The sequence below is a fragment of the Plantibacter sp. MCCC 1A11337 genome, assembly GCF_013349365.1.
Classification (GTDB): Bacteria; Actinomycetota; Actinomycetes; order Actinomycetales; family Microbacteriaceae; genus Plantibacter; species Plantibacter flavus_A.
Map to the genome: position 1 here is coordinate 224,027 of NZ_JABJWX010000005.1, position 57,671 is coordinate 281,697.

Sequence of the window (57,671 nt, forward strand, 5' to 3'; positions counted from 1 at the left end):
AACCCGACCAGCTTGCGCACACCAGTCGGTCGGGGGTCGGCCTCCAGCTCACCGATGGCGAGGAGCAGCCGTCGCCGCAACTGGGGATCGAGCTTCCTGACCTCACGAGCGGCAGCGGAGGTGAACTCGACCATGTACCTCGTCAAGCGTCGAGCTCGGCGCGCAGCTCGTCGAGTGAAACGCGGGTTCCGTCGTCTTCAGCCTGAGCCGCTCGGAACTCCGCCTCGTCTCGTGCCGCCTCGAAGGACTCCAGCAATTCGAGGTCCTCAACACTGATGACCACAGCCGCGAGTTTCCCGTGCCTCGTCACACCGATCCGCTCGTGCGCATAGCCGACCCGGCCGAAGACGTCTGCGAGGCCTTCACGAAGATCTCGCGTCGAGAGGGAGTGGGTGATCGTGTTCATCGCCCCATGGTATCAAACTGTGTACACAATTACATCTGTTCACAGATGGTGCATTCGAGCATCAGCGTTCGGAAGTACGCTCAGCGGTCGAGCGTCACCACGTCGCTCAGGCCGGCGGTCGCGTCGGCGGCCAGGACCCCGTCACGCGCGAAGTCGGCCCACATCTGACGCAGGAATCGTCCGCGTCGGTCGACCTCCTCCCAGGTCGCCGAGCCGATGAGCGCCGTCCGACTCCACGACCGTTCGGTGCCGAGCAGGAGCGGCAGGTCGGTCACGTGCGACGCGCCGTACGGGCTGCCGGGCGGCGCCCAGCTGAGCTCGTACCGCGTGGCCCGACCACCCGACGCCCGATGCCGTTCGACGAACTTCCGGGCGTCGCGGGTGTAGGTCACGTGCGTGGTCGCGCCGACGAGCGCCCGCCGGATGGGGTCACCGACGAGCGGCGCCGAGGTCATGCGGGCGAAGGCCGGAATGAGCGGCACGTACAACCGGGTCTCCTCCGTCGTCGAGCCGATGAGCACGTCGATGCGCGACGCCGCCTCACGCCAGGCGGTGTCGCGGTCGGCCTCCGCCGGAAGCGGCGCGTGACCGTACTGGGTGCCGAACGCCATGCCTCCGCGCAGTCCGAACCGACGAGCGGCTCGCTCCACCCGCTCCTCGAGCGCCAGCAACTCGACCACCGGCGTGTCCCGTGTCGGGCTGCCCGCCGCTCGCATCATCGCGCTCGCCATCTTCGCCCGACCACTGCTGATGCCGAGGGGCGCGCTCTGGATGATGGCCCGCTGGAAGAGCCCCGCGGTGCCGTCGCTGATCATGAGGTGCGCGATCGCATCGCCGCCCGCCGACTGCCCGAACAGCGTGACCGACGCCGGATCGCCACCGAACGCGCCGATGTGCTCGTGGATCCACCGGAGCGCGAGGACGAGGTCCAGCAGGCCGAGGTTCGCCGGCAGCGTCTCACCGTCACCGAGGAAGCCGAGGATCCCGAGCCGGTACGTGACCGACACCACGATGACCCGCTGCTCGACGACCAGACTGATCGGATCGTAGACGTCGAGGTCGCCGGCACCCGTGACGTAGGCACCACCGTGGATCCACACCATCACCGGCAGCGACTCGTCCGGCCGGGCGTCCGCAGGGATCGTGATCGAGAGCGCCTGGCAGTCCTCGGAGTCGACCATGCCCTCACCGGCGCCTTCGAGGACGGCCTCGAGCACCCGCGAGGAGCGCTGCGGTGAAGCAGGCGCCCGCTCGAAGGCCCGGAACGGCACTGGATCGCCGTCGGAGCCGACGGGAAGACCGATCTGCTCCGGCACCTCGAAGCGACCAGCACGCGCGTACGGGATGCCGCGAGCTCGTACCACCGCGCCGTCGACCCGCCCCAGGATCGTGCCGAGGGAGGTCTCGAAGCCGCGTACGTCCGCCTGCGGCATCGGAGGCGCGGAGGCCTCATTGCCAGGCGCTTCGGATGTCGGGCTCGCGTGCGACTCGGTCATCTGTCCACGCTATCCCCGAGCGGCCTGCGCACGACTCCTGCTCGACGGGCTCACACCGAAGACACGGCAGCCCGAACCGGGCCGAGCTGCTCGCCGATGGCCGGTCGAGCAGGAGTCGCGGACGACGGTCCTGTCTACGGGATGCGGATGTAGACCGGATCCCCCCAGATCGTCAGACGATGCTGGACGTAGCGACCCCAGTCGGGAGAGTCGTACATGCCGCCCGCGCCGTCGTAGATCGCGATGTGACCTTCCGGCCAGTAGAGCAGGTCACCGGCGACGGCCTCGGACGCCGAGATCTGCACGCCCGATGCGGCCTGCGCACCGGCGCCGCGAGGCAGGGACACACCGAACGCCGCGAAGACGTACTGCACGTAGCCGTCGCAGGCGAAGCTGTCGGACGGGTCATTGCCGTTGCCGTAGGGGACGACGCCGACGAACTGTGCCGCGTAGGCGAGGATCGCCTCGCCGGATCGGGCGACGGCTGGGGCCGCGTAGGTGCGTCCCGCCGAAGCCGACGCGGACGATGAGGAGGCGGCGGATGCACTCGCGGCCGCCTCGGCTGCAGCAGCTGCGGCGGCGGCCGAGGCGGCGTCGACCTCCTCCTGGCTGGTCGCGCCGTAGCCGTCGCGCACGAAGGGCACATCGGTTGCGGTCGACGGCACGGAGTACGACACCGACTGCATCGTCGCCGCAGACGGGATCGCGCCACCGGTGGCCGCATCGACGTCGACGCCGGCAGCGGCCGCCGGCAGTGACACCGACACGAAGAGCCCGGTTGCGAGCGTCATGACGCCGAACGTGGCGAACGGCTTGGCGCGCTTCGCGAAGGAGCTCTTGGCGCGTGGGGCCGAGGGCCGCTTGGTGGGCACGAGGTCGACGTGACGTCGCTCCTCCTCGGCGGAGGCGGTCCAGCTGGCGTCCTCGAGGCGAGCCGCGCGACGGGCGGCCCGCGGGCTGAGGGCCACGTGGCGGCCGCCGGTCCGGGCGGGGGTCAGGGCCGGAGTGTTCGGGTCGCGGCGCTCGAGGGCGCGCGCAGGGGTGGTGCTGGTCATGTGCGGGGTACCGTCCTGGGTCTCGGTCGCGTCGGGGGCGCGCTCGGTTCATGCTCGGTGGGTGCAGCAGCGCCTCGGCAGAGCCGTCCCTCGATGACCGCGGTCGACCGGTTGCCCGATCCGAGGAAGGCGAAACGGCCACCCTACGTGGGCCTCCCTGAGAGGAACCTCCGCTCGGCGTGGCCTGTGGAGGACCGATGAAGCCGGACCCACTGTCCTGCTAGCATCGTGCTAGCACTCCATTTCCACGAGAGGTGACGACATGCCCACAGTGACCGTCCGCAATCTCGACGACGACACGAAGCGCGGTCTGCAACAGCTCGGCGCCTTGCACGGACGATCCATGGAAGCGGAGATCCGGGCGATCCTCGCCGCGGCTGTCAGGACGACGACGCCTGAAGACCTCCGCGCCTCCTCGGCCGCAGACATCGACCGACCCGGGCTGGCGGAGCGTATTCATCAGCGCTTCGTCGACCTCCACCTCGACGGTGAACTCGTCATCGAACTGCCCGAGCGCACCACGACCGTCCGACCGAATCCGTTCGAGGACGCTGCGAGCGCCGACGCGGATGACCAGACCCCGAGGTGATCATCCTCGACACGAACGTCGTCTCGGAACTGTTCAGACCACGGCCCGACCCGACGGTGGTCCGGTGGCTCGATCGGCAAGACGAGGCCGCCCTCCACCTCACGGCGATGACCGCTGCCGAGCTCCTCGAAGGAGCCCTGCGCCTCCCTGCAGGCGCTCGCCGATCGGCGCTCGTCGGGGCCGTGGCGACCGTGCTCGATGCCGACTTCGCAGGACGCGTCCTCCCCTTTTCTGCGGAAGCCGCGCTCGACTACGCGGAGCTCATGACGACGCGACGCCGCTCCGGCAACCCGATCGGACCTCAGGATGCGATCATCGCGGCCATCGCGCGATCCTCCGACGCCGCGCTCGCGACGCGGAACACGCGCGACTTCGCGGGTGTCGGTCTCCGCCTCATCGACCCGTGGGTCCCCGACCACCCGGCGTGACGCAGGGTGGCACCAGACTCAGGCCGGGTCGGCGCCGACCGTCGACTGCCGGACGACGAGCTCCGGTTGGAAGACGATCTGCTCGGGCACGCGTCGAGCGCCAGCGTCCGCCTCACGGAGCAGGAGCTCGACGGCGGTGTGACCGATGAGTGCACTCGGCTGACGGATCGACGACAGCGGGACGACCGCCGCCGACGCGAAGTCGATGTCGTCGTATCCGATCAGCGCGATGTCGTCCGGCACGCGCACCGAACCGAGCATGCTGAACGCCTGCAGGACCCCCATCGCGAGGAGGTCGTTGGCCGCGAACACCGCGTCGGGCCACTCGTCGCGAGGACGGTTCCGGATGGTCTCGCCCGCGGAACGGCCCTGCAGCACCGTCAACGCGGTGGTCTGCACGACCTCGAGGGTCACCTCGGCACCACCTGCCGCGGCTGCATCGACCGCCTGGCGCGCACCGGCGAGCCGATCGACGACCTGACGGAGCGAAGACGGACCACCCACGACCGCGATGCGACGCCGACCGAGTCCGATGAGGTGCTCGACCGCGAGCCGCCCGCCCGCGACGTCGTCGACGGCGACCGATGAGAAGCTCGTGTCATCGGTCTGCCGGTCGACGAGGACCGTCGGCGTCCCGCGGTCGCGCAGCCGGCTGAGCCGGGTGAGGTCGTCGCCGAGCGGGGTGATCAGGACGCCGGCGACCCGCTGCTCCTCGAAGAGGTCGAGGTAGGCGCGCTCGCGGTCGATGCTCTCGTCGCTGTTGCCGAGGAGGACCGACCATCCCTCGGCATCGGCCCGATCCTCGGCGCCACGGGCGACGTCGGTGAAGAACGGGTTGCCGACGTCGAGCACGACGAGGCCGACACTGCGGCTGCGACCAGCCCGGAGCTGGCGGGCCGCGTCGTTCCGGACGAAGCCGAGCTCGTCGATCGCCGCGTGGACGCGGTCGACCGTGACGGGCGAGACCTTCTCGGGGCGGTTCAGCACGTTGGAGACGGTCCCGACCGAGACGCCGGCTCTCGCCGCGACGTCCTTCACGCTCGCGCTCACGGCTCCCCTTCGCCTGTCGGGCCCGCCGGGTGACGCCGGACGGGCTGGCTCATTGTTGCACGCAGGGCCTCCTCGCGCCCGCGCAGTCGGCTGTCCCCGGTCGTCTCCGTCCCCGACTCAGGAGTTCCTCGGCGCGGCGCTCCCGCCCGACCCCGACACACCGGACGACTCCTGAGAACGGGCGACGATCAGGCGGGATCGCCCGGCCTGGCCGACGCGGCGGGCAGGGTGACGACGACCTCGAGACCGTGGCCGGGACGGTTGTGGAGCACGATCTCCCCACCCGCGTTGCGCGCGATGGCGGCGACGATCGCGAGCCCGAGACCGGAACCGTGCCCGGAGGACCGCGTCGCGTCCGAGCGGCTGAACCGCTCGAGCGCCCGCGGTTCGAAGGCCGGGTCGAGCCCTCCGGCGTTGTCCGACACCCGCAGCGTGAGCTGACCACCGTCGTCGTCGAGCATGACCGACACCCGGCGCGGAGCACCCCCGCGCTCGGTGAACGCCTGCAGCGCGTTCCCTGCGAGGTTGTCGACGACCCGGCCGACCTCGTCGGCGCGCACGGCGTACACCGCCGCGCCGTCCCCCGGCCCGCTCTCGGCGATCGCACTCACGTACTCGACCTCGATCCCGGCCAGCGCGTCGTCCGAGGCGACCCGGAACCTTGCGCGCTCGACCGCTTCGAGCACGTCGGCCTCCAGCCTGGCCGCGCTCGTCCGCTCCTCCGGCGTCGCCGCCTCGATGCGGGACAACTCGAGCAGCGAGGTGACGAGCGCCGACAGCCGCGTCGCACTGCGCTCGGCCCCCTCGATGTCGGCGAGCAGTTGCTCGCGCGACGAGTCCTCGAGGCGCGCGAGTTCGAGCTGGGTGCGGAGGATCGCGAGCGGCGTCCGGAGCTCGTGACTCGCGTCGGACACGAGCTGCCGTTCGCGGTCGGCCGAGGCCCGCAGCCGCTCGATGAGGTCGTTGAGGGTGATCGCGAGCTGCGCGATCTCGTCGTCGGCACGGCCGACCGGCAGCACCTCGTCCGTCGACCGCTCGCTGAGGCTCTGCGCACTCACCCGGAGCCGGGTGACGGGCCGGAGCGACACCGTCGTCAGGATCCACCCGCCGGCCGCCACACCGAGGACGAGGAGCGCGAAGGACCCGACGAGGAGGAGCCGCATCTGGACGAGGACGGTCGTCTCCTCGGCCTCGTCGCGCCCGGCGATGACGTACCAGGTGTCGCCACCGACGGTCACGGGCTGTGACAACAGGATGTAGGTGGCTGAACCGGCGTCGACCGTGGTGACCTCCCGCGTCGCGGCGAGCGCCGGAAGTTGAGCGGCGAGCGTCGTCGGCAGGCTGAAGACCGGGATGGAGCCGTCGGGGGCGATGACGGCGATGCGGGTCCCGAGGCCGGGCCCCTGGAGCGGGTCGTCGGGTCTCGCCTGCAGCGCGAACACGTATTGCGCGCCGTCGCTGCGAAGCGCCTGCACGGTGCCGTCGCGGACGATGCGCTCCAGCTGGGCGTTGATCGCGAGCCCGGCGAAGAGCGACACGACGACGGCGATGAGCAGACTGCCCCCGGCGATCCGCGTGCGGATGCCGTGGTGCCGCGTCGACCGGCGACGGTCCGACGACACGCCGTCAGCTCCCTGCGGCGACGAGCGAGAACCCCACGCCGCGGCTCGTCACGATGCGGACACCCGCCTCCGCCAGGTCGAGTTTGCGACGGAGACGACTGATGTACTGATCGACGACGTTCGGGTCGATGTTGTCGAAGGTCTCCCAGACCTCCCGCAGCATGGCCGCCCGGGAGACGACGACGCCCGGCTCGGTAGCGAGCACCCGGAGGACGTCGAACTCGGTCCCGCTCAGCGGCACGTCGTGGTCACCGACACGCGCGCGGTGCCGGTGCAGGTCGAGCGTCAGCCCACCGACGTCCAAGCGTGGTTGCACGGTGAGCGCGTCCCGCCGCCGGACCGCGCGGATCCGGGCGGCGAGCTCGGCGAAGGCGAACGGCTTGATCATGTAGTCGTCGGCCCCCGCATCGAGCCCTCGGACCCGGTCGTCCACGGCGTCGCGCGCCGTGAGCAGGATCACCGCGAGCGTCGGGTCGAGGCCTTTGAGCTCGCGGCAGACGGCGAATCCGGAGAGCCCCGGGAGCATGACGTCGACGACCGCGACCTGGAAGCCCGCGTCACCACCGGATGCCGGCGCGATCGCCTGCCGCGCGAGGTCCAGTGCGGTCGGGCCGTCGAACGCCGTCGTCACGTCGTGGCCGTCCGACCCGAGACCGCGGGAGAGGAGGCCAGCCATCTCGCGTTCGTCATCGACGACGAGGATCCGCACGGTCGTCCTCCTTCGCCATCGAGCATCCACAGCCTAGGCGAGCCGACCTGGGCGCCGTTTCTGAAGGTCCTGTCAGGAACGACCACTTCGCCTTGCCGCCCGCGATCCGGCGGCCATACAGTGCAGGTGCTCCCGACCCTGAATCGATTCACATCCCGCCGGGAGCGAGCCCCTCACCGTGGAGGAACGGACCCTCAATGACGATCGACCATCCAGCGCAGCCGGCGCGCACCGAGCCCGCCGGGCGCAGCGCCCAGCCGGCGCTCTCCCTCATCGGAGCCGCCAAGACCTTCGGCCCCGTCGTCGCCCTGGCCGACGGCACCATCCGGATCGAGGCCGGCGAGATCCACGCGCTCGTCGGTGAGAACGGCGCCGGGAAGTCCACGCTCGTGAAGATCCTCGCCGGGCTCTACACCCCCGATGCCGGCGACTTCACCCTCGCGGGGAAGCCCGTCGCCTTCCGCGGGGTCGCCGACAGCAAGGCCGCGGGCATCTCCGTGATCTACCAGGAGCCGACCCTGTTCCCCGACCTCACCGTCGCCGAGAACATCTTCATCGGCCGCCAGCCGAAGAACGGCCTCGGCCTCATCAGCACGGGCGCCATGCGGAAGGCCGCCCGCGCCCTGTTCGGCCGCCTCGGCGTCCAGATCGACCCCGACCGCGTCGCCGAAGGCCTGTCGATCGCCGACCAGCAGATCATCGAGATCGCGAAGGCCATCTCGCTCGACGCCAAGGTCCTCATCATGGACGAACCGACCGCCGCACTCTCCGGCGTCGAGGTCGACCGCCTCTTCCAGGTCGCCCGCTCCCTGCGCGACGCGGGCGCCGGCATCCTGTTCATCTCCCACCGCTTCGAGGAGGTCTTCGCGCTGTGCGACCGCATCACGGTCATGCGCGACGGCCGCTACATCGCCACGCACGTCACGAGCGAGACGACGGTCGACGCGATCGTCCGGCAGATGGTCGGTCGCGACATCGCCGCCCTCTTCCCCAAGCAGGACGCGGAGATCGGCGACGCGGTCCTCACCGTCGACGGGCTGTCGCGCGCCGGTGTCTTCTCCGACATCTCGTTCACGGTGCGCTCGGGTGAGATCGTCGCCCTCGCGGGACTCGTCGGCGCCGGGCGCACCGAGGTCGCCCGCGCCGTCTTCGGCATCGACCCCTACGACACCGGACGCGTCACGCTCGACGGCAAGCCGGTCAAGGCCGGCGACCCGCAGGCGGCGATCGACGCCGGCATGGGCTTCGTCCCGGAGGACCGCCGCAAGCAGGGTCTCGTGATGGACCTGTCGGTCGCCCGCAACGCGACCCTCACCCTCCGCCACCGGCTCGCGCGGTTCGGGATCATCTCCGGCCGCCGCGAACGCGAGGCGGCCGAGGAATGGTCGGCCCGCCTCCAGGTGAAGACCGGCTCCCAGGAGTACGCGGTCTCCACCCTCTCCGGCGGCAACCAGCAGAAGGTCGTCCTCGCGAAGTGGCTCGCCACCGAGCCGACCTTCCTCATCGTCGACGAGCCCACCCGCGGCATCGACGTCGGCACGAAGAGCGAGGTCCACCGCCTCATCTCCGAACTCGCCGGTCGCGGCATCGCGATCCTCATGATCTCCTCCGAACTGCCCGAGGTCCTCGGCATGGCCGACCGCGTCCTCGTCATGCACGAGGGCCGGATCACCGCCGAGCTCACCCGCGAAGAAGCGACCCCGGAGACCGTGATGCACGCGGCCACCGGTTCCCTGGAAGGCGCACGATGACCGACACCACCACCAAGCCGGGAGGCGGCGGCCCCGTCACCGTCGCGACCGAGCGCACGACGAACCCGATCGCGTCGATCGTGCGACTCCGGGAACTCCCGGTCACCGTCGCCCTCGTCGTCCTCGTGCTCGTGACCTACCTCGCGAACCCGCTGTTCCTGTCTGCCCAGGGGGTGAAGGACCTCCTCCTCAACGCGACGATCATGATCATCCTCGCCGTCGGTCAGGCGCTCGTCATCATCACCCGCAACGTCGACCTGTCCGTCGGCTCGATCCTGGGGCTCGTCGCCTTCGCGACCGGCACGATGTTCGCGACGATGCCGCAGCTGCCGATCATCGCGGTGTTCGCCATCGCGACGCTGCTCGGCGCGGTGCTCGGTGCGATCAACGGTGCGCTCGTCACGATCGCGAAGGTCCCCGCCCTCGTCATCACCCTGGGCACGCTCTACATCTACCGAGGCTTGAACAACGCGTGGGCCGGTGGCACGCAGTACTTCGCGGACGACCGACCCGACGCGTTCGGGAATCTGTCCGTCGACACCGTCCTCGGCTTCCCGGTCATCACCCTCATCGCGATCCTCGTCGTGGTCGTCGTCGCCGTCTACATGGCCGGCACACGGTCCGGCCGCGACCTCTACGCGATCGGGTCGGACCCCGACGCCGCGAAGCTGTTCGGCATCCCGGTCGGCCGCCGCGTGTTCCTCGCCTTCCTGGCGAACGGCCTGCTCGCCGGACTCGCCGGCGTGCTCTACGCCTCCCGCTTCAACTCGGTCGGCGCGACCACCGGGTCGGGCATGGAGCTCGACGTCGTCGCAGCGGCCGTCGTCGGTGGTGTCGCGATCTTCGGCGGCAGCGGCTCCGTCGCCGGGGCCGCGATCGGCGCGATCCTCCTCACCACCATCACGAGCGCCCTCACCGCCCTGCGCGTCGACAAGTTCTGGCAGCAGGCGATCGTGGGCATCCTCATCCTGGCCGCGATCGTCATCGACCGCGTCGCCAGCCTCCGTACGGCCAAGAAACTGCGAATGAGCGAGGCACGCGATGTCTGATCTGAAGACCCCGGCAGCCCCGAAGGCTCCGTTCACCAAGGGCTCCGGCCCGCTCGGCACCGACACCACCGGCGTGCTCGTGGCCGAACCGAAGGGTCGCACCGGCGCTTCGCGCATCCTGCTCGGCCGCGACGCCATCATGATCTACGCGCTGCTCGTCGTCGTCATCGGCGCCTGCCTGCTCATCCCGCGGTTCGCCTCCCCTGTCACCGTCGGCTTCCTCCTCCTCGACGTCATCCCGATCCTCCTCATCGCGATGCCGATGACGCTCGTGATCATCACCGGCGAGATCGACCTGTCCGTCGCGAGCACCGCGGGCCTCACGAGCGCCGTCATCGGTGTGCTGTGGGCCGGCGGCGGGATGGACATCGGGGTCGTCCTCCTCATCGGGCTGCTCGTCGGAGTCGTCGCCGGCGCGTTCAACGGCTTCCTCATCGCGGTGGTCGGACTCCCGTCGCTCGCGGTGACGATCGGCACGCTCGCGCTGTTCCGCGGTCTCGCGCTCGTCGTCATCGGCGACAACGCGGTCGCGAACTTCCCACCCGAGCTCACCGCGTTCTTCACGTCGAAGATCGGCTCGACCGGCATCCCCGTGGTCATGGTCGGGGTCCTCGTCGTCGTGCTCGCCTTCGGGGTCATCCTGCACCTGACCCCCTTCGGCCGCGGGCTCTACGCGCTCGGGTACAGCACGGAGGCGGCGAGCTTCGTCGGCATCAAGGTCGCCCGCTCGAAGTTCTGGCTCTACGTCGCGACCGGCGGCGTCTCCGCCCTCGCGGGGGTGTTCTGGACGCTCCGCTACTCGAGCGCCCGCAGCGACAACGCCTCCGGGCTCGAACTCGCCGTCATCGCGGCAGTGCTCCTCGGCGGCGTCTCGATCTTCGGCGGTAGGGGTTCCATCCCGGGCGTCGTCGCGGGTGTGCTGCTCATCGGCACCATCAACTATGCGCTCCGGCTCGGCCGCGTCTCCGACGTCGTCCTCATCATCGTGACCGGGACCCTGCTGATCGCCTCGGTGGTCGGCCCCAGTATCTTCGAATCCGTCAAGCAGTGGAACCACCACCGACGGATCCGACGCAGCCTGCCCCAGCACTGATCTCCCGATCGGCGCAGCCCTCGGGGCACCCCACGCCACAGCACCAGGCGTATCCAGAAAGGAACAGACAATGCAGTCGATTCGAAACCGCGCAGCAGGCCGTCCGGCCCGTCGCGCAGCGGCCCTCATCGCCGCAGCAGCCTCCCTCGCGCTGATCGCGACGGGGTGCGCCACCGGCGACTCCGCGGGATCAGGTGGTGGCGGCGGTGCCGCGGAGAGCATCACCTTCATCCCCAAGCAGCTCAACAACCCGTACACGGACGTCGTGCTCGGCGGCGGCAAGGACGGCGCGAAGGCGGCCGGCTTCAGCGCCACCGAGGTCGTCGGCCCGCTCGAGGCGAGCGCGTCCAGCCAGGTGTCGTTCATCAACGCCGAGACCCAGGCCGGCACGAACGTCATCGTCATCGCGGCGAACGACCCCGACGCCGTCTGCCCCGCCCTCAAGGAGGCCCGCGACGGCGGCGCGAAGATCGTCGCGTTCGACTCCGACACCAGCAAGGACTGCCGCGACGTCTTCATCTCACAGGTCGTCGCCAAGGACGTCGCCCTGATCCAGACGAAGCTCATCTCGGAGCAGATCGGTGGCTCGGGCGAGATCGCGATCCTCTCGGCCACGGCCAACGCGACGAACCAGAACGAGTGGATCAAGTACATGGAGGAGGAGCTCGCCTCCAACCCGGACTACAAGGACATCAAGCTCGTCGCCAAGGTCTACGGTGACGACGACGACACGAAGTCGTTCCAGGAGGCCCAGGGTCTGCTCCAGGCGCACCCGAACCTCAAGGGCATCATCTCGCCCACGACGGTCGGTATCGCCGCGACCGCCCGCTACCTCTCCACCTCGGAGTACAAGGGCAAGGTCGCGCTGACCGGCCTCGGCCTCCCGAACGAGATGCGTCCGTTCGTGAAGGACGGCACCGTCACCGCGTTCGCGCTGTGGGACCCGGCTCAGCTCGGCTACGTCGCCGCGTTCGCCGGCAAGGCACTCGCCGAGGGCACGATCACGGGCAAGGAGGGCGACACCTTCGAGGCCGGCGACCTCGGTGAGCGCGAGGTCGGCGCCGACGGCACCGTCATCGTCGGCCCGCCGACCACCTTCGACGCGTCGAACATCGACAAGTACGACTTCTGACCCGTTCGCAATTCAGGACGATCTCGGCGCGTCGCCCCCGGACCCTCGGATCCGGGGGCGACGCGCCGTTCGCGTCCTGAATTGTGAACCGCACGTGCATCCGATGGCGGCGATATCGTGAACGCTGTGTCTCCCACCGCCGAGCCCGACACGACCGAGCTGACGCGGCACCTCCCGTGGAAGGAGGTCGTCGCCGACCAGCCCTGGGTCTTCCGCGACGCCGCCGCCGGCGCGGGCGTGGTCGTCGCGAGCGGGCTGTACCTCTGGTGGGCGGCCACGAGCCTGCCGCTGCGTCTCCCGGACGGTTGGGAGGGCCTCGGCAGCGGGATCGAGATCGTCGCCGGCATCGTCGCCGTGGTCGCCGTGCTGGCGGTCGTCCTCGGCGGTTTCCTCCTGACGCAACCGCTCACCGAGCGTCGCCTCCTCCGCGTTCGTCGCTTCGCCGCGGACAACGGTCTGGAGTACCGGGCCAACGGTGCGCCGCCCCCACCGGTCGGCGTCGTCTTCGGCACGGGCCTGCACATCGCGGTCACGAACCAGCTGCGCAGCCCGGAGGGGCGACGGATCCGCGGACGGACCGGGCCGGCGACGGTCGGCGTGACGATCGGCGACGCGACCCTCTCGGAGCGTTCGGCCTCGGGCGGTGCCGGCAAGACCCGCGGTTCGGTCGGTTTCGTGCACGTCTCCCTGCCCACGCGGTCACCGCACCTGCTGCTCGACGGTGTCGCCAACAACGGCGGCGCGCGTCGCGGCATCGCACGCACCGTCGAACACGAACAGCTCGTCTCCCTCGAAGGCGACTTCGACCGGCACTTCGCCCTCTACGTCCCCCGCGACTTCCAGGTCGAGGCGCTGCAAGTGTTCACCCCGGACGTCATGGCGCTCCTCATCGACCACGGCCGGCGCTGGGACATCGAGATCGTCGACGACAACCTCTTCGTCACCACGAGCGGGAGCTTCCGGCTCTGGGACGCGTCGGAGATGCTGCGGCTGTTCCGGTTCATCGACCTGGTCGTCCCGAAGCTCGGTGGACGCATCGCCCGCATGAGTCCGGTCACCCCGCGTCCGTCGCGTTTCGACGCGGGGACCACCCGTGGGGCGCGACTGCGTCCGAGCCGGAACTGGGTGCTCGTCCCCGTCCTCGTGGTCGCCGGACTCGTCGTCGGTGCCGAGATCCTCGTCGCCGTCCTCGACTGACCGTCGTGCGGACCGCGTCGTGCGCAGCAGCGGTCAGCGGGGCTCGTCGCGACGGTCGTCGTCCCGCGCGAGCTCGGCTTCCAGCTTGCGGATGCGCTCGGCGTCCTCCGCGGCCTGGATCTCGCGTTCGAGGGCCGCGAGCTGCTCCTCGGTACTGCTGACCGCGCGGTCGGGCTGGGACGGCGAGGGTGACGAGGATGCCGCGGGACCCCAGGAGCCGCTCGAACGGGACGCACTGCGCGGCCGACGCTCGGGGAACCTGATGCGGCTGTTCGACCAGTCCTTGCCGAGCAGGAACCACAGTCCGACGCCGATGAGCGGGATGAAGACGATGAGCAGTACCCACACGATCTTGGGCAGGTTGCGTACGACGGGCTCGGGCTGACCCACCACGTCGATGAGCGCGATGATCGTGAGGACGATGAGCAGCAACGACAACACGAACATGTCGTCAATCCTAGGCAGACCATCGGTGGGTTCGGCCAGGATGGTCGGATGAAGACCATCCCCCTGCCCCAGACCGACCTGACCGCGTCCAGCATCGTCCTCGGCCTCATGCGCATCGAGCCCCTCGACGACGAGGCGATCCGCACCCTCTTCCACACCGCACGAGACGCCGGCGTCACCGTGTTCGACCACGCCGACATCTACGGCTCGGAGCGTCACGGCTGCGAGCGCCGCTTCGGAGACGCCGTCACCCTCACCGCCGCCGAGCGCGAGCAGGTGCTCATCCAGTCGAAGGTCGGCATCCGCCCGGGCTTCTTCGACTTCTCGGAGGAGCACATCCTCCGCACCGTCGACGAGTCGCTCGCCGCCCTCAAGACGGACTACCTCGACCTCCTGCTTCTGCACCGCCCCGACAGCCTCGTCGAGCCGGAGGAGGTGGCTTCGGCGTTCGACGCCCTGCAGGCCTCGGGCAAGGTCCGGAACTTCGGTGTCTCCAACCACACGCCGGCACAGGTCGAGCTGCTGAAGGGCTCCGTCGAGCAGCCGCTCATCGTCAACCAGGTGCAGCTGAGCATCACCCACGCCCCGATCATCGCGTCGGGCGTCGCCGCGAACATGGCCGGCCTCGACCAGTCGATCGACCGCGACAACGGGATGCTCGACTACAGCCGCCTGACCGGCATGACCCTGCAGGCGTGGTCGCCGTTCCAGGCCGGCTTCTTCACGGGCGTGTTCATCGGCGACCGCGAGCACTACGCGGAGCTGAACGACGTGCTCGACGAGCTCGCAGCCGCGCACGGCGTGACGCCGTCCGGCATCGCGACCGCGTGGATCACCCGGCACCCCGCGAACATCCAGGTCGTGCTCGGCACCACCAAGCCGTCGCGCGTCGAGGAAGCGGCCGCAGGTTCCGACGTGACCCTGTCGCGAGAGGAGTGGTACCGCCTCTTCACCGCCGCTGGCCACACCCTCCCGTAGCGGTCGCCTCCGGACCGTTCTCAGGACTTCCGCGGCGTGTCGGGTGGAGATCGTCCCACCGCACCGGAGGAGTCCTGAGAACGGGACGAGGGTCGCGCCGGGTACGCTCGGAGTGGAATCGGAGGGCAGCATGGCGAAGCACGACATCGGGTTCGCCGCCGTCGCCAGACTCGCCGGCGTCTCGAACGCGACCGTCTCCAACACACTCAACCGCCCCGAGATCGTCGCCCCCGCAACGCGCGAGCGCGTCCTCGCGGCGATCGAGGAGCTCGACTTCGTCCCCAACCGCGCCGCCGCCACCCTGCGACAGGGCACGAACCGGCTCATCGGCCTCGTCATCCCCGACATCGCGAACCCGTTCTACTCGGCGATCGCCCGCGGGGTCACCGAGGCCGCGGCCGAGCACGGCTACACGGTCGCGCTCTGTGTGAGCCATGACGACCCGGACCTCGAACTCCGGCACTTCGAGATGCTCGCCGAGCACCGGGCTGCCGGCGCACTCGTCGCCCCGTTGACGGCCGACGCCTCCCGGCTGGCCCAGCTGCGACGGGTCGGCAGCCGCCTCGTGCTCATGGACCGCACCGCCCCCGAGGGCACCGGCTGCTCGGTCGCGATCGACGACGTGCACGGCGGGGAACTCGCGGTCGCGCACCTGCTCGCCGATCCCGCCCGAGTGTCCGCCGGACGCGATGCTCCCGTCCTCGCCGACGGGTCGATCGTGCTCGTGAACGGCGACCTGGCGATCCCGCAGTGCGCCGATCGACGCGAGGGTGCCCGGAACGCGTTCGTCGCGGCCGGTCTCGACCCCGACGACCTCCGCGAGGTCACCGTCGACGAGATGACCGTCGACTCGGGGCGCATCGCGGGCCGTCGGATCGCGGCAGAGACACCGCGTCCGACCGGCGTGTTCTGCACGAACGACCAGCTCGCGCTCGGCGTCATCAGGGGGTTGAACGACGGTGGTCTCGCGGTGCCCGACGAGGTGTCGGTGGTCGGCTACGGCGATCTCGCGCTCGCGGCCGACGGGCGGGTGCCGCTCACCACGGTCGAGCAGCCGAAGGACGAGCTCGGGCGCATGGCCGTCGAGATCCTCCTGGCCGAGCTGGGCGCCGACCGCGCGGCACACGAGCACGTCGCGCGGACGCTCGAGCCGCATCTCGTCGTCCGCGAGTCCGCTCCCCTGCCTGCCTGAGCAGCGGCGAGGCTGGACGCGGCGGTGACGCCCGGGTACAGTCGTCACCAGTATTTAATCGATTAAATACTCCCGTACCCGCACCCATCCAAGGATCGACGATGACCCACACCGCAGCAGCCGTCCACCCGCTCCTCACCCCGAAGGCACGGCGGAAGCCCCGCATCGGCCTCGTCGCCGGCGGCCTCGGTACCTACTGGCCGCAGTTCCCGGAGCTGCTCCCCCAGCTCCAGGAATCGGCCCGGTACGTCTCGGAACGCTTCCAGCAGATGGACGCCGAGGTCGTCGACGTCGGCTTCATCTCGGACGCGCAGGAGGGCGACGCCGCGGCGGAACACCTCCGACAGGGGGACTGCGACCTCATCGTCCTGTTCCTCACCACCTACCTCACCTCCTCGATGGTCCTGCCGATCGCCCAGCGCGCGAACACCCCGGTCCTCGTCATCGACCTGCAGCCGACCGAGCGGATGGACCACGCGAGCTTCGACACCGGCGCCTGGCTCGCCTACTGCGGGCAGTGCCCCGTGCCCGAGGTCGGCAACGTCTTCCGTCGGGCGGGCATCCCGTTCCGCTCGGTGTCGGGGTGGCTGCGTCAGGAGTCGGCGTGGGACCGCATCTCGCAGTGGATCCAGGCGGCGCACGTCCGCGCAGCCCTCCGTCACGCCCGCCACGGCCTCATGGGCCACGTCTACCCCGGCATGCTCGACGTCTCCACCGACCTCACCCTCCTGCCGACCACCTTCGGCTCGCACGTCGAGGTCGTGGAGTTCGACGACCTCCGGGTCCTCATCGACGAGGTGACCGATGCCGAGGTCGCCGACCGCATGGCCCTCGCCAGGGAGGTCTTCACCCTCGACGATACGGTGGTCGAGGACGACTTCGCGTGGGGAGCGAAGGTGTCGGTCGGGCTCGACCGGCTCGTCGACGAGTTCGCGCTCGACAGCCTCGCCTACTACCACCGGGGTCGCGACGGCGAACAGCACGAGCGACTCGGCGCCGGCATGATCCTCGGCGCGTCCCTCCTCACCGCTCGCGGTGTCCCCACGACCGGCGAGTACGAGCTGCGGACGACGGTCGCCCAGCTCGCGACCCAGGTCGCCGGCGCCGGTGGGTCGTTCTGCGAGATCCAGGCGCTGGACTTCGAGGACGGAGTCGTCGAGATGGGACACGACGGACCGGCGCACCTCGCCGTCAGCTCCCGCGACCCGCTGTTGCGCGGCCTCGGGGTCTACCACGGCAAGCGCGGCTGGGGTGTGAGCGTCGAGTTCGACGTGCGGCACGGGCCGGTCACGCTGCTGGGGTTGGGGCAGGACCGCGACGGCTCGCTCGCCTTCGTCGCATCAGAGGGCGAGGTCGTCCCGGGCCCACTGCTCGCGATCGGCAACACGACGAGCCGCGTCGACTTCGGGCGCGACCCGGGGGTCTGGGTGGACGAGTGGAGCGCGACCGGTATCGGGCACCACTGGTCGCTGTCGCTCGGGCACCGGGCGGCGGACTACCGGGCTGCGGCGAGCCTCCTGGGGATCGACTTCCGCCAGGTGTGAGGCGCCGTCGGTCTCTGAGTCGAACGCGGACCTCGCGACAGGACGGATCAGAGCACGGCGCGAAGACGCTCCATCGCGGGCTCCACCACGGCGATCGGCGCCGGCCGCTGCAAGCCGTCCAGGGCGACGGCCAGCCGACGGGTGGCGCGATCGACATCGCCGCCACCCGCACCGAGCTCGCGGATCGGGGCGAGCAGCGCCGCACGTCGCAACCAGGGCTCGTCCTGCATCCAGCGGTCGAGGACGCTCTCGGCCTTGGTCCGGGGCGTCCCGTCGAGGCGCTCCAGGAGCGGTCCGATGACGTCGGCGGCCAGCGGGTCGGCGAGCTCGGGCACCCGACCGGCGCGGACGAAACCTTCGATCCTCGTCAGATCGGTGTGCTTGAGCACCGGGACGCTCGACTGCAGCAGGACGATCGCGGCGAGCCGGCGCTCGAAGACCGGCACGGCCCACAGCTCCGAGGCGAGGGCTGTCAGCTCGTCGTGCTCCAGCCCGCGGAACTTCCGGAGCGCGTCCCGCACGGTGCCGCGGACCGCACCGACCGAGGACCCGTAGGACTGAAGTCCGTCGCCCAGCCGCTCGGCCACGTCCGCTGCGCGATAGCCGTCGCCCTCGTATTGGAGCGCCGCGTCGATGAACTCCCCCGCAGCACTCATCCCACCATTCTCACCCCTGGCGCCGGGTACGGTGGAGCGATGACCGTCGTGATCGTGGGACTCGGACAGCTCGGCTCGGACGTCGCCGGGAGGCTCCTGGCCCGTGGGGAGGACGTCGTCGGCGTGAAGCGCACGGCGCCCGAGTCGAACCCGGCCCCCGAGCCGAACCCAGCGCCCGGTTCGGTCGAGGGGCGCTTCACGCTCCAGCTCGGCGACCTCACGACCTCCGCCCCCGATCTCCCTGTGGAGACGACGGCGATCGTCGTGGCCCTTGCGCCCCGGGCACGCTCGGTCGAGGCCTATGACGCCCTCTACCGCGACGGTGTCGGGCACCTCCTCGCTGCCGTAGCCGCGCTCCCCGGCACCCCACCCCGCATCCTGTTCGTCTCGTCGACCGCGGTGTGGGGCGAGGACGGTGGGGAGACGATCGACGACACCACGCCGGCCGTCCCGACCACCGGCACCGCACGCGCCCTGCTCGCGGCCGAGGAGTCAGTCCTCGCCGCCGTGCCCGAGGCGAGCACCATCCGTTTCGGCGGTCTCTACGGCCCGACGGCCACGATGTTCGTCGACCAGGTCCGCGACGGCCACGTCACCCGGCCCTCCGGCTGGACCAATCGCATCCACCGTGACGACGCAGCTGCCGTGATCGTGCACCTGCTCGACCTGCCGGCGGCATCGCTCCCGCCTGCCGTGGCTGGCATCGACGAGGAGCCGGTCCTGCTGTCGCAGGTCGCCGATTTCCTCGCCGATCGACTCGGCGTCGCTCCCCCGACGCTCGACGACGCCGGTCGCACCCCGGAAGAACCGCACCGCGGCAAGCGCATCACGGCGGCCGCCCTCCGCGACACCGGATTCACCTACCGCTATCCCACCTACCGCGAGGGCTACTCGGCGCAGCTCCCCTGACCGGACGACCGGAGCGGATCACGGCTGCTTCGTCACCTCGGCCATCGCCCGTCGCCCGGACGGCACGAGCACGGCGACGGCGAGCACCACGAAGGTGAGCACGCCGGCGACGACGAGGAGCAGTTCGACGGACACTGTGTCGGCGAGCGGCCCGAACACGATCATCCCGAGCGGCATCGACACCGCCATGACGATGCCGACGAACCCGAACACGCGACCCTGCCGCTCCGGCTGGACGCGCTCCTGCAGGAGGGTCATCGACGTCGTCGAGAAGAACGGCACCGCGAGCCCGAGCAGGAACATGAAGCCGAAGAAGACCCAGAGGTTCGTCGAGAGTCCGAGGCCGATGGACAGCGCCCCGAACACCACCGAGGAGCCGACGATGAGGAGCACGCGGTTCCTGGTGCCGCCCCAGATCGCGATGATCGCTCCCCCGCCGACCATGCCGACGCTGAAGGCGAGTTCGTTCACGGTCAGCATCCACACCTCGTCACCGAAGGAGCGGGCGATCATGAGCGGCGTGAGGTAGGACGGCGCGACGATCAGCAGGAACACGATCGCGAAGAGGATGAGCAACCAGCGCACGAAGCCGTGGTGCCAGACGTAGCGCACACCCTCGGTGAGGTCGGCGAAGTAGCCGGGGCGCTCGCCCGACCGAACGAGCGTCCGCACCGGCACGAGCAGCAGCAACCCGATCCCGATGGCGGCCGTGACGACGTCGACGAAGAAGATCGCGACGAGCGACGCGCTCGCGTACAGCGCACCGGCTGCAGCCGGCGCGACGAGCATCATGGCCGACTGGATGGAGCCGTTGATGCCGTTGACCCGCATGAGCTTGTCCGTCGGCGTGATCTGCGGGATGAGCGCCGACACCGCCGGCATCTGGATGCCCGCGCCGACCGAGCGGATCGCGAGCGTGAGGAAGATGAGCCAGAGCTCGGCGGCGCCGTTGATGAGGAAGATCGCGAGCGCGAGGGTCGTGATGGCGATCGACCCGTCGGCTGCGATGATGAGCAGCTTGCGGTTCATGCGGTCGGCCCACACCCCGCCGAAGATCGACACGATCGCCTGCGGCAGGAACCCCGCGACGGCGGCGAACGCGAGCACCACACCGGACTTCGTCTCGAGCGTGAGGTGCCACATGATCGCGTACTGCACGAGCATCGAGCCGAACAGCGAGACCGTCTGGCCGGACAGGAACACCGCGACGTCGCGACGCCAGTGCGGGCTCTCCGAGGCGACGGTCGTCTCCTCCGAACCGTCGGAACCGTCGATCGTGGGTGCATCGGGTGGCGCGTCGTCGGCAGCCATGCGTTCCACGCTAGGGACTTGGCTCCGAGGTGTCCAGGGGCATCGGACAGCCGTACCGCGCCCCGATCGCGGAACCCGAGAGCTGGAACGAGACCCCGCTCAGTTCTCGAACGCGCGAAGGACGCTGCGATCGAGGCGAGGGCGGTGACGTGTGACCCGGCGCCCCCTCACGTGGATTGCGGGCGGCCCGAGTGTCGCAGGCGCCTGTCCGGCTCCGACGCGAGGGTCAGGCGCGACCGCCCGGTTCGGGGATGTAGGGATCGAGCTGGTCAGCATATGGGCGGTAGACCGTCCCGAAGCTCGCGAAATACGGCTGCTCGACGGTGCCGCCGAGATAGCACTGGGCCGTGCCCGATTCCGCCAGGTCAGGAGTGGTCACCAAATTGGTGAAATCGACGAGGACGAAGTACAGCCCGTCATCACGAGCGATCACCTTGGAGTCTTCGATGGAACGGTACACGAACTGATCCGGAGTTCCACCCTCGGCCGTGGCGTAGGTGTCTGCGACCGTCCGCGTGCAGATGTCGTAGGCGGTCTGGGCCGTCAGCGCCGTCGACTGGTCGACCGGTGGTGGCGACACCGCGGGCTCGACGGGCTCGATACTCGCAACCTCGGACGGCGACGGCGACGTGGATACCGGCGGAGACGCAGAGGGCGAAAGCGAAGGCGAAGGCGGTGCCTGGGTGCAGCCGGCCAGCAGGAGGCCAGCCGCGATGAATGGCACTGGCAACAGCGTGAATCTCATATCTTCCCCCGAAGTCGTCCTCGCCACGCTAGCAGCGTCCATACCGCTCAGCGCGCCGGAGACAGATGGGAGGAGGCGATTGACCGACCATCGCCGTCACGATTACCCTGAATGGCATTGATGAATCGATTCAGATTCCCCGAAGCCGAAGGATCAACTCGATGACGAGTGCCCGACCCCTGCACCGCGTGTGCTTCCAGCTCCAAGTCAAACCCGAGCGCCTCGCGGAGTACCGCGAACGCCATGCCGCCGTCTGGCCGGACATGCTGCGGGCCCTCGCCGACACCGGCTGGCACAACTACTCGCTCTTCGTCCGCGACGACGGCCTCCTCATCGGGTACTTCGAGACGGCCTCCCTTGAAGCGGCCCAGGCCGGCATGGCCGAGACCGAGGTCAACGCGCGCTGGCAGGCCGAGATGGGTGAGTTCTTCGTCGACCTCGACCTGCCACCCGACCAGGGCTTCCTTCGACTCACCGAGGTGTTCCACCTCGAGGACCAGCTCGCCGCCCTGCACGAGTAGCACCATTGAAACGATTCACGTATGCTGCAGTCAGCGCCGTGAACGCGCCCAAGACCACCGGAACACGCACAGAGAAGTGACCATGACCAGTTTCGACACCATCACCCCCCTGCTCGAGAAGCAGGCCATCGAACTCCCCTCCTGGGCGTTCGGCAACTCCGGCACCCGCTTCAAGGTGTTCACGACGCCCGGCACCCCGCGGACGCCCGAGGAGAAGATCGCCGACGCCGCCAAGGTGCACGAGTTCACCGCCCTCGCGCCGAAGGTCGCACTCCACATCCCGTGGGACCTCGTGGACGACTTCAGCGCGCTCCGTCGCTACGCCGAGGACCACGGCGTCGCGCTCGGCACGATCAACTCGAACACCTTCCAGGACGAGGACTACAAGTTCGGCAGCCTGACCCACAGCAACCCGGTGATCCGTCAGAAGGCGATCGACCACCACTTCGCCTGCATCGACGTCATGCACGCGACCGGCTCGCAGGACCTCAAGATCTGGCTCGCCGACGGCAGCAACTACCCGGGCCAGCAGGACATCCGCGGCCGGCAGGACCGCCTGGCCGACTCGCTCCAGCAGATCTACGCCCGCCTCGGCGAGGAACAGCGACTCGTGCTCGAGTACAAGTTCTTCGAGCCGGCGTTCTATCACACCGACGTCCCCGACTGGGGAACGTCCTACGCCCAGGTGGCCCAGCTCGGCGACCAGGCCCTCGTCTGCCTCGACACCGGCCACCACGCGCCTGGCACGAACATCGAGTTCATCGTCGCCCAGCTCCTGCGTCTCGGGAAGCTCGGCTCGTTCGACTTCAACTCGCGCTTCTACGCCGACGACGACCTCATCGTCGGTGCAGCCGACCCGTTCCAGCTGTTCCGGATCCTCTACGAAGTCGTCCGCGGCGGCGGCCTCGACGACGACTCGCCGGTCGCGTTCATGCTCGACCAGTGCCACAACGTGGAGGACAAGATCCCCGGTCAGATCCGCTCGGTGCTGAACGTGCAGGAGATGACCGCGCGCGCACTGCTCGTCGACCGCGACGCACTGACCGCGGCACAGGAGGCCGGCGACGTGCTCGGCGCGAACGGCATCCTCATGGACGCGTTCTACACCGACGTCCGCGGGCCGCTCGCCGCCTGGCGCGAGAGCCGCGGCCTGCCCGCCGACCCGTTCGGCGCCTACCTGGCCTCGGGCTACCAGCAGCACATCGCCGAGGAGCGCGTCGGCGGGACGCAGGCGAGCTGGGGCGCCTAGGCACACCCGAGCACGATGAAGCCCCGCGACCGACCCGGTCGCGGGGCTTCATCCACATCCGGACGTTCACAACTCAGGACGCGCGCGGCGTGTCACCACGGGCGCGCCGGCCGAGTTCGCCGACGCGCCGGAACGGACCTGAATTGCGAGCCGACCGAGCCGACTACTTCGCGAGGAAGGCGAGCAGCTGCTCGTTGACCTCGCGGTAGTGGGTCCAGAGCATGCCGTGCGGGGCGCCCTCGATCTCGACGTACTCGGCAGAGGGCAGCGCCTTCGCGAACACGCGACCGGTGGAGTCGATCGGGAGGACGCGGTCGCCGGTGCCGTGGACGATGAGCGACGGAACGTCGATCTTCGCGACGTCGGCCCGGAAGTCGGTCAGCCAGGTCGGCTGCGCCGCGACCGACGCGTACGGCGACGCGTTGTAGGCGAGCTGCGTGTTGGCCCGCAGCGCCTCCTCGCTCAGGCGCGAGCCGAGGTTCTCGTCCGTGTTGAAGAAGTTCTCGAAGAAGCTCGTGAAGAACGCGTAGCGGTCGTCGGTGACGGCGGCGAGGAGCCCGTCGAACACGTCCTGCGGGACGCCCGTCGGGTTGTCATCGGTCTGCAGCAGGTACGGCTCGAGCGATCCGAGGAAGACGGCCTTCGCGACGCGCTCCGAGCCGTAGGTGCCGAGGTAGCGGCCGACCTCGCCGGTGCCCATCGAGAAGCCGACCAGGACCGCGTCGTGGAGGTCGAGCCCATCGACGACGGCCTTGAGATCGGCGGCGAAGGTGTCGTAGTCGTAGCCCTCGGTGGGCTTGGAGGACTTGCCGAAACCGCGGCGGTCGTAGGTGATGACGCGGTAGCCGGCGTCGAGGAGCGCCGCGGTCTGCTTCTCCCACGACGAGCCGTCGAGGGGGTAGCCGTGGATGAGGACGACGGGCTGGCCGCTGCCGTGATCCTCGACGTACAGCTCCACGGAGGTGCTGTTCTCGGTTCCGACGGTGATGAACGACATGGTTCGATTCCTTTCGTCTTCAGCGTCCGGGCTCGTCGCCCGGTTCCACGCCCCGAATTGAGAACGAGCGTTCTCTTCGGTGTCCATCAGCATAGGGAACGATCGTTCTCAATGCAAGTACACTGATGGAATGACCAGCGAACAGACGATGACCATCGCGTCGCCGAGCCCGGCGGGCGCACCCGCGGCACCGGCCTCCGTGCGCGACATCATCGTCGACGCCGCCGACCGCCTGTACTACGCGAAGGGCATCCAGTCCGTCGGCATGGACGAGCTGCGCTCGGCGGCAGGCGTATCGCTGAAGCGCCTGTACTCGGAGTTCCCGAGCAAGGAGGACATCGTCCTCGCGGTCATGGAGCACCGGCACGCGATCTGGACCACCGGCGTCAGCGCCCTCGTGGACGACGCCGAAACGCCCCGAGACCGCCTCCTCGCGATCTACGACTATCTGGCCGGCTGGTTCAGTGACGACTCGTTCCGCGGCTGCGGATTCATCAACACCTTCGGGGAGCTCGGGGGCGTCTCGCCGGCGGTCGCCACCATCACCCGCGAACACAAGGCGTCCTTCCAGGACTACGTCGCCGACCTCGTCGCCGACGCCGGCGCGCCGGCATCACTCGCACCCCAGCTCGCGATCCTCGCCGAGGGCGCCCAGACCACCGCCGCCATCACGGGTTCCCCCGAGGCTGCGCTGCACGCTCGTCGCGCCGCCGAGACGCTCATCGACGCCGCCTCCTGAGGCACCTCGGCGTCCGTGACGCACGCTGGTCCGCAACTCAGGACGCTTGCGGCGCGGCGCGGCGCCACGCCGCGTCACGCGACCAACGCGCCGAAGGCCTCCTGAGTTCTGAACCAGACCGAGACCTCCCCCGCTGTGACATCCTGTTCACACGGACACGAACGGACACGTCCGACACCGAAGGACAGGGGGCGGCATGGCCACGACCGGCACGCTCGGCGCCGAGGAACGGCGGACCCGGCTCACCGCGATCCTCGAACGCGACGGCAGCATCCGCCTCGACGACGCGGCTGCGGAGCTCGACGTGTCCTCGATGACCGTGCGACGCGACCTCGCCGACCTGGAGCAGCTCGGCCTGGTGCGGCGCGTCCGCGGCGGGGCGATACCGACCCTGCGCCCGAGGACCTTCACCGAGCGGTCCGCGACGGGCGTCCGCGAGAAGGGTGCCATCGTCGAGAAGCTCCGGTCACTCATCCCGACGGACGGCGCGATCGCGATCGACGCCTCCAGCACGGCCGGCGGCATCAGTCGACTGCTCGGCGAGTCGACGCTCACGGTGGCGACCAACTCCTACCCGAACTTCCTCCTCGCCGGCGCGAACCGCGAGATCACGGCCATCCTCGTCGGCGGCCAGGCCGAGCCGCGCACCGACAGCTTCATCGGCCCCATCGCCTGCCAGGCGGCGTCGTCGGTGCTCTACCGGCGCTTCTTCCTGTCGGCCGCCGCGATCGACTCGACCGTCGGCAGTTCGGAGGTCACCCTCGAGGAGGCGCAGGTCAAGCAGGCGTTCGCCCGTGCCTCGGACGAGACGATCCTCGTCGCCGCGTCCTCGAAGCTGGGACAGCGCGCGATGGCGGTCGGCTTCGCCCTGGCGGACGTCGACCTCCTCGTCACGGAACTCGACCCCACCGACCCTGCACTCGACGCCTACCGCGACGCCGTCGAACTCCTCTGAGGACCCGCCCCGCACGTCCCGTTCTCAGGAGTCACCCCGCGCGTCGCTCCGCGACGATCGCGACGCGCCACAGCCCTCCTGAGATCGGGACATCCGCCATTGCGAGATCTGTCACTTCGTGTGACACTTAACACGATCGAACACTGGGCACGGACGTGCCCCGACGAAGGAGTGCGAATGTCCGTGAACCCAACCGCTGCCGAGCTCATCGCCCGCAGCAACCGCCTCGGGAGCGACCCGAAGAACACCAACTACGCCGGCGGCAACACCTCGGCCAAGGGCACCGAGATCGACCCCGTCACGGGCGAGCCGGTCGAGCTCCTCTGGGTCAAGGGATCGGGCGGCGACCTCGGCACGCTCAAGCCCGAGGGTCTCGCGGTCCTCCGCCTCGACCGCATGCGCGCCCTGCAGGACGTCTACCCCGGCCTCGACCGCGAAGACGAGATGGTCGCCGCCTTCGACTACACCCTGCACGGCAAGGGTGGCGCGGCCCCGTCGATCGACACCGCCATGCACGGCCTCGTCGACGCGGCCCACGTCGACCACCTGCACCCCGACTCCGGCATCGCCATCGCGACCGCCGCCGATGGCCCCGAACTCACCGCGAAGATCTTCGGCGACAAGGTCGTGTGGGTCCCATGGCGTCGCCCCGGCTTCCAGCTCGGCCTCGACATCGCCGCCATCAAGGCCGACAACCCGCAGGCGGTCGGCACCATCCTCGGCGGGCACGGCATCACCGCCTGGGGCGACACCTCCGAGGAGGCCGAAGCCAACTCGCTGTGGATCATCGACACCGCGGCAGCGTACATCGAGGCGAACTCCCGCCCCGAGCCGTTCGGCCCGGCGCTCGACGGCTACGCGGCCCTCCCCGAGGCCGAGCGTCGTGCGAAGGCGGCGGCCCTCGCACCCACCATCCGCGGGCTCGCCTCCGCCGACCGCCCCGTCGTCGGCCACTTCACCGACAGCCCCGAGGTCCTCGACTTCCTGGCCTCGGCTGAGCACCCACGCCTCACCGCGCTGGGCACGAGCTGCCCCGACCACTTCCTCCGCACCAAGGTGAAGCCACTCACGGTCGACCTGCCCGCCACGGCGACCGTCGAGGAGGTCATCGAGCGTCTCGGCACGCTGCACGAGGCGTACCGCGAGGACTACCAGGCCTACTACGACCGCCACGCCACGGCCGACAGCCCGGCGATCCGCGGTGCCGACCCGCTCATCGTCCTCGTCCCGGGCGTCGGCATGTTCAGCTTCGGCAAGGACAAGCAGACCGCCCGCGTCGCCGGCGAGTTCTACGTCAACGCCATCAACGTCATGCGCGGCGCCGAGGGACTCTCGACCTACGCGCCGATCGACGAGGCCGAGAAGTTCGCGATCGAGTACTGGGCGCTCGAGGAGGCGAAGCTGCAGCGGATGCCGAAACCGAAGCCGCTCGCGACCCGCATCGCGCTCGTCACCGGTGCCGCATCCGGCATCGGCAAGGCCATCGCGACGCGTCTCGTCGCGGAGGGTGCGGTCGTCGCGATCGCCGACCTCTCACTGGAGAAGGCGCAGGCCGCGGCAGCTGAGCTCGGCACCACGGACGTCGCGATCGGCATCGCCGCCGACGTCTCGAACGAGGCCGCCGTCCAGGCCGCGATCGACGAGACGGTCCTGGCCTTCGGCGGGCTCGACCTCGTCGTCAACAACGCCGGTCTGTCGCTGTCGAAGTCGCTCCTCGAAACCACCGAGGCGGACTGGGACCTCCAGCACAACGTCATGGCGAAGGGCTCGTTCCTCGTCTCGAAGGCCGCCGCACGCGTGCTCATCGACCAGAAGCTCGGCGGCGACATTGTCTACATCTCGTCGAAGAACTCCGTGTTCGCCGGCCCGAACAACATCGCCTACTCCGCGACGAAGGCCGACCAGGCTCACCAGGTCCGCCTCCTCGCCGCAGAGCTCGGCGAGTACGGTGTGAAGGTGAACGGCATCAACCCCGACGGCGTCGTCCGCGGCTCCGGCATCTTCGCCTCGGGCTGGGGTGCGAACCGCGCGAAGACGTACGGCATCGACGAGCAGGACCTCGGCAAGTTCTACGCGCAGCGCACCATCCTCAAGCGCGAGGTCGTCCCCGAGAACGTCGCGAACGCGGTCTTCGCGATCTGCACGAGCGACTTCAGCCACACGACCGGACTGCACATCCCCGTCGACGCGGGCGTGGCCGCGGCCTTCCTGCGATGAGCGCGGCAGACCGGAGCGGCACCGTCGCGGCGGTCGACCTCGGGGCCACGAGCGGGCGGGTCATGCTCGGCCACGTCGGCCCCGGCGAGCTGCGCCTCGTACCGGTCGCGCGGTTCCCGAACACGCCCGTCCGCACGCCGGACGGCCTGCACTGGAACATCCTCGAGCTGTACCGCTCGATCATCGCGGGGCTGTCGGGCGCAGCGAAGCAGGAGCCGCACCTGGCGAGCATCGGCATCGACTCATGGGCGGTCGACTACGGCCTCCTCCGGCATGGGCGCCTCCTCGGCGCACCGTTCCACTACCGCGACGAACGGACGGCTGCAGGTGTCGAGGCGGTCCACGGAACGGTCCCGTTCGCCGACCTCTACCGCGTGAACGGCCTGCAGTTCCTGCCGTTCAACACCGTCTACCAACTCGCGACCGAGCGCGACGCCGGCATGCTCGACGTCGCCGACACCGCGCTTCTGGTGCCCGACCTCATCGCGCACTGGCTGACGGGTGCCCGTGTCGCCGAGGCCACCAACGCGTCCACCACCGGCCTCGTCCGCGCCGGCGAACCGACCGCCTGGGACACCGAGCTCCTCGGCCGGCTCCACATCCCGGCGACGATCCTCCCGCCCATCGTCCAGCCGGGCGATCGCATCGGGACGCTCCTCGAAGCGGTCGCCGCCGAGGTCGGCCTGGCCTCCTCCACCCCCGTCACCGCCATCGGCTCGCACGACACGGCGTCAGCGGTCGTCGCCGTCCCGATGACGACCCCGGATGCCGCCTACATCTCCTGCGGCACCTGGGGACTCGTCGGGGTCGAGCTCGAACGCCCGGTCCTCACCGAGGCGAGTCGAGCGGCGAACTTCACGAACGAGGGCGGCGTCGACGGACGCACCCGCTTCCTGCACAACGTGATGGGACTCTGGCTCCTGAGCGAGTCGGTGCGCACCTGGGAGCGCGGGGGCGAGACGATCGACCTCCCCGGGCTCATCGCCCAGGCCGCCGCGGTCGACGCACCCGTCTCGGTGTTCGATGCGAACGACCCCCGGTTCCTCGCCCCCGGTGACCTGCCGGCGCGCATCGCCGGGTTCCTCACCGAGCACGGGCGGGCGGTCCCGCAGTCCCGTGCCGAGTTCGTCCGGTGCATCATCGAGAGCCTGGCGCAGGCGTTCGCGGACGCCGTCCACACGGCCTCCGAGCTGTCCGGGGTCCAGGTGCGCGCGATCCACGTCGTCGGCGGCGGATCCCAGAACACGCTCCTCTGCCAGCTGACGGCCGACCGTGCGGGGATCCCCGTCATCGCCGGCCCCGTCGAGGCGACGGCACTGGGGAACGTCCTCGTCCAGGCGAGGGCGGTGGGGATCATCGACGGCGACCTCGAGTCCCTGCGCGCCCTCGTCGCCCGTTCCTTCGAGCCGACCCGCTACGAGCCGCGCAAGCCTGCCGGCTCCACGACCGTCAGCCGGTAGCGTCGCAGCATGACCGCTTCTCCACTCATCGTCAGCCTGCCCTCCGACCTGCGCGAGGAGGTGCTGTCGCAGGGACCCCTCCCCGAGGGCGTCGAGTTCGTCGAATGGGATCTGCGCACCGAACCGCCGGTCGAGCACATCGACCTCGTCGTGCCCGTGTACCTCGGCTCGAACAAACCGCTCGCGAACGTCGGCGCGGTGACGCCGAAGCTCGTCCAGGTGCAGTCGATCGGTTACGACGGCCTTGCGGACCTCCTCCCGGAGGGCATCACCCTCGCGAACGCTGCGACCGTCCACGAGGCCTCGACGGCGGAGCTCACGGTCGGGCTCATCCTCGCCTCGCAGCGCGGCATCCCCGACTTCGTGCGAGCCGAGCGGACGGGCGAATGGCTGCAGAGCCAGCGCCCGAGCCTCGCCGACCGCCGCGTGCTCCTCATCGGGTACGGCGGGGTCGGCGCGGCCATCGAGGAGCGCCTGCTTCCGTTCGAGGTGGAGGTCACCCGGGTGGCGTCGAGCGCGCGGGAGGACGAGCGGGGGCCGATCCACGGCATCGACGAACTGCCCGAACTCCTGCCGCACGCGGAGATCGTCATCGTCGTCGTCCCGCTGACCGACAGCACCCGCGGCTTGATCGGAGACGACTTCCTGGCGGCACTGCCCGACGACGCCCTGGTCGTGAACGTCGCCCGCGGCCCCGTCGCCGACACCGACGCCCTGGTGGAGCACGCGACGAGCGGTCGCATCCGACTGGCGCTCGACGTGACCGACCCCGAACCACTGGCCGCCGACCACCCGCTGTGGTCCCTGCCGAACGCGCTCGTCTCCCCACACATCGGGGGTGCGACGAGCGCCATGCTGCCGCGGATGGCGCGTCTCCTGCGTCGGCAGATCGAACATCTGTTGGCCGACGAGGAGCCGGAGAACATCGTCCTCCGCACCTGAGACGGGCGTCGATATCCGCCGAAACCCCCTCGCAGAGAAATCTGCGCGAAGGGCTCGCGTTGAATCGGTTCAAGAGGTAGGGTTTGTGGTCTGACCACACCGCAGTGTCGAAGGAGGATCGATGAACGCACCAGCGACGGCCGCGCCGGCCGCGGCCCCGGCGACGCAGCCCGCCACCCCAGCGGCGGAGCCCCGGGCCTGGGAGGTCGTGCTCGCCCGCATCGAGTCGGACCTCCTCAGCGGTGTCCTCACCCCCGGTGACCGCCTGCCCGGCGAACGACAGCTCGCGATCGACCTCGGCGTCGGTCGGTCCAGCGTCCGCGAGGCGATCCGGGTCCTCGAGGTCCTGGGACTCATCCGCACCCACACGGGATCCGGCCCCACCGCCGGCGCGATCATCGTCGCCACGCCGTCCGGCGGCATGGCCACCCTCATGCGGCTCCAGGTGGCCGCGCAAGGCTTCGCCGTCCAGGACGTGGTCGACACCCGGCTCGTGATCGAGACCGCGGTCGTCCACAGTCTCGCGTCGCGCGCCGGAACGACCGTCCCCGATCTCACACACCCCGAGGCTCTGCTCGACGCGATGGACCAGTCGACGCTCACGGAGGCCGAGTTCCTCGCCCTCGACGCGCAGTTCCATCTGTCGCTCGCCGAGGCGGAGGGCAACCAGGTCCTCGTCGCCACGATGTCCGGCCTCCGCGACTCGATCGAGCGCTACGTCCTGGCCGGTGTCCCGCAACTGGCGTCGTGGTCAGCCACCGCCGACCGCCTGCGCGCCGAGCACCGGGGCATCGTGGAGGCGATCCGCCACGCCGACGCCGAGCTGGCCCGCCAGTCCGTCCGCTCCCACATCACCAACTACTACCAGGCTCGCGAACTGTCAGAAGACGACAGTCCGCACCCCTCGACACCCACCTCAAGCGACAGTTCGCGGAAAGAAGAGACAGACCATGGTTCAACGCCGCATCCCCAAGCCCCATGACCTCCTGCCGCTCATGCAGTTCAAGAAGCCGGAGTTCAACGCTCGCCGGCGACGCCTGGCGGCCGCCACCACCATCAGCGACCTCCGGGCGATCGCGAAGAAGGTCACACCGACGGCGCCCTTCGATTACACCGACGGCGCCGCCGAGGGCGAGATCTCGCTGGCTCGGGCACGGCAGGCGTTCCAGGACATCGAGTTCCACCCGGCCGTCCTGAAGAACGTCGCGAACGTCGACACCGGCTGGGACGTCCTCGGCGAGCGTGTCGCGTTCCCCTTCGGCATCGCGCCGACCGGCTTCACCCGCATGATGCAGACCGAGGGCGAACGGGCGGGAGCCTCCGCCGCCGCGGCCGCGGGCATCCCCTTCACCCTGTCGACCATGGGCACGACCTCGATCGAGGACGTCAAGGCGGCGGCACCCGGTGGGCGCAACTGGTTCCAGCTGTACATGTGGAGCGAGCGCGAACGGTCGATGGCGCTCGTCGATCGCGCGGCCGCGGCGGGCTACGACACCCTCGTCGTGACGGTCGACACCCCGGTCGGCGGCGCCCGCCTGCGCGACGTCCGCAACGGCATGACGATCCCGCCGTCGCTCACCCCGAAGACCATCGTCGACGCGCTCCCCCGCCCGGCATGGTGGATCAACTTCCTCACCACGGAGCCACTGGCCTTCGCGAGCCTCGACCGCTGGTCGGGAACCGTCGCGGCGCTCATCGACACGATGTTCGACCCGACCGTCGGCCCGGACGAGGTCAAGTACATCCGCGAGCAGTGGAAGGGCAAGCTCATCGTCAAGGGCGTCCAGTCGGTCGCCGATGCGAAGCTCGCCGTCGACCTCGGTGCGGACGCCGTCCAGCTCTCCAACCACGGCGGCCGCCAGCTCGACCGCGCGCCGATCCCGTTCCACCTCCTGCCGAGCGTCGTGCGCGAGGTGGGCAAGGACGCAGAGGTGCACCTCGACACCGGCATCATGAACGGCGCCGACATCGTGGCCTCCGTCGCGCTCGGTGCGCGCTTCACCTTCATCGGCCGCGCCTACCTGTACGGGCTCATGGCCGGTGGACGCGAGGGCGTCGATCGTGCGATCCAGATCCTCTCGGGTGAGATCGTGCGCACGATGAAGCTGCTGGGTGTCGCGTCGCTCGACGAGCTGCAGCCTCACCACGTGACGCAGCTGTCGCGGTTCACGACCCTGCAGCCGCTGCCCGAGCAGTCGACACTGAGTGCCGGACGCTCCACAACAGCGAAGCCCGCGACGTCGCCCGCCCGCAAGGCTCCGGCGCGGAAGCCCGCAGCCGCGAAGGCGTAACCGCCTCCTCACTCGACCGGCCCCGGTCACCGCCCGCGTCGAAGGATCCTTGTCGACACGCTTGGTGATCGGGGCCTTGGACGTCCTCGCAGGCGCACAGTTCCGTCCCGCGCTCTCGCCAGACGGCACGCCGCACGACGCGAGCGCGGGGCCGCCTCACGCTTCCGCATGAGACGACCCCGCCGCCGGCCTGGGCCGATCAGTCCTGCCCGAACCCCGGGCAGGACCGTGTCGTCATTCCGTCAGATCCGAACCGACCTCCTCACGCTGACGGCGGCGCACGATGAGGCCGAAGCCCAGGGCGATCCCGAGCAGCGCGAGTGCCGCTGCGCCTCCGAGGAAGGCGCCCTCGGCTCCGGTCTTCGCGAGCGGACCGTCCGTCGATCCGGACGAGACGACGGGTGCCGGCGTGTTCGGTTCGGGCGTCTCCGGTACGACGATTCCGACGTACCAGGACTCGGTGGAGGAGGATACCAGCGAGCGAGGCTGCACGCCGTCGTCGAACGATCCAGACCCGTCTTCCGCGGTCGCCGTGACGACCCGGTGGTGTGCGCCGAGCTCGGCGCGCTCCTCGAGATCGACGCTGACCGACGCACCTGGTGCCAGCGCACCGTCGACGGACAAGGCCAACCGGGGCTCCATGCCGTCGTCGAGGACGACGTCCGTGAGTGTCCGCGGACCGGTGTTCGTCACGATGTACGTCCACGTGATGCCGTCAGCAGCCAGGATCTCCGGCCCGGGAGCCTCCTCGACGATTTCGCCGTTCAGCAGCACCTCGACGCTGATCTCACCGGCGGTCGGCAGCTGCACTTCGGCCAGGTCGTCGTCGGAGACCCGCGATCCATCGGCAGCATGTGCTCCCGACGCCGACACCTCGCGCGAGACGATGCCCGCGTCGATGTCCGACTGCGTGATCGTGGTCTCGAACGTGGTCACTTCGATCGAGCCGGGGGCCAGGGACTCCCAGGTCCCGATCGTCTGCTCGTCGTCGTGGACCTCGACGTTCCGCAGCGTCGGCAGCCCGGCGTTCTCGACGGCGACGGTCCAGTCCACCGTGGCACCGACCGCGACCTCGTCGCGGACGCTGCCCACGATCGACACCGTCACCGCAGCACCCGTGGCCAGATCGATCGTCACCGAGTCGCGATCCTCGACGGTCTCACCGGCGAGGTCGACGCCGGACGCGACCGCATCCGTGGTCAAGGACCCTCGATCGATGTCAGCCTGCGTCAGCGTGTACTCCACCGTCGCGACCGCGGACTCGCCGAGCTGCAAGGTCCCAGGCTCGCCCGGCCACACCACGTCCGGTTCACCCATGCCCGCGAAGCGGTCGCGGACCTGGACCTCCGTCAGCGCCGTGCCGGCGCTCGTGTTCATCGCGGTGAGCTCGAACTCGATCACCGAGCCGACGACCAGGTCGCCGTCAGGCAGGATCGCTCGCTCGTTCAAGGTGATCACGGAGTCGATCACACCCTGATACCAGCTGACGTCCTCAGCACGCACCGGACCCACCGGCCGATCGCCCGCCTCAACACCGGAGACCACGGCACGAACGAGCTGCTCAGCGAACACCGCATCGGATGACACCGTGATGTCCGTGCTCTCGCCAGGGGCCAGCGTCTCGATGACCGCCAGCTCCGACCCGAACGAATCCGAGACGGACAGGTCGGCAAGGGTGCGGATACCGGTGTTCGTGACCACGTACGTCCACTCGATCGACTCACCGACCGTCACCTCAGGACCAGGAGCCGAAACGACATCCTCTCCGTTCAACAGCACCTCGATCGACACCGCACCGGCCACGTCGAGCGGTACCTCCGCAGTGTCCTCATCGGTCACCGGAGCGCCATCGGCGGCATGCTGACCAGAAGCCGACACCACCTGGGAGACGACACCTGCGTCGATGTCGTTCTGGGTCATCGTGGTCTCGAACGTGCTCATCTCGATCGAGCCGGGGGCCAGGGACTCCCAGGTCCCGATCGTCTGCTCGTCGTTGTAGACCTCGACGTTCCGCAGCGTCGGCAGCCCGGCGTTCTCGACGGCGACGGTCCAGTCCACCGTGGCACCGACCGCGACCTCGTCGCGGACGCTGCCCACGATCGACACCGTCACCGCAGCACCCGTGGCCAGATCGATCGTCACCGAGTCGCGATCCTCGACGGTCTCACCGGCGAGGTCGACGCCGGACGCGACCGCATCCGTGGTCAAGGACCCTCGATCGATGTCGGCCTGCGTCAGCGTGTACTCCACCGTCGCGACTGCGGACTCGCCGAGCTGCAAGGTCGCGGGCTCGCCCGGCCACACCACGTCCGGTTCACCCATGCCCGCGAAGCGGTCGCGGACCTGGACCTCCGTCAATGCGGTGCCGGCGCTCGTGTTCGTCGCGGTGAGCTCGAACTCGATCACCGAGCCGACGACCAGGTCGCCGTCAGGCAGGATCGCTCGCTCGTCGACCGTGATCGAGGAGTCGATCACACCCTCGTACCAGCTGACGTCCTCAGCACGCACCGGACCCATCGGCCGATCGCCCGCCTCGACACCAACGACCTCCGCGGTGACCGTCTGCTCAGCGAACACCGCGTCGGAATCGACCGTGATCTCGCGGCTCTCGCCCGGGGCGAGCGTCTCGATGACTGCCAGCTCCGACCCGAACGAATCCGAAACGGACAGGTCGGCAAGCGTCCGGATACCGGTGTTCGTGACCACGTACGTCCACTCGATCGACTCACCGACCGTCACCTCAGGACCAGGAGCCGAAACGACATCCTCTCCGTTCAACAGCACCTCGATCGACACCACACCGGCCACGTCGAGCGGCACCTCCGCAGTGTCCTCATCGGTCACCGACGAACCGTCCGCAGCGTGGAACCCTTCCACCTCCACCGATCGGGATACCAGGCCGGCATCGATGTCGGACTGGGTCAGGGAAGTCTCGAACGTGGTGATCTCGATCGCCGCGGGCGCGAGGGTGTCCCAGCTGCCGATCGACTGTTCGCCATCGCGAACCTCGACATCACGCAGCGTCGGCAAGCCGGCGTTCTCGACGGTGACGGTCCAGTCCACCGCGGCACCGGCCGCGACCTCGTCGCGCACGCTGCCCACGATCGACACCTTCACCGCAGCCCCCGTGACGAGATCGACGGTGATGCTGTCGTCATCGCTGACAGCGCTTCCCAGCGCGTCGGTCCCGGCGACCGTCGCATCGTTGGTCAGGTGACCACGGTCGATGTCGGACTGCGTCACGGTGTAGCTCGCCGTCGCCTGCACGGTCGCCCCGGCAGCCAGCACACCGGATTCGGCGGGCCAGTCGAAGGTGAGGTCGCTCAGGCCCCGGAGGTCGTCGTCCAACTGGACGTCGCTGAGGGTCCCTTGCCCGCTGTTCGTGGCGACGAAGGTGTAGTCGATGACCGAGCCGACCTTGAGATCACCCTCGGGCAACGTCGCGCGCTTGTCGAGCACGATGCTCGAGTCGACGGTCTGGTACCCGAACACGAGGTCGTCGCGACCACCTCCCATCGGGACCGTGAACGGACCGGCGACATCGTCTCGGCGATCCTGCCAACCGGCGGTCTGCAGGTGTGACGCCGGGAGCGTCGTGCCGTCGACGACCACCTCGTACTCCTGGCTGGAGACGAGCCCGTCGATCGAGAACGTCCCGTCCGATGCGGTCGAGCTCTGCTCGATCGCATCGCCGCCGGCCGGACGGAGGTCGAGCCTCACGTCGGCCAGGCCGGGCTCGTCGGCCTGCTGCACGCCGTCGCCGTTCCGGTCGTCGAAGACGACACCGCCGACCGTGGAGCCGACGACCTCGGACGTCTGGTTCGGCGTCCGGAGACGGACCGAGTTCGATCCGAAGAAGGCGTCGGCGCTGTTCTGGTAGACGTCTCCCGCCTCCTGCCCCTCCACCGAGAGGTCGAGACGGAGGCCACCCGCGGCCGTGGAGTCGAACCCGACGTAGACGACACGCACAGCGGTGACGGAGGAGAGATCGGCGTCCTCGGCGAGATCGACCCACTCGACCTCGTCGCCGGGTGCATCGCCGATGAGGCGAGGATCGGCGGTCGTGATCTGCACGGTCGCCGGCTCGACGCCCAACAGGCGAAGGCTCTTGAGCGTGGCGGTCCCCGAGAAGCTGGAGCCGCGGGCGTCGCCGTTGTACGGCAGGACGTCGAGGAACACGACGTTGCCCTCGTAGTTGCTCCGGGTGAAGTTGTACCAATAGGTCGTGAAGTCGATCGACGTGTCGTCGGACTCGATCTGCGGCTTCCCCGCGGCGCCGCTCAGCGACAGGGTGTCCACTTGCACGACGTTGACACGCGAGGACGCCTGGAGCGCCGTGTCGCCGATGCCGGAGAGGGTGCTCAAGGTGGACAGGGTGCCGTTGGTCCCGCTGGTCCAACCGTTCGGCTTGACCGGCCGCTGGACCGACACCGTCGTACCGATGCGAACGGGCTTGAGCGACGTGGACGACGCACCGAGCACGACCGGGGCCGTGCTCTCGAGCGTGACGTAGGCGGGAGCGCGGTCGTCGCGGGTGCCGGGGAGGCCATCGGGGCCGAGGTCGGCCTCGCGCACGTCGACGACTCGCCACGCCGGGTCGAGACGCGACACGTCGAAGGCCGTCACCGCGGAGTCGAGTCGCACCTCGGTGCGGACCACGTCGAAGGTGATGGGCGCAGCGTCGAGGCGTGCGCCGGCCGGTCGAACCAGACCGGTCTGCGCGATCTGGTCGACGGAGTTGCCGCCGACGACCGACGCCGAACCCGCTGCCAGCGAGTGGTTCGTGGTGAACAGCTCGACGCAGGTGCTCGTCCGCTGTCCGCGGGCACCGGTCTCGTCCGCCGTCCAGGTGTGGTTGATCGTGATGCAGGATCCGACCGGCGCACGCGCCTCCAACGGGACACGGACGGACAGCTTGAAGTCGGCAACACGCCCGATCACGTCCTTCTGCCAACTCTCTCCGAGGTACTGCACGCGCACCCCGGTGATCGCCGTGGGGCCTCCGGCCTCCTGCGGCGTGTCGAACCAGGCGTTGCTCTCGGGGTCCTGCTGATCGGTTCCGTTCGTGTACTGGACGAGGAACCGGTCGGCCGGCTGCTGCTGGAGGGTGCTGTCGCGGACGACACCGAAGGCCACGGCCGGGGTGTCGAGGACGAACTGAGCCTCCTCGGGATTCCAGAACTGGTGGGTGACCAGGTTCGTCAGCCCCTGGCTGCGGGTCTGGCCGGACTCCGCTCGGGTCGGCGGGGTGACCGTCCCCTCGGAGAAGAGCTCGGCGTCCGGCGACACCAGACTGTTGCTCACGCTCGTCCAGCGGGACGCGTTGAGCGGCGGATAGCTCGGCGTTCCGGAGATGTAGCGTGCTGCGGAGATGCCCGCCGTCGGCGGAGCGAGGACCCAGCCGCCCTCTTCGTCGTCCTTCAGGTTCTGCGTCAAACGCGCTGAGGACTGACCACCGATCGCACCGACGATGGTCGAGCCACCGTTGGTGGTCCAATCGGGACCCGTCAGGGTGTAGGGGATCACGATGGCATCGGCCGCCTTCTCAGGGACGTCGTCCTTCGGGTACCAGAGGGTCGGCCGGATGGCCAGGCGGGTGGGAGCCACGTCGCTGATCGGGAGGGAGGTGATCCGTAGGGTGATCTCCTTGCCGTCGACGGAGACGATTTCCGCAAGGTCGCTCTCGAGTTCGACGCCACCGGCGGTGGGACCGTCGTACGTCAGGGTGACGTCGATCGGGAGGTCGATCTCCATGGGCCGCCGCTGTCCGGCTTCGAGCAACGAGGTCAGCTGTACGCCGATGGACAGCGGAATCGCGTCCTCCAGACCGTTCCCGAAGTCGTACTGGCCGAGCGCGTTGGACTGGCCACCGACCGGCGTGAGGTCCGACCGGTACTCACCCACGGTCGTGAGCGTCCCGCCGGACGCCTCTCGAGCGCCCGTGCCGTCCTCGTAGACGACCGTCGCGTCGTACACCGTGCCGGGGGCCGTCGTGAATCCGTTCATCGTCGCGGTGAGACCGTCGACCGTCACGAGCGACCCCGAGGGGATCGACATCGTCGCACGGAGCGTGCGCCCACCGTCCTCGAGCACGTAGCGGGAGGTGAACGTCGGAGAGTCGTTGTTCAACTTGATGAGGGACGATTCGTCCCAGACCCACCCCTCGGGCAGGGTCTGCGAGGCGACACCGTCGGTGAGTCCGTCGCTTCCGAGCGACCAGGCGAACATCGCCGAGGAGCCGGTCGCGATGAGTCCGTTGTCGGCAGCCGGGTCGAGCGTGCCGACGATGCCGTCGTCCGTGATCGAGAGCTTGAACTCGGTGAACGATCCGACGGCTTGGAGGTCGGTGGTCGCCGCAGCCGGCGCCGAGAGCACACCACCGAGCGCGGTCGTGATGGCCAGGGTGCCGGCCATGAGTTGCAGGCGCGAACGCCAGCGAGGGGGTTTCATGCTGTTTCCTTCGAGAGAACGATTGCGGCCGGGCGGCCGCACGGGGACGGGATGTCGGGGAGGGTGGTCACTGAGCCGGCGCCAGGGTGTTTCCGGGGAAGGCGTCCTCGGTGAGCTCGGCGCCGTCGAGCCAGGTGAGGTCGTTGCCGGATCCGACGACGTCGACACGTTCGACGAAGTCGATGCTGATCGTGTTGTCGTCGCCGTCGACCGTGAGCGAGGTCGCCGAGTCCGCATGCAGCGTGACGGCGTCGGCTCGCACCGTCACGGCACCGCAGTCGCCGATGAGGCGCACGTTCGCGCCGTCCGAGCCGATGGTGACATCACGGCCGGTGCACTGGGTGACGGCAGGTTCGGCCACGCTGGCGATCGGTGCGGACGTACAGGCGACGAGGGTGCCGGCGAGCGCAAGGGTCACGGCGGCGAGGACGGCTGGTTTCATGGGGGAGATCTCCGGTCGGTTTCCGAATGTCTGATTCTACACGTGAAATACTAGCCGACGAATGAGTGATATACAAGCGGTCCCAAGAGCGCAAGCCGACACAACGACGGAACGCGCGACCCCTCAGGGCCGCGCGTTCCGTCGGATGCGCTGCGTGCGCGTCGGTGCCTGGGGCTCCGCCCCTACCCCACCCTCCTCCGCGCGCACGCGATCGCGATCGCAATCGCGGAGGACCCGAGCCCGGCGAGGATCAGGATCGCCGCCAGTGCGAACGGCGCGGAGTCGGCCCCCGTCCGGACCAGCGACCCTTCCTCGGACGACCGATCGATCGGGGTCGGAGGCGGAACGACCACCCTCGCAGCGGTGATCGTCCAGGTGAACGTCGTGGAAGCGACCAGTTCGCCTGCGGTCGCCGAGACGGTCACGGCGAAGACACCGACGGTGGTCGGGATCCCCTGCAGCACGCCCGTCGACGGGTCCAGACCGATGCCGCCGGGCAATCCCACCGCCGAGTAGGTGACGGCCGAGCCGTCCGACGTCGTCGCGTTCGCGGCGACGGAGACCGCATCCCCCGACCGGTCGCTCCGATCGGCCAAGGGATCCAGTGCGATCGTCGGTGCCGGTGGATCCACCGTCAGGGTCGCTGCCGCAGTCGGCGTCGACCCGACCGAGTTCGTGAAGACCGCACGGTATCGCTGGCCCGACTGATCGACCGTCGCCGCCTCGATCGTCAGCGACGGTGCGGTCTCACCGGCGAGATCACTCCAGGTCGCGCCCCCGTCGGTACTGACCTGCCAGACCACGGTGGTCGCCTCGACGCTCGAGGCCTGGGCCTCGAAGGTCGCATCACCGCCGGCAGCCACGCGCTGATCGACCGGATCGGAGACGATGGACGGTGCCGTGGCGATGGGATCGATCACCGTCAGGTTGTTGCTCCGGATGCTCGTCACGAAGGTCCGATGGCGGGTCGGGTCGGTCGCGATCTGGAACGCGCCGATCGCGGGCACGTCCTGGACACGGGCGCCGGTGGCCGCATCGACCACCACGACCGCTCCGCCGTGCGACTGCGGGGACGTGAGGAAGGCCGACTCGAGCGCACGGTCGGCGGAGGTGAAGTAGGTGTTCGTGACGTCGATGGACCCGGACACCGCCCCGGTCGAGGTGTCGTGGACGGTCGCCGTCGGGCCGAGCTGCGCCGTGACGAAGGCGCTCGTCTCGTCCGAGGAGAGGAGGAGGCTCTGCGGCACGCGGTTCGTCGACCAGCTCGTCCGCAGCGTCCCGTCCGCGGTGTCGAACACGAGCACCTGGTCGTTGTTCGGCGCGACGGCGTACGCGGTGGTTCCTGCGGCGTCGACGGTGACCTCCTGCATCCCGGTCACAGCCGACCAGGTGGTGACCGGGACCGGAGCCGCCGGATCCGAAGCGTCGAGCACCGAGAGGTAGGCCGAGGCGGAGTTCACCACGTAGATCTGCTTCGTCGAGAGGTTCAGGCTGACGCCCGTCGGCGCGTTTCCGACGGGCACGCTGGCCACGACCGACGCGGACACGGGATCGATGACCGCGAGGGACCCCTGCAGCAGGTTGCCGGTGTATTGCGACACGTAGACGTAGCCACTCGCCGGGTCGACCGCGATCTGTGATGGCAGGTTCGGGACGGCGACCGTCGTCACCCGCTCCAGCGTGTCGGCGTCGTAGACCCAGACGACGTTCGACGTCCGGCCCGACACGTAGACGAGCCCACGGTTCGGATCGACGGCGACCCCGTACGGTCGAGCGTCGAGTGTCAGGACGCGGCTCGCCTGATACTCCGGCGCGGCCGCCGACGCCGCTTGCGGCAGGCCGACCGACATGGTCATCGCCGCAACCGCGATCACCGCGGCGACGACCTTCCGAATCACGGGCATACGCCACCCCATCGCTCGAGCCACTCCCCCCACCGAGATCGTCGAGGAGTCCGGACCGCACCGACCGATCGCCTGAGCGAGGATCAGTTCTGCGGCGACTTCGCGACAGTTGTTGGTGAGGATAGCGGTCACGGGACCGCACCGACAACCGGTCGCGGAAATCGGCCAGCGCCGGTCGCTCGGGCCGGACTCGCGCGCTCACACCATCACACCGCCCTCCCCGGGTTGTCCCCGATGCCCTCCGTCGCTCCGTCGGGGACGATGGATCCGTCCGGACGGTCGCAGCACCTGCGCCGTCGGGCCGGTGTTCGACGATCGGGAGGCGACGGTGGCACACCTCCTCGTGATCGGTGGGAGCGGCCGCACCGGGCGGCTCATCATCGGCGAGGCACTTCGCCGCGGCCACTCGGTCACCGCGCTCGTCCGCGACCCCGCCGCCGTCGTCCCCGGCGACCGCCTGACGGTCGTCCAGGGGTCTCCACTGCGGAGTGAGGACGTCGAGGAGGCCATGCGTGGCGCGCAGGCCGTCATCATCGCCCTCAGCAACATCGGCTCGTCCGACTGGCCGTGGGCGCGCCAGGTCAGCCCTCCCGACCTCATCTCGAACGCCGTGCGAGTCGTCACGGACGCGATGCGCTCGCGTGGGTTGCGGCGAGTCGTCCTCCTCTCCGCGCTCGGCGCCGGCGAGTCGGTCCGGAGCGTCCCAGCAGGCTTGCGGTGGGCGACGCACTTCCTCCGACTCGGCACCGTCTACGCCGATCACGAGCAGGCGGACGCGTTCCTCCGCCGCTCGGAACTCGACTGGACCATCGTGCACCCGACCGTGCTCTCCCCCAGTGACGCCCGACGCCCGGTCGTGTCCTCACCACCGGGGAGCTGGCCGAGCTCGCTCCGCATCCCTCGCTGCGACGTCGCCGCATACCTCGTGGATGCGGTCGACGACGAGGACCTCATCGGTTCTACCCCGGTCATCTCGTCAGGGCCGCGCCGCAGCTGACGACGCGCCCGCCGACGGGCGCCATCGCGACTCAGGAACCGGCGGCCGCCCGTGACGCTGCGGGACGACGCCCGATGATGCGGTCCGTCAGTTCGCAGACGCCCCACCAGGTGACGCGGAGCATGGCTTCGACGACGATGCCGCTCGTCATCTTGGACGCCCCGAGCGTCCGCTCGGTGAAGGTGATCGGCACTTCGACGATCCGCAGACCGGCGCGGTTCGCGTGCCAGAGCATGTCGACCTGGAAGCCGTAGCCGTGGCTGTGGACCTCGTCGAGCTGCAGCCGCCGCAATGCGTCAGCACTGAACACACGGTAGCCGCCGGTCACGTCCCGCGCGGGCAGCCGGAGCGCGAACCGGGCGTAGGCACTGCCGACCCGCGAGATGGCCTCGCGATGCTTGGGCCAGTTGACGACGGTGCCGCCCGGGACCCAGCGCGACCCGAGGACGACGTCCGCCTCCGCGGTGGCCGCGAGGAGCGCCGGCAACTGCTCGGGGGCATGGGATCCGTCGGCGTCCATCTCGACCACGTTGCCGAATCCGCGCCCGAGCGCCCAGGCGAAGCCGGCTTTGTAGGCGGCGCCGAGCCCTTCCTTGCCGGTGCGGTGCAGCACGTGCACCGCGTCGTCCTCGGCGGCGAGACGGTCGGCGATCGCTCCGGTGCCGTCGGGTGAGTTGTCGTCGACCACGAGCACCTCGACGGATGGTGCAGCGGCACGGACGCGCGCGATGATCCTCTCCAGGTTCTCGCGTTCGTTGTAGGTGGGGATGATGACCACCGTGGAATCCATGTGCCGTCCTCGTGTCTGCTCAGCCAGCGTAGCGCGCTGAACAGGACCGTATCGGCGGCCTCCGACCGGACGGCCGGACGCTCAGGAAACGGTCGGCGAACGTCCGGCCGGGGATCAGTTATTGCTGGCGAAATGCGCCGGGATGAAGATCGCGAGCGCGATCATGAGGATGCCACCCATGAACCAGACGGCCTGCAGGACGTCCGTGCGGAACGCCTCGCCGAACGCCCACATGCCGCCGGCGAACAGGGCGAAGGCGATCACGACCCAGAACCCTGTCGCATCACTCAGGGTGCCGGAGCGTCCTGCGTCGGCGCGTTCGTGGTCACGTCGTTCTCCGGCGTCCATGGGTGCCCTTCCTCGGGTTCAAGCGGTCAGTGCAGGTATACGCCGCGCCACCGGCACCCGCAACCCCTCGACATCGACCCCGGCCCCTGAGACCGCACAGCCCCGGTCCGGTCCCTCAGCTTGTCGAAGGGCTAGCCGCGCAGCTCCAGCGTGCAGCACTTCACGCCGCCGCCGCCGAGGAGCAGCTCGGACAGGTCGACGCCGATCGGTGTGTAGCCGCGCTCGCGCAGTTGACGCTCGAACCCGACGGCCCGGGCGGCGATGACGACCTCACGACCGTTCGAGATCGAGTTGAGGCCCAGGACGGCTGCATCCTCGGTGCTCACGTGGATCGCGTCGGGGTAGCGCTGCTCGAGGATGCGGTTGCTCGCCTCGTCGAACGCGGTCGGCAGGTAGGCGATGTTCGCGGGCGAGCCGTCGGCGGGAGCCACCGGGTCGAGCACGGCGATCGCGGTGTCGAGGTGGTAGAAGCTCGGGTTCACGAGGTTGAGGGTCACAACCTCGCGGTCGAAGATGCGCCGCACCTCGTCGTGGCTGCGGGGATCGGTGCGGAAGCCGGTCCCGGCGAGGATCGTGTCGCCGACGAGCATGATGTCGCCCTCGCCCTCGTTCACGAACTCGGGGCGCTCGACGCGGAAGCCGTTCGCCTCGAACCAGTCCATGTAGGCCGGCCCCTCGGGGATGCGCTCCTGGTAGGTGAACTTCGCCCCGTAGGCGGTGCCGTCGAGCGTGAAGCCGCCGTTCGCCGCGAACACCATGTCCGGCAGGCCGTCGAGCGGGTCGATGAGGTCGATCCGGTGGCCGAGATCGAGGTAGGCCTGGTGCAGCTGCTCCCACTGCGACACCGCGAGCGAGGTGTCGGTCGGGTCGTCCGGGTTCATCCAGGGGTTGATCCGGTAGCTGACCGTGAAGCGGTCCGGCCGGCACATGAGGTACCGGCGACGGTTCGCGGCGCGGGTACCGGTCGTGGCGTCCTGCGTGGTGGGGGTGGGGTGGTTGAGCGTCGACGACACGTCGGCCTCCAAACGAGCGAGGGTCGGCGGACGAGGTCCAGGGGCCCGGGGGCACGCCACGTTCATCATGGCACGCGATTCGCAGCGTTCTCACGGAGTTTGGCGCAGGAATGCTGCGAAGTGGCAGCTTTTCGCGCAATGATTGCGCTTACACTGAGTTTCATGGACAACCTCGACCGCGGCATCATCGACCTGCTCCGACAGAACTCACGCGCCGGCTACGGCGACATCGGCGCGGTCGTGGGCCTGTCGGCCTCAGCGGTGAAGCGACGCGTCGACCGCCTCGTCGCCGACGGGGTCATCCAGTCGTTCACGATCCAGGTCGACCCCACGGTCGACGGCATGCAGACAGAAGCCTACGTCGAACTCTTCTGCCGCGGCACCGTGTCCCCCAACGAGCTGCTGCGGATCCTGTCGGGCGTCCCGGAGGTCGTCGACGCCGGCACCGTCACCGGGAGCGCCGACGCCATCGTGCACATGCGGGCCCGGAACATCCCAGCCCTCGAGGACGCCTTGGAGAAGGTGCGGATCGCCCCCAACGTCGACCACACCCGCAGTGCGATCGTCCTCACCCGCCTCATCCACCGCCACATCGACTGACCCCTCCCCCGGCCCGCGAACGGTCACCAACGCACAGTGCGGCTCGTCCGAAGTCGCCATTCGTGACCGTTCGCGGGCAGGATGGGCGAATGGAGTGGACGATTCAGGCGGGGACCAGTGTGTTTGAGCAGCTGCGGACGCAGGTGATCGAGGCCGTCCGCGACGGGCGGTTGGCGACCGGCGCGAAGCTCCCGACGGTGCGCGGTCTGGCCGACGAGCTGGGGATCGCACCGAACACCGTCGCGAAGGCGTACCGGCTGCTCGAGACCGACGGGGTCATCGAGACCCGGGGACGCGCGGGGACCTTCGTGTCAGCGCACGGCGACGCGATCGACCGGCAAGCGCAGCTGGCGGCGGCTGCGTACGCGGACCGCATCCGGGACCTCGGCGTCTCGCCGGAGGACGCCGTGGCGCTCGTGGAGGCCGCGCTCCGCGCCTGACGGCGGCTCGCCCTTCGACAAGCTCAGGGACCGGGGAACGGACTCAGGGACCGGGGAACGGACTCAGGGTCAGGGTCAGGGTCAGGGTCAGGGTCAGGGTCAGGGTCAGGGTCAGATGACGCTCTGGGACCACGGATCGGGGTTGCCGAACCGATGCGCGGTGATCGAGATCGCCTGTTCACGCAGGAACGGCAGGAGCTCCACCCGTCCGGCCTGGGTGACCGGTCCACCCCAGATCGCGATCTCGGGATCGCCGCCGAGCACCTCAGCGAGTCGCTTCGCGAGCGGCTCAGGCTCGGAGGCCTCCGTTCCGGGTTCCGCCTCCGCAACCGTCTCGGGACGCGGACCGACGATCCGCACCCGGGTCGCGACCGGTGGCTCCTGGCCCAGCTCGCCCGTGTCGATCGACCCGCGTGCCGCCATCCGGGTCAGCCACTGCTCGTCGGTCTCGAGCGAAACCGGGATGCTGAGCTCCGACAGCCAGTCGCGCACCTCGCGCGGCAGCCGCCCACCGAGGCTGACGGTGAACCGCGACCGCGACCGCACCGCGGCGATGAGGACCCGCAGCGCGTCGCCCAGGTCGGCCCCCGACGCGACCCGCACCGCGACCGGAACCGGCCGGTAGCGCAGCAGGTTCCGTTCCACGCCGAGCTGCGAGACGTCCTTCACCTCGCCGAACTCGTTCCCCCACGCGATCGCATCACTGAGCGCCGACCGTCGCAGCACGTCGAAGGCTTCGTAGGTGAGCGACGGCTGGGCGGACTCGATGAGCTTCACGATGCGGGTGTCGAGCCCGCGGAGGTGCAGACTGCGGCTCGCCGATCCCGGATCAGGGCGCCACTCGCCGAGCCCGAACAGGTAGTTGGGGCCGCCGGCCTTCGTACCGGTCCCGACCGACGAACGCTTCCACCCGCCGAAGGGCTGGCGCTGCACGATCGCACCGGTGATGCCCCGGTTGACGTACAGGTTGCCCGCCTCGACGGTGTCGAGCCATTCCCCGAGATCGACCGGGTCGAGGGTGTGCAGGCCCGCGGTCAGTCCGTAGGGGGTCGCGTTCTGCAGGGCGATCGCCTCGGTGAGGTTCGCGGCCTGCATGACACCGAGGACCGGTCCGAAGTACTCGGTCAGGTGGAACGGCGAGCCCGGCTGGACACCGGTGCGGACCCCCGGCGACCAGAGGCGCTCGCTCGGCCGGCCGAAGTTGACCGAGGAGTCGTCGAGCAGCTTCGGCTCGACCAGCCACTTCTCGCCGAGGCGCAGCTCGGTCAGCCCGGCGAGGAGCTTCTCCCCCGCCGGCTCGACGATCGGCCCCATCTGCGTCCGCGCATCGGACGGCCAGCCGACCCGGAGCGAGCGGACGGCGTCCTCGAGCTGCCGCAGGAAGCGGTCGGATCGTGCCACTGAGCCGACGAGGATCACGAGCGACGCGGCCGAGCACTTCTGCCCGGCGTGCCCGAAGGCGCTCTTCACGATGTCGGCGACGGCGAGGTCGAGGTCGGCACTGGGCGTGACGATGATCGCGTTCTTCCCGCTCGTCTCCGCCAGCAGCGGCAGGTCGGCACGCCACCCACGGAACAGCTGCGCCGTCTCGAAGGAGCCGGTCAGGATCACCCGGTCGACGGCCGGGTGGGAGACGAGCCGACGACCGAGGTCACCCTCCGCCACGTCGGCGAGTACGAGGAGGTCGCGCGGCACCCCGGCGTCCCAGAGCGCCTCGACGACCACGGCCGCGCATCGCTTCGCCTGTGGAGCTGGCTTGATGATCACACCGCTGCCGGCGGCGAGGGCCGCGAGGACGCCTCCGGCCGGAATGGCGACGGGGAAGTTCCAGGGCGGCGTCACGACCGTGAGCGCGGAGGGGACGAAGCTCGCCCCGTGCACGCTCTCGAGCAGGGGCGCGTTGGCCGCGTAGTAGTGCGCGAAGTCGACGGCCTCGCTCACCTCGGGATCGGCCTCGGCGATCGTCTTGCCGGTCTCGCTCGCCATGACCTCGATGAGGTCCGCCCGACGGGAGGCGAGGACCCGAGCTGCAGCGTGCAGGACGGCGGCCCGTTCGGCGGCAGGGCGGGCTCCCCATCGCTCACCGGCGGTGCGGACCATCGTGATCGTGCGTTCGAGGACACGTGGGTCGTCGATGGCTGCGGCCGCGACCGCGGAGCCACCGAGGGTCGACTGCGGGACGCGCGCCAGGATCGACGCTCCCCACGCCCGGTTCGCCGCGAGCGACGGGTCGGTGTCTGCGGTGTTCTCGAAGCCCGGGGCGCCGTCGACGACACCACCACGCTCCGAACGGGAGAAGACCGCCGTCTCCACGTACGCGGAGGAGGGGTCGGCGTGGAAGCGGTCCTCGCCGCCGGTCGATCCGCGTTCCAGCCCGAGGACCTGCTGCGTGAGTCCGGCGTCGGGCGCCTGCGCAGGATCGCGGAAGCGGTCGTCCCCGTCGTTGTCGGACAGCGGTGCCTCCGGGGCCTCCGCGGCGCGGTCCTGCGTCCGGTTGGGGGTCGGCACCTGCCCGGCGGTCTCTCCGAGGGCGTCGACCGAGGCGAGGAACCGACGTCGCTCGCGTGCGAACAGGGTCGGCTTCTCGGCGAGCTCGAACACCGCCGACATGAAGTTCTCCTCGCTGGCGTTCTCCTCAAGACGGCGGACCAGGTAGGAGATCGCGACGTCGAACTCCTTCGGGTTCACGACGGGCGTGTACAGCAGCACCGCCCCGACGTCCCGCTTGATGGCATCGACCTGGCCGGTCGCCATCCCCAGCAGCATCTCGAAGTCCACCCGCTCACGTACACCGCGGTCGCCCGCGAGGAGCCACGCGTAGGCGATGTCGAAGAGGTTGTGTCCGGCGACCCCGACCCGCACGGCGTCCGTGTGCGCCGGCGTGAGCGCCCAGTCGAGCACGCGCTTGTAGTTGGTGTCGGTCTCGCGCTTCGATCCGGTCGTCGCGACCGGCCAGCCGTGGATCGCCGCGTCGACCCGCTCCATCGCGAGGTTCGCGCCCTTCACGAGCCGCACCTTGATGGGCGCGCCACCGGCGGCCACGCGCTGCTTCGACCAGGCGGTGAGCTGCATCATCGCCTCGAGGGCGTCGGGCAGGTAGGACTGGATGACGATGCCGGCCTGGTAGTGCAGCAGCTGCGGCTGGTCGAGGAGTCGGGTGAAGACCGCGATGGTGAGGTCGAGGTCGCGGTACTCCTCCATGTCGAGGTTGATGAAGGTGCCGGTCGCGAGCCCCTCCTCGTAGAGCGGCACGAGGCGACGGACGATGCGGTCGACGACCTGCTCGAACGACCACATGGACAGCTGACTGGCGATCGACGAGACCTTGATGGACACGTAGTCGACGTCGGGGCGTTGCAGGAGCTCGCGGGTGCCGGCGAGCCGTCTCGCCGCCTCGCCCTCGCCGAGGACGGCCTCCCCGAGGAGGTTCAAGTTGAGCCGTGAACCGTCGGCGCGCAGCTTCGCGATCGCGTTGCCGAGCTCACGGGGACGGCTGTCGACGATGAGGTGGCCGACCATTCCCCGGAGGACGCGTCGCGCGGCGGGGACGACGACCCAGGGCAGGACCGGACCGACCAGACCACCCGTGCGGACGGCGGCCTGCTCGTACCAGGGCAGGAACCGCGGCGTCCGACCCGCGAGGGCGGCGAGGGCGTTGCCGGCGACGAGCGGGTCCTCCGGGCGCATGACGCCGTCGACGAACCCGACGGTGAACTCGAGACCGTTGGGATCGCGCAGCACGCCGGCGAGCCGCTCGGCGGCGGGATCGGTCGGAGCTTCCGCCCCTTCGTCGACCCATTTCGACGCGAGGGCGATCGCACGATCCGCGAGTCCGACCGCTTCGGTGGGACCCTCGTTCGCAACGTTCGCCATGCTGCTCAGCCTATGCGCCGATCCGGTGATCCCAGCTGAGGCTCGCGAGTACACGCCTGGCGGCTGAGCACCCCGGCCGGTCACCGCCCTTCGACAGGCTCAGGGACCGGTGGGCGACGTCGCGGTGCGCCTCCCCCGGTCACTGAGCCCCCCCCACTCCCCCGGTCGTTGAGCACCCCCACCCCCGGTCACTGAGCACCCCCACCCCCCCCCGGTCACTGAGCCTGTCGAAGTGCGGCTGCGAATAGGGTGTGGTCATGCACTCCGTCGAGCAGTACGACGCCGTCATCGTCGGCGGCGGACCCAACGGCCTCACCGCCGCCGCCTACCTCGCACGCGCGGGCAAGCGCGTCCTGCTCCTCGAACGCCTCGACCATACGGGTGGAGCAGCCGTCTCGGAACGTCCGTTCCCCGGTGTGGACGCACGCCTGTCCCGGTACTCGTACCTCGTCAGCCTGCTTCCCCAGCAGATCATCGACGAGCTCGGGCTCGACGTCCGGCTCGTCCGGCGCCGCTTCTCCTCGTACACGCCGGACCCCGCGAACCCCGGCACGGGTCTCCTGATCGACAACCGTGACGACGACGCCACCGTCGCGTCGTTCGCATCCATCGGGCATCCGGAGGACGCCGCGGGCATCGCCGAACTGCACCGTCGGATCGGTCACCTGGCCTCGGTGCTCTGGCCGACGGTGCTCGAGCCGCTCCGCAGCCGTTCCGATGCGCGTGACGCGGCGATCGCCGCCGCCGCGGACCTCGGGGTGCCGGCCGCTGAGGTCGCGTCGATCTGGTCGGCGGTGTTCGACGAGCCGATAGGCCGTGCCATCGAGGACGCCGCGCGTTCCGACCTCGTCCGAGGTGTCGTCTTCACGGATGCGCTCATCGGCACCTTCGCCCGCGCCGACGACCCGACCTTGCAGCAGAACATCTGCTTCCTCTACCACCTGATCGGCGGCGGGACGGGCGACTGGGACGTCCCGGTCGGCGGCATGGGTGCGGTCACGGACGCACTGCGCCGAGCCGCCGAAGAGGCCGGTGCCGAGATCCGGACGCTCGCCGAGGTGACGTCCATCCAATCGGAGCACGGGCTCGTCGCGTATGTGGACCGCGCTGCGGAAGCGGAGCTCGAGGCGTCCGAACCGGCGGCGCAGGATCGGTTCCGGCCTCGCCCCGGGGTCGTCGTCCGCGGCGAGTGGATCCTGTCGGGCGCTGCCCCGGCGGTGCTGGAGCGCCTCCTCGACCCGGCGGCGGAGCAGCGGGCGGCCGCGACCTCGTACGCTGCGTGGTCGGCAGCGCGGGGGACGCCGGTGCAGTGGCGTGATGCCGACGCGATCCTCGGCACGGCGCCAGCGCCGGGGGACGGTGTCCCGCATCCCGAGGGCGCTCAGGTGAAGGTGAACCTGTTGCTGCGCAGGCTCCCCAAGCTCCTCGACCCGGCCGTCGATCCGGCGGCGGCGTTCGGCGGCACCTTCCACATCAACGAGGGCTGGGCCCAGCTGGAGCACGCGTACCTCGAGGCGGAGGCCGGCCGGATCCCCGACCCGCTGCCGTGCGAGATCTACTGCCACACCCTGAGCGACCCCAGCATCCTGTCGCCGGAGCTGCAGGCGTCCGGGGCGCAGACGCTCACCGTGTTCGGCCTCCATGTGCCGCATCGGCTCGCGGTCGCTGCGAACGCGGCCCCCGGCGGCCACGACGCCTTCCGCGACGCGCTGCAGGCCGCGGTGCTGCGATCGTTGGACTCGGTGATCGCGGAACCCATCGAGGACCTGCTGCTGCGCGACGCCGAGGGGCGGCCCTGCGTCGAGACGCGGACGACGCTCGACCTCGAGCGCTCCCTGGCGATGCCCGGCGGGAACATCTTCCACGGCCCGTTGTCGTGGCCGTTCCTGGAGGACGACGCCCCTCGGTCGACGGCGGCCGAGCGGTGGGGCGTCGCGACGGCGCACCCGCGCGTCCTGCTCTGCGGCGCCGGGGCCCGACGCGGTGGCGCGGTCAGCGGGCTCGGCGGGCACAACGCGGCGATGGCCGTCCTGGACGCCTGACCCGCACGCCGTGGAGCGCGCTACCGCGCTCAGTGGTGGCGGTGGTCCTGGATGGTGATCTTCGGGCCGCGACGCGGCTTGTGGATGCCGCTCCGGCCGATGAGCCGCAGCACCCGCTGCCGGTGACCAGCCCAGGGTGCGAGCAGCTCGAGCATGCCGTCGTCGTCCACGGGTGAGCCGGTGAGCGCCTGACCCACCGAGGCTGCGAGGTGGTAGTCGCCGACACTCACGGCGTCGGGGTCGCCGTGCGCTCGGAGCGTCACCTCGGCGGCCGTCCATGCGCCGATGCCCGGCAGGCTCTGGAGGCGCCGTGACGCGTCATCGGGGTGCTCGTCGATCGTCCGCTCGATCGCGGCGGCGAGTCGCGACGACCGCACGACCGTCTCCGACCGTTGCGGCCCGACACCCGCTGTGTGCCACTCCCAGCTCGGAACCATCCGCCAGGTCTCGGCGGACGGCGCGACGACCATGCCCTCGGGTGCCGGCCCCGGCGCCGGGTCACCGTGTCGCCGCACGAGCAGGCGCCACGCACGCCACGCTTCGAGTGCGGTCACCTTCTGCTCGAGGATCGACGGCACGAGCATCTCGAACACGAGCCGGTTGCGGCTCAACCGCAACCCCGGGTTCCGTCGGGACACCTCGGTGAGGAGCGGGCTCCGGCTCACGTCGAGCTCCGACCAGTCGTCGTCGCGCCCCAGCAGCTCAGGCACGCCGGCGATCATCCACTCGGCTCCCGGACCCCAGGCGGTCGCCTCGACCCTGCCGTCGCGGACCGTCGAGACGTACAGCGTCGCGCCACCGTGCGGTGTCCGCGCTGTCAGCCAGACCCCGCCAGGCGTACGGCGGTAGCAGGGTCCGTCGCCTCCCCGGGCGATCAGCCGCAGGGTGCCATGGACGTCGAGAGGACCGCTGGGGCGGTACACCGTCCGCATCGGCTCCGCCTCGCGCGACACCGATCCGGTCGGCTGCAGCGCGGCCTCGACGGAGGACAGTAGTGGAGCGGCGAACGATGCAGAGGCGGACATGGTGGTCACCCTACGTGGTGACCACCGACATCCGGCGACGCCGACGGCGGCTGAGGATCGTGAGGATGCCTCACCAGCCGCCGACGATCCGCTATCGCACCAGGCGGAAGTCATATCCCACCTGATCGACGAACGTGCCGTTCACTCGCTGCTCGACCCGTCCTCCCTGATAGCGACCGGGGAGGTAATCCCGGCCCCACTGGATGGTCCACGCACCTGAGGAGTCGGCCTTCGTCGTCCCGAGTCGTGTGCCCCACAGGCCGATGATCTCGATCTCGGCGAGCGGTGTCGCCGTCCCGGTGAACACCGGCCGAGTGCCGGTGAGCGTGTCGCCGATCTTCGGCGACGTCACCTTCAGCTCCGACGCGATCGTGAAGTCGTACACCGAGCGATGCGTCTCGACGTCGCCGACGATCTGCCTGACCCAGCCACCCCGGTACCGAGCGGGAAGGAGCGACTTGTTCCACATGATCGACCAGTTCCCGCTCGCCGCGACGACTTCGGTCTTCCCGACGAGATCGCCCCACGCGCTCCAGATCTCGAGTCGCGCACCGGGCTGAGCCTTCCCGCTGAACACGGGTACGGACGACGAGACCAAGCCACCGACGCTCGGCGTCTCGACGACGAGCGGAGCGATGGTGGCGCCGGCACTCACGGTGAAGTCGTACGGCACCCGCGACTGTTCGGTCCCGCCGATCTCCTGGCGCACCGTTCCGCCGCGGTAGCGACCCGGGCTCAGCGTCTTGTTCAACGTCGCCGTCCAGACGTGGTCGTCGCCCACTCTCGCGGAACCGATCTCCGTGTTCCATGCACCGATCACCCGGATGGTCGCTCCGGGCTCGCCACGGCCGGTGAACACGGGCACCGGCGTTTCGACGACCTCACCGAGGGCGGGCGAGCGCAGGGTCACGTCCTCGACCGGGCCGGGCTCAGGGGTCGGGTCGGTGTAGGTGAAGCGGAGTGGCGCGGTCGTGCGCTGCCCGTCGAACACCTGTGTCGCGGTCGCGGTGTAGGCGCGTTGTTCGAGCGTCCGCAACGATTGCTGGTTCCACGCGCCGGTGTCGTCCACCTCGACGTCGACCAGCGTCACGCCGGTGCGATCGTCGACGACGGTCACCTGACCGCCGGGCTCGCCGAGGCCGGAGAACTGCGGACGGGGGACGTCGACCGTGGCGTCGAGCGCGGGTGTCTGCACGACCACGGGGGCCACCACGAGGTACGTCAGCGACCAGTTCGCCGTCGACTGGTCGGACTGCTGATGAAGCGTGCCGGACTGGGCTCCGGGTGCGAGGTCGCGCGACGGGACGGCCGTCCATGAGCCGTCCGGGGCGACGGTCGCCGCGGCGAGCAGCGCCCCCGCCGAGTCGAGGACCTGGATGTCGGACTCGGGCGTGCCCCGGCCGCTGAACGCGGGTCGAGGCTCCCTGACGACGGAACCTGGCGCAGGCGACTCGAGTGTGACCGGTTCTCCGGCCGGGACCGGATCGACGCCCTCGGGCAGCACGCGGTCGGCATCGGCGGCGACCCCGTACCCTCCGACGGCCAGACGACCGTCGAACTGGCGCAGGAACCCACCGGATCCGCCGTTGGAGACGAGACCGTACCCGCCGACCCGGCCGTTCTCGAAGGACTCCCAGGCCCACTGCTGCGCGGTGGATCCGTTGCAGGCGGCGGGGTAGACGTACTTGTACGGCTGCGACGGGTCGGGCTGGAGGCAGCGGGTGACGCCTCCGGCCGCGGTCGTCACCGGTCCGGACGCGTCCGCCGAGGGGAACGTCCAGCGCTCCGAAGCGGCCAGCGCGTCCTGCAGGGTGGCGTGCGTCGTCGCCCTGACCGGATTCAGCACATCGGTCGAGGCGCCGACCGCGAAGAACGAGCCCGAGCCCGTGGGGAACGTCTGACCGATGAATCGGCCTTGGACGACAGCTGCGCTGGGCAGGGCGTCTGCCGACGGATCGGCGTCGGTCGCGGCTGGACCGCCGAGCAGGGTCGCCGTGATGCCGACCAGGTTCAGGAGGGAGACGGGGATGAGGAGCTTCATTGGAGCGAGGCGACCTTTCGCAAGGGCGCGGACGGGAGGATGAGGATCCACCCGGACGCACCGGTGAGGGTTCGAAGACGAACCCGGTCAGCCTACAAGTATTCCAGTTGCTTAATCCAGTATGTCGACCGACTCGGAGTCACCAGTCACTGGGGGCCGGCGCCTTCGTGGGCGGGAGCGCGACGTCGCGGGCCCACTGCGCCTGCCACGCCGGGAGGTCGGTCGGGGCGGGGCCGGTGAGCTCGAGGAGCTCTGCGAGCGGGACCACGCCGCCCGACCGTTTCAGGAAGCGCCCTCGGACGATGGCCTGCGTGTAGATCTCGCCGCCGACGACGACGCGGTGTTCGATGAAGACGCCCTTGTCGTCGTAGCCCGTCACGCGGGTCTCGACGCTGAAGCGCTGCCAAGGCTGCAGCGACTTCCGGAAGGTGATGCTCTCACTCGACACCACGGGGTACCAGCCCAGGTGCTTGAAGCGATCCCACAGTCCGTTCCGGATCAGCAGGTCGAGTCGGCCGAGATCGAAGATCGACAGGTACACGCCGTTGTTCATGTGCCCGAGCACGTCGAGGTCGGTCGGGAGCACGCGGAGCCGGATCCGACCGACGTCCCAGACACCCGGGCGTTCACCACGACGGGCTCGACGGCGGGACTGCAGCAGCACGGCGATGGTGCGGAAGATGAGGTGCACGGATGCGACCGTATCCCGCCGGCACGACGTCTCGCACCACGGTTGTCCTGACTCGACAACACCAGGGTCCTGCGACGCCTGGCGACGTGTGGCGTCCGACACACCTGGGCCGGGACTCGCCGGCCGTCAGTCAGCGGCGACGATGTTGCCCTCCCCGCTGTCGGTGATGACCGGCGCCGACGAGGTCGCGACCTTGTTGCCGTTGGCTCCCTCGACGAACGCGACGTTGTCGACGGTCGAGACGTTCACGAGGGTGATGGAGCTGTCGAACGAGAGGTTCACGACGGCTCCCGTCACGGTCACGATGCTGTTGGAGGCCTCGACGACGACGTTCTCGCAGTCACCGTCGATGGTCACGTTCGAGCTGTCGTCGACGATGGTCGCCATGCCGTCGACGCACTCGCCGGTGACGTCGGGGATCGTGTACTCGGAATCGGTGGTGGGTTCGGCGGCAGCCGTCGGTGATGCGCTCGACATCGACGACGCGTCCGCGTCGGTGCATCCGGCGAGGGCGACGATGGTGAGGCCCGCGGCGGCGAGGAGGGTGAGGTGCTTCAAGATGGATCTTCCTTCGGGGACTCGGTGGAGGGAGGGAGGAGCCACCGGCCCGGTGCAGTGACACCGGGCCGGCGGCCAGGTGGGTCAGCGGGCGAGGGTGAAGTCGTATCCGGTCGAGCTGATGACCTTCCCGCCCACCGTCTCGGTCACGGTGCCGCCGAAGTAGCGCGCCGGCTGATAGTCGCGCGGCCAGGTGATGGTCCACTCACCGGTGCGCTCGTCGGCGATCGCGGAGCCGAGGTCGGTGCTCCACGCGCCCGTGATCCGCACCCGCGCCCCGGGGTTCGCCGTACCGGTGAAGACTGGACGAGTTCCCGTGATCGTGTCGCCGAACGTCGGCGACGTCACGACGAGCTGCGGCTGCACCAGGGTGAAGTCGTAGACGAAGGTGTGCGTCGCGACACCGCTCACGAACTGCTTCACGGTTCCTCCGACATACCGGCTCGGGAGGAGACTCTTGTTCCACGTGATCGACCAAGCACCGCTCGCGTCCACGCGCTCCACTGAGCCGAGGACACGCCCCCACGCACCACGGATCTCGATCCGCGACCCCGGCTCACCGGTCCCTCGGAAGACGGGGGTCGTCTCAGTGATCGTCTCGCCGCGCTTCGGCGATTGGACCACCAGTGGGGCGATCGGCTCGTCCGGTGCCCTGACGATGTTCGCTGCGAAGTCGGCGATCGTGATGCGGGAAGAACCGTAGGTGACCTTGCCACCGGTGGCCTCGCCGATCGGAGCCTCGTCATTCGCCCGCAGGGTGAACCTCAGCGTGTTCGTGCCGACCGGCAGGGTGCCTCCGATGCCCAACGCGTCGAGCGTGAAGGCCGGATGGTCGACCGCGGTGATCCGCGTGTTCGCCGGCTGGTAGACGTCGATGCGCTGACCACCGGCATCGGCGTTGAACGTCGCCTCCACCTCCACGGACTGACCGGGGGTGAGCGTCGGTGTGGGGATCGAGGCGCCGGGCGCGAGCGGCGACGGGACCGTGAAGTCGAAACGCACCTGGACATCCGAACCGGTCCCACTCTGGGTCGCGGTGCCCGTGTAGCGGCCGGGCTCGAGCTGGATCGACGGAACCGACCAGGACGTCGAGTCCAGGGGGACACTGGTGCTCGCGAGCAGAGCCTGCGCGTCGGTGCGGATCGAGATGGACGATCCGGGCTGCCCGATACCGCTGAACGTGGGGGACGGCGTGTCCACCGTGGCGCCGATCGCCGGCGTACGCAGTTCGAACGGCTCGATCGGGGCCAGCTGCGACTCCACGACGACGTCGGTGAGCGCGTCCATCGTGAGCTCGACGAAGGTGTCGGTGTCGGTCCCACCCAGGGAGTACCGACTCGACACCGGGTACAGCGCGTAGCCGGCGACCCACGTGTTCGAGACGTAGCGCCACTCGAAGTCCTGCGACGGGGAACCGGTGCACGTCCGGGCTGCGACGAACGCCCGGGAGCCGTCGCCGGCGGGCGTCAGGCAGAGCGTCGAGGAGGTTCCCACGCCGGCGATCGGCCCGGCCGCACCGACGGCGGGGAGGGAATACGTTCCCGCGAGCGACGCCGCTCCGCCCACCGAGGACGAGTACAGCCGCTGGACGTTCCGACCCGACTCCGGCGCGGAGAGCCCGACGTACGCCGAGGATCCACTGGACCGGTTCTGCAGGACGAGCTTGCCGATCACCCTCGAGGTGCCTGCCGAAGGGGCCACGGCGTCCGGCGCACCGGGGACGTCCC

48 protein-coding genes (2 of these 48 running past the window's edge) are annotated in these 57,671 nt (G+C 69.8%); 24 read left to right on the forward strand and 24 right to left on the reverse strand.

Annotation, left to right across the window (positions count from 1 at the left end):
- The 4 genes from HOW07_RS17620 to HOW07_RS17635 all read right to left on the reverse strand — a co-directional run.
- Positions 1–134 carry the 5' portion of a type II toxin-antitoxin system RelE/ParE family toxin gene (locus HOW07_RS17620; protein ID WP_175118017.1) on the reverse strand. 118 nt of this gene lie to the left of the window's left edge, so 134 of the gene's 252 nt are visible here — the first part of the coding sequence; its start codon is at positions 132–134; its stop codon lies off the left edge, out of view.
- A gap of 8 nt (positions 135–142) precedes the next feature.
- The gene (locus HOW07_RS17625; RefSeq protein WP_079003560.1) at positions 143–406 is read right to left on the reverse strand and encodes a type II toxin-antitoxin system Phd/YefM family antitoxin; all 264 of its coding nucleotides are present in this window, start codon (positions 404–406) and stop codon (positions 143–145) included.
- An 80-nt stretch (positions 407–486) separates the two neighbouring features.
- Complete coding sequence (locus tag HOW07_RS17630; RefSeq protein WP_254628462.1) at positions 487–1,902, reverse strand: carboxylesterase family protein; 1,416 nt, start codon at positions 1,900–1,902, stop codon at positions 487–489.
- 134 nt (positions 1,903–2,036) lie between these two features.
- Positions 2,037–2,957: a C40 family peptidase gene (locus HOW07_RS17635; protein WP_175118019.1), complete on the reverse strand. Its 921-nt coding sequence runs from the start codon at positions 2,955–2,957 to the stop codon at positions 2,037–2,039.
- 262 nt (positions 2,958–3,219) lie between these two features.
- Between HOW07_RS17635 and HOW07_RS17640 the strand changes: the two genes are divergently transcribed.
- The gene (locus HOW07_RS17640) at positions 3,220–3,546 is read left to right on the forward strand and encodes a plasmid stabilization protein (protein ID WP_175118021.1); all 327 of its coding nucleotides are present in this window, start codon (positions 3,220–3,222) and stop codon (positions 3,544–3,546) included.
- Complete coding sequence (locus HOW07_RS17645) at positions 3,543–3,974, forward strand: type II toxin-antitoxin system VapC family toxin (RefSeq protein ID WP_064295723.1); 432 nt, start codon at positions 3,543–3,545, stop codon at positions 3,972–3,974. Before HOW07_RS17640 ends, HOW07_RS17645 begins: the two co-directional genes overlap by 4 nt.
- Before the next feature lie 18 nt (positions 3,975–3,992).
- Here HOW07_RS17645 and HOW07_RS17650 read toward each other — a convergent pair whose 3' ends face one another.
- From HOW07_RS17650 to HOW07_RS19905, 3 genes are all read right to left on the reverse strand, one after another.
- On the reverse strand, positions 3,993–5,024 hold the full coding sequence (locus HOW07_RS17650; protein ID WP_175118023.1) for a LacI family DNA-binding transcriptional regulator: 1,032 nt from the start codon (positions 5,022–5,024) through the stop codon (positions 3,993–3,995).
- A 188-nt stretch (positions 5,025–5,212) separates the two neighbouring features.
- Positions 5,213–6,646: a HAMP domain-containing sensor histidine kinase gene (locus HOW07_RS17655; RefSeq protein ID WP_175118025.1), complete on the reverse strand. Its 1,434-nt coding sequence runs from the start codon at positions 6,644–6,646 to the stop codon at positions 5,213–5,215.
- A gap of 4 nt (positions 6,647–6,650) precedes the next feature.
- The gene (locus HOW07_RS19905; protein WP_121292199.1) at positions 6,651–7,355 is read right to left on the reverse strand and encodes a response regulator transcription factor; all 705 of its coding nucleotides are present in this window, start codon (positions 7,353–7,355) and stop codon (positions 6,651–6,653) included.
- A gap of 197 nt (positions 7,356–7,552) precedes the next feature.
- Between HOW07_RS19905 and HOW07_RS17665 the strand changes: the two genes are divergently transcribed.
- The 5 genes from HOW07_RS17665 to HOW07_RS17685 all read left to right on the forward strand — a co-directional run bounded on the left by HOW07_RS17665 (position 7,553) and on the right by HOW07_RS17685 (position 13,577).
- On the forward strand, positions 7,553–9,106 hold the full coding sequence (locus tag HOW07_RS17665; RefSeq protein ID WP_175118027.1) for a sugar ABC transporter ATP-binding protein: 1,554 nt from the start codon (positions 7,553–7,555) through the stop codon (positions 9,104–9,106).
- Positions 9,103–10,155: an ABC transporter permease gene (locus HOW07_RS17670; protein WP_175118028.1), complete on the forward strand. Its 1,053-nt coding sequence runs from the start codon at positions 9,103–9,105 to the stop codon at positions 10,153–10,155. The genes HOW07_RS17665 and HOW07_RS17670 overlap by 4 nt, the downstream gene beginning before the upstream one ends.
- On the forward strand, positions 10,148–11,248 hold the full coding sequence (locus HOW07_RS17675) for an ABC transporter permease (protein ID WP_121292194.1): 1,101 nt from the start codon (positions 10,148–10,150) through the stop codon (positions 11,246–11,248). The genes HOW07_RS17670 and HOW07_RS17675 overlap by 8 nt, the downstream gene beginning before the upstream one ends.
- 70 nt (positions 11,249–11,318) lie before the next feature.
- On the forward strand, positions 11,319–12,380 hold the full coding sequence (gene rhaS, locus HOW07_RS17680) for a rhamnose ABC transporter substrate-binding protein (RefSeq protein WP_064294864.1): 1,062 nt from the start codon (positions 11,319–11,321) through the stop codon (positions 12,378–12,380).
- A gap of 126 nt (positions 12,381–12,506) precedes the next feature.
- Positions 12,507–13,577 carry a hypothetical protein gene (locus tag HOW07_RS17685; RefSeq protein ID WP_175118030.1) on the forward strand — a complete coding sequence of 357 codons (1,071 nt, stop codon included), beginning with the start codon at positions 12,507–12,509 and terminating at the stop codon, positions 13,575–13,577.
- A gap of 33 nt (positions 13,578–13,610) precedes the next feature.
- Here HOW07_RS17685 and HOW07_RS17690 read toward each other — a convergent pair whose 3' ends face one another.
- A complete protein-coding gene (locus tag HOW07_RS17690; RefSeq protein WP_071260424.1) occupies positions 13,611–14,024 on the reverse strand; it encodes a PLD nuclease N-terminal domain-containing protein in 414 nt (137 codons plus the stop codon).
- A 48-nt stretch (positions 14,025–14,072) separates the two neighbouring features.
- On the opposite strand from HOW07_RS17690, the gene HOW07_RS17695 reads away from it, so the two are divergent.
- The 3 genes from HOW07_RS17695 to HOW07_RS17705 all read left to right on the forward strand — a co-directional run bounded on the left by HOW07_RS17695 (position 14,073) and on the right by HOW07_RS17705 (position 17,738).
- Positions 14,073–15,002 (forward strand): aldo/keto reductase family oxidoreductase, encoded by a 930-nt coding sequence (locus HOW07_RS17695; protein ID WP_121292188.1) that lies wholly within the window; start codon positions 14,073–14,075, stop codon positions 15,000–15,002.
- A gap of 130 nt (positions 15,003–15,132) precedes the next feature.
- Positions 15,133–16,194, forward strand: a complete 1,062-nt coding sequence (locus tag HOW07_RS17700; RefSeq protein ID WP_175118032.1) for a LacI family DNA-binding transcriptional regulator — start codon at positions 15,133–15,135, stop codon at positions 16,192–16,194.
- A 101-nt stretch (positions 16,195–16,295) separates the two neighbouring features.
- Entirely contained in the window at positions 16,296–17,738 is a 1,443-nt protein-coding gene (locus HOW07_RS17705; protein ID WP_175118034.1) for an L-fucose/L-arabinose isomerase family protein, read from the forward strand.
- A 47-nt stretch (positions 17,739–17,785) separates the two neighbouring features.
- Here HOW07_RS17705 and HOW07_RS17710 read toward each other — a convergent pair whose 3' ends face one another.
- Entirely contained in the window at positions 17,786–18,394 is a 609-nt protein-coding gene (locus tag HOW07_RS17710) for a DNA alkylation repair protein (protein WP_175118036.1), read from the reverse strand.
- A 39-nt stretch (positions 18,395–18,433) separates the two neighbouring features.
- Here HOW07_RS17710 and HOW07_RS17715 point away from each other — a divergent pair, with 39 nt between their 5' ends.
- The gene (locus tag HOW07_RS17715) at positions 18,434–19,303 is read left to right on the forward strand and encodes an NAD-dependent epimerase/dehydratase family protein (protein WP_175118038.1); all 870 of its coding nucleotides are present in this window, start codon (positions 18,434–18,436) and stop codon (positions 19,301–19,303) included.
- An 18-nt stretch (positions 19,304–19,321) separates the two neighbouring features.
- On the opposite strand, the gene HOW07_RS17720 is transcribed toward HOW07_RS17715, so the two are convergent.
- Both HOW07_RS17720 and HOW07_RS17725 read right to left on the reverse strand, forming a co-directional pair.
- A complete protein-coding gene (locus HOW07_RS17720) occupies positions 19,322–20,614 on the reverse strand; it encodes an MFS transporter (protein WP_175118040.1) in 1,293 nt (430 codons plus the stop codon).
- A 226-nt stretch (positions 20,615–20,840) separates the two neighbouring features.
- Positions 20,841–21,359, reverse strand: coding sequence for a hypothetical protein (locus HOW07_RS17725; protein ID WP_175118042.1), 519 nt, complete (start codon positions 21,357–21,359; stop codon positions 20,841–20,843).
- Between the two features lie 161 nt (positions 21,360–21,520).
- Between HOW07_RS17725 and HOW07_RS17730 the strand changes: the two genes are divergently transcribed.
- Positions 21,521–21,880 carry an L-rhamnose mutarotase gene (locus HOW07_RS17730; RefSeq protein WP_217485399.1) on the forward strand — a complete coding sequence of 120 codons (360 nt, stop codon included), beginning with the start codon at positions 21,521–21,523 and terminating at the stop codon, positions 21,878–21,880.
- Between the two features lie 82 nt (positions 21,881–21,962).
- Positions 21,963–23,129, forward strand: a complete 1,167-nt coding sequence (rhaI, locus tag HOW07_RS17735; protein WP_175118044.1) for an L-rhamnose isomerase — start codon at positions 21,963–21,965, stop codon at positions 23,127–23,129.
- A 163-nt stretch (positions 23,130–23,292) separates the two neighbouring features.
- On the opposite strand, the gene HOW07_RS17740 is transcribed toward rhaI, so the two are convergent.
- Positions 23,293–24,126, reverse strand: a complete 834-nt coding sequence (locus HOW07_RS17740; RefSeq protein ID WP_064294873.1) for an alpha/beta fold hydrolase — start codon at positions 24,124–24,126, stop codon at positions 23,293–23,295.
- Positions 24,127–24,274: 148 nt separating this feature from the next.
- On the opposite strand from HOW07_RS17740, the gene HOW07_RS17745 reads away from it, so the two are divergent.
- The 7 genes from HOW07_RS17745 (at position 24,275) to HOW07_RS17775 (ending at position 32,730) form a co-directional block, all read left to right on the forward strand.
- Complete coding sequence (locus HOW07_RS17745) at positions 24,275–24,865, forward strand: TetR/AcrR family transcriptional regulator (RefSeq protein WP_175118138.1); 591 nt, start codon at positions 24,275–24,277, stop codon at positions 24,863–24,865.
- A gap of 196 nt (positions 24,866–25,061) precedes the next feature.
- The gene (locus tag HOW07_RS17750) at positions 25,062–25,820 is read left to right on the forward strand and encodes a DeoR/GlpR family DNA-binding transcription regulator (protein ID WP_071260429.1); all 759 of its coding nucleotides are present in this window, start codon (positions 25,062–25,064) and stop codon (positions 25,818–25,820) included.
- A 177-nt stretch (positions 25,821–25,997) separates the two neighbouring features.
- The gene (locus tag HOW07_RS17755) at positions 25,998–28,037 is read left to right on the forward strand and encodes a bifunctional aldolase/short-chain dehydrogenase (RefSeq protein WP_175118046.1); all 2,040 of its coding nucleotides are present in this window, start codon (positions 25,998–26,000) and stop codon (positions 28,035–28,037) included.
- The gene (locus HOW07_RS17760) at positions 28,034–29,497 is read left to right on the forward strand and encodes a rhamnulokinase family protein (protein WP_175118048.1); all 1,464 of its coding nucleotides are present in this window, start codon (positions 28,034–28,036) and stop codon (positions 29,495–29,497) included. Before HOW07_RS17755 ends, HOW07_RS17760 begins: the two co-directional genes overlap by 4 nt.
- A 9-nt stretch (positions 29,498–29,506) precedes the next feature.
- Positions 29,507–30,439 carry a 2-hydroxyacid dehydrogenase gene (locus tag HOW07_RS17765; protein ID WP_175118050.1) on the forward strand — a complete coding sequence of 311 codons (933 nt, stop codon included), beginning with the start codon at positions 29,507–29,509 and terminating at the stop codon, positions 30,437–30,439.
- Positions 30,440–30,560: 121 nt separating this feature from the next.
- Complete coding sequence (locus HOW07_RS17770) at positions 30,561–31,421, forward strand: FadR/GntR family transcriptional regulator (RefSeq protein ID WP_175118052.1); 861 nt, start codon at positions 30,561–30,563, stop codon at positions 31,419–31,421.
- Entirely contained in the window at positions 31,390–32,730 is a 1,341-nt protein-coding gene (locus HOW07_RS17775; RefSeq protein ID WP_175118054.1) for an alpha-hydroxy acid oxidase, read from the forward strand. The genes HOW07_RS17770 and HOW07_RS17775 overlap by 32 nt, the downstream gene beginning before the upstream one ends.
- Before the next feature lie 234 nt (positions 32,731–32,964).
- On the opposite strand, the gene HOW07_RS17780 is transcribed toward HOW07_RS17775, so the two are convergent.
- The 3 genes from HOW07_RS17780 to HOW07_RS17790 all read right to left on the reverse strand — a co-directional run bounded on the left by HOW07_RS17780 (position 32,965) and on the right by HOW07_RS17790 (position 41,526).
- Positions 32,965–39,180: an SdrD B-like domain-containing protein gene (locus tag HOW07_RS17780; protein ID WP_175118056.1), complete on the reverse strand. Its 6,216-nt coding sequence runs from the start codon at positions 39,178–39,180 to the stop codon at positions 32,965–32,967.
- Between the two features lie 67 nt (positions 39,181–39,247).
- Positions 39,248–39,622, reverse strand: a complete 375-nt coding sequence (locus HOW07_RS17785; RefSeq protein ID WP_175118058.1) for a DUF3060 domain-containing protein — start codon at positions 39,620–39,622, stop codon at positions 39,248–39,250.
- Between the two features lie 182 nt (positions 39,623–39,804).
- On the reverse strand, positions 39,805–41,526 hold the full coding sequence (locus HOW07_RS17790) for a YncE family protein (RefSeq protein WP_175118060.1): 1,722 nt from the start codon (positions 41,524–41,526) through the stop codon (positions 39,805–39,807).
- Between the two features lie 328 nt (positions 41,527–41,854).
- Between HOW07_RS17790 and HOW07_RS17795 the strand changes: the two genes are divergently transcribed.
- Positions 41,855–42,523: an NAD(P)-binding oxidoreductase gene (locus HOW07_RS17795; protein WP_158596618.1), complete on the forward strand. Its 669-nt coding sequence runs from the start codon at positions 41,855–41,857 to the stop codon at positions 42,521–42,523.
- Positions 42,524–42,554: 31 nt separating this feature from the next.
- Here the strand turns inward: HOW07_RS17795 and HOW07_RS17800 are convergent, their stop codons facing one another.
- From HOW07_RS17800 to ddaH, 3 genes are all read right to left on the reverse strand, one after another.
- Positions 42,555–43,313, reverse strand: a complete 759-nt coding sequence (locus HOW07_RS17800; protein WP_121292152.1) for a polyprenol monophosphomannose synthase — start codon at positions 43,311–43,313, stop codon at positions 42,555–42,557.
- A 114-nt stretch (positions 43,314–43,427) separates the two neighbouring features.
- Positions 43,428–43,661, reverse strand: a complete 234-nt coding sequence (locus HOW07_RS17805) for a hypothetical protein (protein WP_064294883.1) — start codon at positions 43,659–43,661, stop codon at positions 43,428–43,430.
- Positions 43,662–43,792: 131 nt separating this feature from the next.
- Complete coding sequence (gene ddaH / locus HOW07_RS17810; RefSeq protein ID WP_371743710.1) at positions 43,793–44,674, reverse strand: dimethylargininase; 882 nt, start codon at positions 44,672–44,674, stop codon at positions 43,793–43,795.
- Between the two features lie 162 nt (positions 44,675–44,836).
- Here ddaH and HOW07_RS17815 point away from each other — a divergent pair, with 162 nt between their 5' ends.
- Positions 44,837–45,274, forward strand: a complete 438-nt coding sequence (locus HOW07_RS17815) for an Lrp/AsnC family transcriptional regulator (RefSeq protein ID WP_064294884.1) — start codon at positions 44,837–44,839, stop codon at positions 45,272–45,274.
- Positions 45,275–45,363: 89 nt separating this feature from the next.
- Positions 45,364–45,714 (forward strand): GntR family transcriptional regulator, encoded by a 351-nt coding sequence (locus HOW07_RS17820; RefSeq protein WP_079003587.1) that lies wholly within the window; start codon positions 45,364–45,366, stop codon positions 45,712–45,714.
- A gap of 111 nt (positions 45,715–45,825) precedes the next feature.
- On the opposite strand, the gene HOW07_RS17825 is transcribed toward HOW07_RS17820, so the two are convergent.
- Positions 45,826–49,587 carry a bifunctional proline dehydrogenase/L-glutamate gamma-semialdehyde dehydrogenase gene (locus HOW07_RS17825; protein ID WP_175118062.1) on the reverse strand — a complete coding sequence of 1,254 codons (3,762 nt, stop codon included), beginning with the start codon at positions 49,585–49,587 and terminating at the stop codon, positions 45,826–45,828.
- Between the two features lie 257 nt (positions 49,588–49,844).
- On the opposite strand from HOW07_RS17825, the gene HOW07_RS17830 reads away from it, so the two are divergent.
- Complete coding sequence (locus HOW07_RS17830) at positions 49,845–51,629, forward strand: NAD(P)/FAD-dependent oxidoreductase (protein ID WP_175118064.1); 1,785 nt, start codon at positions 49,845–49,847, stop codon at positions 51,627–51,629.
- A gap of 29 nt (positions 51,630–51,658) precedes the next feature.
- Here the strand turns inward: HOW07_RS17830 and HOW07_RS17835 are convergent, their stop codons facing one another.
- The 5 genes from HOW07_RS17835 to HOW07_RS17855 all read right to left on the reverse strand — a co-directional run.
- Positions 51,659–52,654 carry a DNA-3-methyladenine glycosylase gene (locus HOW07_RS17835; RefSeq protein ID WP_254628464.1) on the reverse strand — a complete coding sequence of 332 codons (996 nt, stop codon included), beginning with the start codon at positions 52,652–52,654 and terminating at the stop codon, positions 51,659–51,661.
- Positions 52,655–52,745: 91 nt separating this feature from the next.
- Complete coding sequence (locus HOW07_RS17840) at positions 52,746–54,695, reverse strand: hypothetical protein (protein ID WP_175118065.1); 1,950 nt, start codon at positions 54,693–54,695, stop codon at positions 52,746–52,748.
- A 139-nt stretch (positions 54,696–54,834) separates the two neighbouring features.
- Positions 54,835–55,386 (reverse strand): thioesterase family protein, encoded by a 552-nt coding sequence (locus HOW07_RS17845; protein ID WP_175118066.1) that lies wholly within the window; start codon positions 55,384–55,386, stop codon positions 54,835–54,837.
- 126 nt (positions 55,387–55,512) lie between these two features.
- Positions 55,513–55,944, reverse strand: a complete 432-nt coding sequence (locus HOW07_RS17850; RefSeq protein WP_175118068.1) for a hypothetical protein — start codon at positions 55,942–55,944, stop codon at positions 55,513–55,515.
- 84 nt (positions 55,945–56,028) lie between these two features.
- Positions 56,029–57,671: the 3' portion of a hypothetical protein gene (locus HOW07_RS17855; RefSeq protein WP_175118069.1), read on the reverse strand. The gene runs 184 nt beyond the window's last position; only the last 1,643 of its 1,827 coding nucleotides appear in the window; the start codon falls outside the window, past its right edge — the gene reads right to left on this strand; the stop codon is at positions 56,029–56,031.

What these genes read in the sequence shown, in the direction of transcription:
- HOW07_RS17805 (WP_064294883.1), bottom strand. Translation starts at nt 43,661, where the DNA reads ATGGACGCCGGAGAACGACGTGACCACGAACGCGCCGACGCAGGACGC.
- rhaI (WP_175118044.1), top strand. Translation starts at nt 21,963, where the DNA reads ATGACCAGTTTCGACACCATCACCCCCCTGCTCGAGAAGCAGGCCATC.
- HOW07_RS17780 (WP_175118056.1), bottom strand. Translation starts at nt 39,180, where the DNA reads ATGAAACCCCCTCGCTGGCGTTCGCGCCTGCAACTCATGGCCGGCACC.
- HOW07_RS17740 (WP_064294873.1), bottom strand. Translation starts at nt 24,126, where the DNA reads ATGTCGTTCATCACCGTCGGAACCGAGAACAGCACCTCCGTGGAGCTG.
- HOW07_RS17745 (WP_175118138.1), top strand. Translation starts at nt 24,275, where the DNA reads ATGACCATCGCGTCGCCGAGCCCGGCGGGCGCACCCGCGGCACCGGCC.
- HOW07_RS17785 (WP_175118058.1), bottom strand. Translation starts at nt 39,622, where the DNA reads ATGAAACCAGCCGTCCTCGCCGCCGTGACCCTTGCGCTCGCCGGCACC.
- HOW07_RS17670 (WP_175118028.1), top strand. Translation starts at nt 9,103, where the DNA reads ATGACCGACACCACCACCAAGCCGGGAGGCGGCGGCCCCGTCACCGTC.
- HOW07_RS17625 (WP_079003560.1), bottom strand. Translation starts at nt 406, where the DNA reads ATGAACACGATCACCCACTCCCTCTCGACGCGAGATCTTCGTGAAGGC.
- HOW07_RS17770 (WP_175118052.1), top strand. Translation starts at nt 30,561, where the DNA reads ATGAACGCACCAGCGACGGCCGCGCCGGCCGCGGCCCCGGCGACGCAG.
- HOW07_RS17765 (WP_175118050.1), top strand. Translation starts at nt 29,507, where the DNA reads ATGACCGCTTCTCCACTCATCGTCAGCCTGCCCTCCGACCTGCGCGAG.
- HOW07_RS17715 (WP_175118038.1), top strand. Translation starts at nt 18,434, where the DNA reads ATGACCGTCGTGATCGTGGGACTCGGACAGCTCGGCTCGGACGTCGCC.
- HOW07_RS17830 (WP_175118064.1), top strand. Translation starts at nt 49,845, where the DNA reads ATGCACTCCGTCGAGCAGTACGACGCCGTCATCGTCGGCGGCGGACCC.
- HOW07_RS17835 (WP_254628464.1), bottom strand. Translation starts at nt 52,654, where the DNA reads ATGTCCGCCTCTGCATCGTTCGCCGCTCCACTACTGTCCTCCGTCGAG.
- HOW07_RS17690 (WP_071260424.1), bottom strand. Translation starts at nt 14,024, where the DNA reads ATGTTCGTGTTGTCGTTGCTGCTCATCGTCCTCACGATCATCGCGCTC.
- HOW07_RS17750 (WP_071260429.1), top strand. Translation starts at nt 25,062, where the DNA reads ATGGCCACGACCGGCACGCTCGGCGCCGAGGAACGGCGGACCCGGCTC.
- HOW07_RS17720 (WP_175118040.1), bottom strand. Translation starts at nt 20,614, where the DNA reads ATGGCTGCCGACGACGCGCCACCCGATGCACCCACGATCGACGGTTCC.
- rhaS (WP_064294864.1), top strand. Translation starts at nt 11,319, where the DNA reads ATGCAGTCGATTCGAAACCGCGCAGCAGGCCGTCCGGCCCGTCGCGCA.
- HOW07_RS17800 (WP_121292152.1), bottom strand. Translation starts at nt 43,313, where the DNA reads ATGGATTCCACGGTGGTCATCATCCCCACCTACAACGAACGCGAGAAC.
- HOW07_RS17695 (WP_121292188.1), top strand. Translation starts at nt 14,073, where the DNA reads ATGAAGACCATCCCCCTGCCCCAGACCGACCTGACCGCGTCCAGCATC.
- HOW07_RS17775 (WP_175118054.1), top strand. Translation starts at nt 31,390, where the DNA reads ATGGTTCAACGCCGCATCCCCAAGCCCCATGACCTCCTGCCGCTCATG.
- HOW07_RS17820 (WP_079003587.1), top strand. Translation starts at nt 45,364, where the DNA reads ATGGAGTGGACGATTCAGGCGGGGACCAGTGTGTTTGAGCAGCTGCGG.
- HOW07_RS17635 (WP_175118019.1), bottom strand. Translation starts at nt 2,957, where the DNA reads ATGACCAGCACCACCCCTGCGCGCGCCCTCGAGCGCCGCGACCCGAAC.
- HOW07_RS17630 (WP_254628462.1), bottom strand. Translation starts at nt 1,902, where the DNA reads ATGACCGAGTCGCACGCGAGCCCGACATCCGAAGCGCCTGGCAATGAG.
- HOW07_RS17640 (WP_175118021.1), top strand. Translation starts at nt 3,220, where the DNA reads ATGCCCACAGTGACCGTCCGCAATCTCGACGACGACACGAAGCGCGGT.
- HOW07_RS17700 (WP_175118032.1), top strand. Translation starts at nt 15,133, where the DNA reads ATGGCGAAGCACGACATCGGGTTCGCCGCCGTCGCCAGACTCGCCGGC.
- HOW07_RS17815 (WP_064294884.1), top strand. Translation starts at nt 44,837, where the DNA reads ATGGACAACCTCGACCGCGGCATCATCGACCTGCTCCGACAGAACTCA.
- HOW07_RS17730 (WP_217485399.1), top strand. Translation starts at nt 21,521, where the DNA reads ATGACGAGTGCCCGACCCCTGCACCGCGTGTGCTTCCAGCTCCAAGTC.
- HOW07_RS17675 (WP_121292194.1), top strand. Translation starts at nt 10,148, where the DNA reads ATGTCTGATCTGAAGACCCCGGCAGCCCCGAAGGCTCCGTTCACCAAG.
- HOW07_RS17840 (WP_175118065.1), bottom strand. Translation starts at nt 54,695, where the DNA reads ATGAAGCTCCTCATCCCCGTCTCCCTCCTGAACCTGGTCGGCATCACG.
- HOW07_RS17710 (WP_175118036.1), bottom strand. Translation starts at nt 18,394, where the DNA reads ATGAGTGCTGCGGGGGAGTTCATCGACGCGGCGCTCCAATACGAGGGC.
- HOW07_RS17705 (WP_175118034.1), top strand. Translation starts at nt 16,296, where the DNA reads ATGACCCACACCGCAGCAGCCGTCCACCCGCTCCTCACCCCGAAGGCA.
- HOW07_RS17755 (WP_175118046.1), top strand. Translation starts at nt 25,998, where the DNA reads ATGTCCGTGAACCCAACCGCTGCCGAGCTCATCGCCCGCAGCAACCGC.
- HOW07_RS17725 (WP_175118042.1), bottom strand. Translation starts at nt 21,359, where the DNA reads ATGAGATTCACGCTGTTGCCAGTGCCATTCATCGCGGCTGGCCTCCTG.
- HOW07_RS17665 (WP_175118027.1), top strand. Translation starts at nt 7,553, where the DNA reads ATGACGATCGACCATCCAGCGCAGCCGGCGCGCACCGAGCCCGCCGGG.
- HOW07_RS17790 (WP_175118060.1), bottom strand. Translation starts at nt 41,526, where the DNA reads ATGCCCGTGATTCGGAAGGTCGTCGCCGCGGTGATCGCGGTTGCGGCG.
- HOW07_RS17760 (WP_175118048.1), top strand. Translation starts at nt 28,034, where the DNA reads ATGAGCGCGGCAGACCGGAGCGGCACCGTCGCGGCGGTCGACCTCGGG.
- HOW07_RS17825 (WP_175118062.1), bottom strand. Translation starts at nt 49,587, where the DNA reads ATGGCGAACGTTGCGAACGAGGGTCCCACCGAAGCGGTCGGACTCGCG.